This is a genomic window from Paracoccus versutus (assembly GCF_000763885.1).
Taxonomy (GTDB): domain Bacteria; phylum Pseudomonadota; class Alphaproteobacteria; order Rhodobacterales; family Rhodobacteraceae; genus Paracoccus; species Paracoccus versutus.
In genome coordinates, this window is the sequence record NZ_JRKO01000040.1 from 1 (window position 1) to 57177 (window position 57177).

At 68.7% G+C, this 57177-nt stretch carries 51 protein-coding genes and 1 pseudogene; 30 read left to right on the plus strand and 22 right to left on the minus strand.

All coding sequences use genetic code 11. The features are described 5' to 3' along the window. Together IT40_RS17545 and IT40_RS17550 are read left to right on the plus strand one after the other, a co-directional pair. A partial coding sequence (locus tag IT40_RS17545; RefSeq protein ID WP_036757889.1) for a biotin/lipoyl-containing protein occupies nucleotides 1–425 on the plus strand: 425 nt, incomplete at its 5' end. Nucleotides 426–485: 60 nt separating this feature from the next. Continuing rightward, on the plus strand, nucleotides 486–1358 hold the full coding sequence (locus IT40_RS17550) for a MurR/RpiR family transcriptional regulator (protein ID WP_036757890.1): 873 nt from the start codon (nucleotides 486–488) through the stop codon (nucleotides 1356–1358). Here the strand turns inward: IT40_RS17550 and IT40_RS17555 are convergent. From IT40_RS17555 to IT40_RS17585, 7 genes are all read right to left on the minus strand, one after another. After that, nucleotides 1355–2116, minus strand: a complete 762-nt coding sequence (locus IT40_RS17555) for a sulfite exporter TauE/SafE family protein (protein WP_052096115.1) — start codon at nucleotides 2114–2116, stop codon at nucleotides 1355–1357. The two genes, IT40_RS17550 and IT40_RS17555, sit on opposite strands and share 4 nt — an antisense overlap. 60 nt (nucleotides 2117–2176) lie before the next feature. After that, on the minus strand, nucleotides 2177–3190 hold the full coding sequence (locus tag IT40_RS17560) for an ABC transporter permease (protein WP_036757892.1): 1014 nt from the start codon (nucleotides 3188–3190) through the stop codon (nucleotides 2177–2179). 39 nt (nucleotides 3191–3229) lie between these two features. Next, entirely contained in the window at nucleotides 3230–4765 is a 1536-nt protein-coding gene (locus IT40_RS17565) for a sugar ABC transporter ATP-binding protein (RefSeq protein ID WP_036757894.1), read from the minus strand. Nucleotides 4766–4847: 82 nt separating this feature from the next. Beyond that, nucleotides 4848–5777, minus strand: a complete 930-nt coding sequence (locus IT40_RS17570; protein WP_116171169.1) for a sugar ABC transporter substrate-binding protein — start codon at nucleotides 5775–5777, stop codon at nucleotides 4848–4850. 303 nt (nucleotides 5778–6080) lie between these two features. Then, on the minus strand, nucleotides 6081–7037 hold the full coding sequence (locus IT40_RS17575) for a Gfo/Idh/MocA family protein (RefSeq protein ID WP_036757895.1): 957 nt from the start codon (nucleotides 7035–7037) through the stop codon (nucleotides 6081–6083). Nucleotides 7038–7070: 33 nt separating this feature from the next. Beyond that, nucleotides 7071–8009 (minus strand): sugar ABC transporter substrate-binding protein, encoded by a 939-nt coding sequence (locus IT40_RS17580; RefSeq protein ID WP_036757897.1) that lies wholly within the window; start codon nucleotides 8007–8009, stop codon nucleotides 7071–7073. 27 nt (nucleotides 8010–8036) lie between these two features. Then, complete coding sequence (locus IT40_RS17585; RefSeq protein ID WP_036757899.1) at nucleotides 8037–9233, minus strand: Gfo/Idh/MocA family protein; 1197 nt, start codon at nucleotides 9231–9233, stop codon at nucleotides 8037–8039. 123 nt (nucleotides 9234–9356) lie between these two features. Between IT40_RS17585 and IT40_RS30880 the strand changes: the two are divergent. Together IT40_RS30880 and IT40_RS30130 are read left to right on the plus strand one after the other, a co-directional pair. Beyond that, a pseudogene (locus IT40_RS30880) lies at nucleotides 9357–9695 on the plus strand (substrate-binding domain-containing protein); the annotation flags it as partial. A gap of 100 nt (nucleotides 9696–9795) precedes the next feature. Continuing rightward, nucleotides 9796–10029 (plus strand): type 1 periplasmic-binding domain-containing protein, encoded by a 234-nt coding sequence (locus IT40_RS30130; RefSeq protein ID WP_243700204.1) that lies wholly within the window; start codon nucleotides 9796–9798, stop codon nucleotides 10027–10029. Nucleotides 10030–10099: 70 nt separating this feature from the next. Here the strand turns inward: IT40_RS30130 and IT40_RS17595 are convergent, their stop codons facing one another. Then, nucleotides 10100–11584, minus strand: coding sequence for a TonB-dependent siderophore receptor (locus tag IT40_RS17595; RefSeq protein WP_036757901.1), 1485 nt, complete (start codon nucleotides 11582–11584; stop codon nucleotides 10100–10102). A 288-nt stretch (nucleotides 11585–11872) separates the two neighbouring features. After that, a complete protein-coding gene (locus tag IT40_RS17600; RefSeq protein WP_036757903.1) occupies nucleotides 11873–12445 on the minus strand; it encodes a TonB-dependent receptor domain-containing protein in 573 nt (190 codons plus the stop codon). A gap of 115 nt (nucleotides 12446–12560) precedes the next feature. Here IT40_RS17600 and IT40_RS17605 point away from each other — a divergent pair, with 115 nt between their 5' ends. Next, the gene (locus IT40_RS17605) at nucleotides 12561–13724 is read left to right on the plus strand and encodes an NnrS family protein (protein WP_166436113.1); all 1164 of its coding nucleotides are present in this window, start codon (nucleotides 12561–12563) and stop codon (nucleotides 13722–13724) included. A 26-nt stretch (nucleotides 13725–13750) separates the two neighbouring features. Here IT40_RS17605 and IT40_RS17610 read toward each other — a convergent pair whose 3' ends face one another. Further along, nucleotides 13751–14062 (minus strand): ETC complex I subunit, encoded by a 312-nt coding sequence (locus tag IT40_RS17610; protein ID WP_036757905.1) that lies wholly within the window; start codon nucleotides 14060–14062, stop codon nucleotides 13751–13753. A gap of 188 nt (nucleotides 14063–14250) precedes the next feature. Between IT40_RS17610 and uvrB the strand changes: the two genes are divergently transcribed. Then, entirely contained in the window at nucleotides 14251–16437 is a 2187-nt protein-coding gene (gene uvrB / locus IT40_RS17615; RefSeq protein ID WP_036757907.1) for an excinuclease ABC subunit UvrB, read from the plus strand. Between the two features lie 48 nt (nucleotides 16438–16485). Here uvrB and IT40_RS17620 read toward each other — a convergent pair whose 3' ends face one another. From IT40_RS17620 to IT40_RS17635, 4 genes are all read right to left on the minus strand, one after another. Then, entirely contained in the window at nucleotides 16486–16773 is a 288-nt protein-coding gene (locus IT40_RS17620) for a hypothetical protein (RefSeq protein ID WP_036757909.1), read from the minus strand. 243 nt (nucleotides 16774–17016) lie between these two features. Beyond that, nucleotides 17017–17652: a ParA family partition ATPase gene (parA, locus tag IT40_RS17625; protein WP_036757911.1), complete on the minus strand. Its 636-nt coding sequence runs from the start codon at nucleotides 17650–17652 to the stop codon at nucleotides 17017–17019. A gap of 102 nt (nucleotides 17653–17754) precedes the next feature. Continuing rightward, nucleotides 17755–18078, minus strand: coding sequence for an antibiotic biosynthesis monooxygenase family protein (locus IT40_RS17630; RefSeq protein WP_036757913.1), 324 nt, complete (start codon nucleotides 18076–18078; stop codon nucleotides 17755–17757). 34 nt (nucleotides 18079–18112) lie between these two features. Further along, nucleotides 18113–19066 (minus strand): hypothetical protein, encoded by a 954-nt coding sequence (locus tag IT40_RS17635; protein WP_052096110.1) that lies wholly within the window; start codon nucleotides 19064–19066, stop codon nucleotides 18113–18115. A 103-nt stretch (nucleotides 19067–19169) separates the two neighbouring features. Between IT40_RS17635 and IT40_RS17640 the strand changes: the two genes are divergently transcribed. Beyond that, complete coding sequence (locus IT40_RS17640) at nucleotides 19170–20219, plus strand: dipeptidase (protein WP_036757965.1); 1050 nt, start codon at nucleotides 19170–19172, stop codon at nucleotides 20217–20219. Between the two features lie 161 nt (nucleotides 20220–20380). On the opposite strand, the gene IT40_RS17645 is transcribed toward IT40_RS17640, so the two are convergent. The 4 genes from IT40_RS17645 to IT40_RS17660 all read right to left on the minus strand — a co-directional run bounded on the left by IT40_RS17645 (nucleotide 20381) and on the right by IT40_RS17660 (nucleotide 26171). Beyond that, on the minus strand, nucleotides 20381–21922 hold the full coding sequence (locus tag IT40_RS17645; RefSeq protein ID WP_036757915.1) for a Ppx/GppA family phosphatase: 1542 nt from the start codon (nucleotides 21920–21922) through the stop codon (nucleotides 20381–20383). A gap of 66 nt (nucleotides 21923–21988) precedes the next feature. After that, nucleotides 21989–24154, minus strand: coding sequence for an RNA degradosome polyphosphate kinase (locus IT40_RS17650; RefSeq protein WP_036757916.1), 2166 nt, complete (start codon nucleotides 24152–24154; stop codon nucleotides 21989–21991). A 31-nt stretch (nucleotides 24155–24185) separates the two neighbouring features. After that, on the minus strand, nucleotides 24186–24875 hold the full coding sequence (locus IT40_RS17655; RefSeq protein WP_084197255.1) for a P-loop NTPase family protein: 690 nt from the start codon (nucleotides 24873–24875) through the stop codon (nucleotides 24186–24188). 3 nt (nucleotides 24876–24878) lie between these two features. Beyond that, nucleotides 24879–26171 (minus strand): AI-2E family transporter, encoded by a 1293-nt coding sequence (locus IT40_RS17660; RefSeq protein WP_243700203.1) that lies wholly within the window; start codon nucleotides 26169–26171, stop codon nucleotides 24879–24881. 140 nt (nucleotides 26172–26311) lie between these two features. On the opposite strand from IT40_RS17660, the gene proS reads away from it, so the two are divergent. From proS to mnhG, 16 genes are all read left to right on the plus strand, one after another. Next, nucleotides 26312–27664: a proline--tRNA ligase gene (gene proS / locus IT40_RS17665; protein ID WP_036757920.1), complete on the plus strand. Its 1353-nt coding sequence runs from the start codon at nucleotides 26312–26314 to the stop codon at nucleotides 27662–27664. A gap of 225 nt (nucleotides 27665–27889) precedes the next feature. Next, nucleotides 27890–29014 carry a GDP-mannose 4,6-dehydratase gene (gmd, locus tag IT40_RS17670; RefSeq protein ID WP_208021353.1) on the plus strand — a complete coding sequence of 375 codons (1125 nt, stop codon included), beginning with the start codon at nucleotides 27890–27892 and terminating at the stop codon, nucleotides 29012–29014. Beyond that, entirely contained in the window at nucleotides 29015–29938 is a 924-nt protein-coding gene (locus IT40_RS17675; RefSeq protein WP_036757922.1) for a GDP-L-fucose synthase family protein, read from the plus strand. After that, nucleotides 29935–31104 carry a DegT/DnrJ/EryC1/StrS family aminotransferase gene (locus tag IT40_RS17680; protein WP_036757924.1) on the plus strand — a complete coding sequence of 390 codons (1170 nt, stop codon included), beginning with the start codon at nucleotides 29935–29937 and terminating at the stop codon, nucleotides 31102–31104. The genes IT40_RS17675 and IT40_RS17680 overlap by 4 nt, the downstream gene beginning before the upstream one ends. Nucleotides 31105–31172: 68 nt before the next feature. Next, the gene (locus IT40_RS17685; RefSeq protein WP_036757926.1) at nucleotides 31173–32339 is read left to right on the plus strand and encodes an SGNH/GDSL hydrolase family protein; all 1167 of its coding nucleotides are present in this window, start codon (nucleotides 31173–31175) and stop codon (nucleotides 32337–32339) included. A 73-nt stretch (nucleotides 32340–32412) separates the two neighbouring features. Then, nucleotides 32413–33465 carry a glycosyltransferase family 61 protein gene (locus tag IT40_RS17690; protein ID WP_036757927.1) on the plus strand — a complete coding sequence of 351 codons (1053 nt, stop codon included), beginning with the start codon at nucleotides 32413–32415 and terminating at the stop codon, nucleotides 33463–33465. 100 nt (nucleotides 33466–33565) lie between these two features. After that, a complete protein-coding gene (locus IT40_RS17695; protein ID WP_240540440.1) occupies nucleotides 33566–34102 on the plus strand; it encodes a serine O-acetyltransferase in 537 nt (178 codons plus the stop codon). Further along, nucleotides 34095–35666: an AMP-binding protein gene (locus tag IT40_RS17700; protein WP_036757929.1), complete on the plus strand. Its 1572-nt coding sequence runs from the start codon at nucleotides 34095–34097 to the stop codon at nucleotides 35664–35666. The genes IT40_RS17695 and IT40_RS17700 overlap by 8 nt, the downstream gene beginning before the upstream one ends. A 19-nt stretch (nucleotides 35667–35685) precedes the next feature. Beyond that, complete coding sequence (locus IT40_RS17705) at nucleotides 35686–35922, plus strand: acyl carrier protein (RefSeq protein ID WP_036757930.1); 237 nt, start codon at nucleotides 35686–35688, stop codon at nucleotides 35920–35922. Beyond that, nucleotides 35915–37141, plus strand: a complete 1227-nt coding sequence (locus IT40_RS17710; protein WP_243700202.1) for a type III PLP-dependent enzyme — start codon at nucleotides 35915–35917, stop codon at nucleotides 37139–37141. The genes IT40_RS17705 and IT40_RS17710 overlap by 8 nt, the downstream gene beginning before the upstream one ends. A gap of 146 nt (nucleotides 37142–37287) precedes the next feature. Continuing rightward, on the plus strand, nucleotides 37288–40167 hold the full coding sequence (locus IT40_RS17715; RefSeq protein ID WP_036757933.1) for a monovalent cation/H+ antiporter subunit A: 2880 nt from the start codon (nucleotides 37288–37290) through the stop codon (nucleotides 40165–40167). After that, nucleotides 40167–40511 (plus strand): Na+/H+ antiporter subunit C, encoded by a 345-nt coding sequence (locus IT40_RS17720; protein ID WP_036757935.1) that lies wholly within the window; start codon nucleotides 40167–40169, stop codon nucleotides 40509–40511. The genes IT40_RS17715 and IT40_RS17720 overlap by 1 nt, the downstream gene beginning before the upstream one ends. Then, a complete protein-coding gene (locus IT40_RS17725) occupies nucleotides 40511–42256 on the plus strand; it encodes a monovalent cation/H+ antiporter subunit D (protein ID WP_052096111.1) in 1746 nt (581 codons plus the stop codon). Before IT40_RS17720 ends, IT40_RS17725 begins: the two co-directional genes overlap by 1 nt. Beyond that, nucleotides 42253–42741, plus strand: a complete 489-nt coding sequence (locus IT40_RS17730; RefSeq protein ID WP_036757937.1) for a Na+/H+ antiporter subunit E — start codon at nucleotides 42253–42255, stop codon at nucleotides 42739–42741. The genes IT40_RS17725 and IT40_RS17730 overlap by 4 nt, the downstream gene beginning before the upstream one ends. Then, nucleotides 42738–43019 carry a K+/H+ antiporter subunit F gene (locus IT40_RS17735; RefSeq protein ID WP_036757939.1) on the plus strand — a complete coding sequence of 94 codons (282 nt, stop codon included), beginning with the start codon at nucleotides 42738–42740 and terminating at the stop codon, nucleotides 43017–43019. The genes IT40_RS17730 and IT40_RS17735 overlap by 4 nt, the downstream gene beginning before the upstream one ends. Further along, nucleotides 43016–43429 (plus strand): monovalent cation/H(+) antiporter subunit G, encoded by a 414-nt coding sequence (mnhG, locus tag IT40_RS17740; protein WP_036757941.1) that lies wholly within the window; start codon nucleotides 43016–43018, stop codon nucleotides 43427–43429. The genes IT40_RS17735 and mnhG overlap by 4 nt, the downstream gene beginning before the upstream one ends. Here the strand turns inward: mnhG and aroB are convergent. Beyond that, entirely contained in the window at nucleotides 43426–44529 is a 1104-nt protein-coding gene (gene aroB, locus IT40_RS17745; protein ID WP_036757942.1) for a 3-dehydroquinate synthase, read from the minus strand. The two genes, mnhG and aroB, sit on opposite strands and share 4 nt — an antisense overlap. Then, nucleotides 44526–45062 (minus strand): shikimate kinase, encoded by a 537-nt coding sequence (locus tag IT40_RS17750; RefSeq protein ID WP_036757944.1) that lies wholly within the window; start codon nucleotides 45060–45062, stop codon nucleotides 44526–44528. Before IT40_RS17750 ends, aroB begins: the two co-directional genes overlap by 4 nt. A 125-nt stretch (nucleotides 45063–45187) precedes the next feature. Here IT40_RS17750 and IT40_RS17755 point away from each other — a divergent pair, with 125 nt between their 5' ends. The 4 genes from IT40_RS17755 to IT40_RS17770 are packed head-to-tail and all read left to right on the plus strand — an operon-like array spanning nucleotide 45188 to nucleotide 49431. Continuing rightward, nucleotides 45188–45475, plus strand: a complete 288-nt coding sequence (locus tag IT40_RS17755; RefSeq protein ID WP_036757946.1) for a hypothetical protein — start codon at nucleotides 45188–45190, stop codon at nucleotides 45473–45475. After that, nucleotides 45462–47084, plus strand: coding sequence for a hypothetical protein (locus IT40_RS17760; protein ID WP_036757948.1), 1623 nt, complete (start codon nucleotides 45462–45464; stop codon nucleotides 47082–47084). The genes IT40_RS17755 and IT40_RS17760 overlap by 14 nt, the downstream gene beginning before the upstream one ends. Beyond that, nucleotides 47081–48052, plus strand: coding sequence for a tyrosine recombinase (locus IT40_RS17765; protein ID WP_052096112.1), 972 nt, complete (start codon nucleotides 47081–47083; stop codon nucleotides 48050–48052). Before IT40_RS17760 ends, IT40_RS17765 begins: the two co-directional genes overlap by 4 nt. Beyond that, a complete protein-coding gene (locus tag IT40_RS17770; protein ID WP_052096113.1) occupies nucleotides 48049–49431 on the plus strand; it encodes an HlyC/CorC family transporter in 1383 nt (460 codons plus the stop codon). Before IT40_RS17765 ends, IT40_RS17770 begins: the two co-directional genes overlap by 4 nt. On the opposite strand, the gene IT40_RS17775 is transcribed toward IT40_RS17770, so the two are convergent. Beyond that, entirely contained in the window at nucleotides 49425–50915 is a 1491-nt protein-coding gene (locus IT40_RS17775; RefSeq protein ID WP_036757950.1) for a nucleobase:cation symporter-2 family protein, read from the minus strand. The two genes, IT40_RS17770 and IT40_RS17775, sit on opposite strands and share 7 nt — an antisense overlap. A 91-nt stretch (nucleotides 50916–51006) precedes the next feature. Continuing rightward, a complete protein-coding gene (locus IT40_RS17780) occupies nucleotides 51007–52971 on the minus strand; it encodes a hypothetical protein (RefSeq protein WP_036757951.1) in 1965 nt (654 codons plus the stop codon). Nucleotides 52972–53064: 93 nt separating this feature from the next. Between IT40_RS17780 and tkt the strand changes: the two genes are divergently transcribed. The 3 genes from tkt to IT40_RS17795 all read left to right on the plus strand — a co-directional run bounded on the left by tkt (nucleotide 53065) and on the right by IT40_RS17795 (nucleotide 57108). Next, nucleotides 53065–55086, plus strand: coding sequence for a transketolase (gene tkt, locus IT40_RS17785; RefSeq protein WP_036757953.1), 2022 nt, complete (start codon nucleotides 53065–53067; stop codon nucleotides 55084–55086). A gap of 187 nt (nucleotides 55087–55273) precedes the next feature. Then, a complete protein-coding gene (locus IT40_RS17790; RefSeq protein WP_036757975.1) occupies nucleotides 55274–56215 on the plus strand; it encodes a DMT family transporter in 942 nt (313 codons plus the stop codon). Next, nucleotides 56212–57108 (plus strand): lysophospholipid acyltransferase family protein, encoded by an 897-nt coding sequence (locus IT40_RS17795; protein ID WP_052096114.1) that lies wholly within the window; start codon nucleotides 56212–56214, stop codon nucleotides 57106–57108. The genes IT40_RS17790 and IT40_RS17795 overlap by 4 nt, the downstream gene beginning before the upstream one ends. The last annotated feature ends 69 nt before the right edge of the window (nucleotides 57109–57177 follow it).

The following is a 57177-nucleotide window of genomic DNA, read 5'->3' on the forward strand; positions in this document are numbered from 1 at the left end:
TCTTCTACGGCATGGAGCCGGGCGAGGAGATCGAGGCCGAGATCGACCCCGGCAAGACGCTGGAGATCCGGCTGCAGACCGTGGGCGAGACCGACGAGAAGGGCGAGGTCAAGGTCTTCTTCGAGCTGAACGGCCAGCCGCGGGTGATCCGGGTGCCGAACCGGCTGGTGAAGGCGCAGACCGCCGCCCGTCCCAAGGCCGATCCGACGAACGAGGGCCATCTCGGCGCCCCCATGCCCGGCGTCGTCGCCTCGGTCGCCGTCGCCCAGGGGCAGAAGGTCAACCCCGGCGACCTGCTGCTGACCATCGAGGCCATGAAGATGGAAACCGCCATCCACGCCGACAGAGCCGGCCTGATCAAGACCCTCCACGTCAGACCAGGTGAACAGATCGACGCAAAAGACCTCATGATAGAGATGGAATAGGAAGAAAGAGGGCTTGGCACCCTGCAATAATTATTGCAGACTTGGCGGCAGAGGAACGCCATGCCAACAAGCCACCCGCCGCAGGATTACGAAGAGCTGATCCGCATCATCCATGATCGCCACGATCAGATGAGCAAGACCTATCAGCGCATCGCCGTCTACCTGACCCAGAACCCCAACGAGGTCGCTGTCCATTCGGTGAATGCCATCGCCGAGCGCTGCGGCATTCACGCCTCGAGCTTCGTGCGCTTCGCGCAATCCCTGGGCTACAAGGGCTTCAAGGAATTGCAGGCGCTGTTCCAGAAGCGCCTGGCCACCGCCGCTCCGGGTTTCGAGGCCCGCGTCAAGGCGCTGGAAACCGAGCTGAAGGGCGCGGGCGACCCGACCGAGATCGGCTTCCTGCGCGACCTGGTGGTGCGCGACATCGCCTCGCTTCAGCAATTGCTGGACGAGGTCAATCCCGAGGACCTGGCGCTGGCCGCCGACCTGCTGGACCGTGCGGACATCATCTACCTGATCGGCCAGCTGCGCTCGTCGCCGGTGGTGGAGCTTTTGCGCTATGTGCTGACCATGCTGGGCAAGCGCTGCGTGCTCTTGGACCCCGGTGGCGGGCTGGCCACGCATATCGGCCGCACCATTCGCAAGACCGACGTTCTGCTGGCGGTCTCGTTCCGCTTTTATGCCAACGAGGTGGTGAACGTGGTCGAGGAAGCGGGGCAGAAAGGCATCGATATCATCGCCATCTCGGACAGCACGCTGTCGCCCCTGGCGCGGTGGGCGCGGGTGCTGTTCCCGGTGCCCGAGCACGATTACACCTTCTCGCGCTCGCTGGCCGCGCCGATGTGCCTGGCGCAGGCGCTGGTGGTGGCCGTCGCTGCCCGCGTGCAGCACAATGACGAGGATCCGCGCATCCCGACCGTGACCGGGACCTAGAGCCCGGCCAGCCCGTCCCAGACCAGCTTGACCCCGACCAGCGCCACCGAGGCATAGGTGAAGGGATAGAAGATGCTGGCGCGCATGTGGCGAACCACCCAGCCCCCGAGCCAGGTCGCCCCTATCGCCAGCGGCAGCATGGCTGCGGCGCGGGCCAGGTTATCGGAACCGAACTCCCCCAGCGCGGCATAGGGGACCAGCTTCAGCGCATTGGTCACGGCAAAGAACATCACCGTGGTGCCGGTGAAGAGCTTCGGATCCAGCCGCAGCGGCATCATGTAGATCTGAAGGGGTGGCGCTCCGGCATGGGCGACGAAGCTGGTATAGCCGGCCAGCCCGCCCCAGAAGCGGGCGGCAGCCGGGCGCGCGCCGGCAAGCGCGGCGCCCTGCCCCGCTCCGACAAGCGCACGTGCCACGAAAGCCAGCGAAACCAGTCCCACGACCAGGCGAACCGCCGAGTCCGAGACCAGTTCGGCGCTGGCCCAGCCGATCCCGATGCCTGCGACCGCTCCGGGCATGATCCGACGGATGATCTGCCAATCGACCCAAGCCCGCCAGCTTGCCACGCTGACCACGTCCATCACCACCAGCACCGGCAGCAGGATCGCCGCCGCCGTGACCGGGGGCATGACCAGGGCCATGAGCGGCACGCCGAGCAGGCTCATGCCGCCAAGGCCGCCTTTGGAAAGACCGACCAGGACGACGGCCAGCGCGGTCACGGCCAGTTCGGTCGGCGATGCGAAGATGGTCCAATGCATGGCGGTATCCATGAAAAAGGCCCGGAGCGAGATGCTCCGGGCCCAAAGCCTGGGGGAAGGTCAGGCTTTCTTGCTGCGGGCGTTCTGGCGGAAGGTATCGGCCACGACGGCGGCGACGATGATCACGCCCTTGACGATTTCCTGGTAGAAGGCATCGACCCGCAGGAAGGTGAAGCCCGACATCATCAGCCCCAGGATCAGCGTGCCGATCACCGTGCCGAAGATCCGCCCGCGCCCGCCGCTGAGCGAGGTGCCCCCGATCACGGCCGCGGCGATGGCGTCAAGCTCATACATCATGCCCATGCCGGCCTGCGCGGTCTCGGCGCGGGCGGCGGTGACGATGCCGGCCAGCCCCGCCAGCAGCCCGGCGATGGCATAGACCTTGATCAGGTGGCGCTGCACGTTGATGCCCGAGACGCGCGCCGCCTGCGGGTTGGCGCCGATGGCATAGGTGAACTTGCCATAGCGCGTATAGCGCAGGGCGATATGGAAGATCAGCGCCACCGCCAGGAAGATGAAGACCGGCCAGGCGCCCGATCCGATCACGGCGAAGCTGTCGGTGGGGAAGCTGATCGGCTGGCCCTTGGTATACCATTTGGCGATGCCGCGCGCCGTCACCATCATGCCCAGCGTGGCGATGAAGGGCGGAATTCCGGTCAGCGCGATCAGCGCGCCGTTGATCATGCCTGCGATCAGCCCAAGTCCAAGCCCGACGGCCAGCGGCACGACGACCGGCAGGTCCGTCAGCGCCGGATACATGGCCCGCGCGTAATCGCCCGACTGCGCCACGCTCATGGTGATCATCGCCGTCATGGCGACGACCGAGCCGGACGACAGGTCGATGCCGCCGGTGATGATGACCTGCGTGACGCCGATGGCGATGATGCCCACGACCGAAACCTGCAGGATCATGATCGTCAGGCGACGGGTGTTCATCAGGAAGCTCTGGCCCTGGAAGATCCAGCCCAGGATCTCGAAGACCAGCGCGACGGCGACCAGCACCAGCAGGATGTTCAGCTCCTGCGGCAGCCCTCGGCGCTGTCGCTTGACGGGTTCGATCTGCACATTGTCCATGATAATGTTCCTCCTCGGGCGCCGGGCGCCGCGCGGGCCTCAGCGGGCCGCCAGTTCCATGATTTTCACCTGGGTCGCCTCGGCCCGGTCCAGGATGCCGGTCATATGGCCCTCGTGCATGACCATGATCCGGTCGGACATGCCCAGAACCTCGGGCAATTCGGACGAGATCATGATGACCGCGACCCCCTGCTGCGCCAGGCCAGAGATCAGCCGGTGGATCTCGGCCTTGGCGCCGACGTCGATGCCGCGGGTCGGCTCGTCCAGGATCAGGATCTGCGGCTTGGTCAGCAGCCAGCGCGCGATCAGGACCTTCTGCTGGTTGCCGCCGGACAGGTTCTCGATCCGCTCATCGAGGTTCGGGGTCTTGATCCGCAGCTTGTCCTTCATCCCGAGGCAGAGATTGGTCATCCCCCGCTCGTCGACACAGCCCAGCTTGACATGGCCTTCATGCAAGGCAGCGATCTGCATGTTCTCGAGGATCGTCAGCGGCAGGAAGCAGCCGGTCGCCTTGCGGTCCTCGGTCAGCAGCGCCATTCCCTCGCGCATGGCGTCGGCGGGCGATGCGATGGGGACATCGCGGCCGGCGATGCGGATCTTGCCCTCGGTGGCCGGCGTCACGCCGAACAGCGCCTCTGCCACGTTCGAGCGGCCCGAGCCCACCAGGCCGGCCAGCCCGAGGATCTCGCCGCGGCGCAGATCGAAGGTGATGCCGTGGAAGGTGCCCGGCAGCGAGAGGTTCTCGACCGACAGGATCACCTCGCCGATTGCAGCCTCTTCCTTGGGGAACATGTCGGTGATCTCGCGGCCGACCATCATGCGGATGATGTCGTCGCGGGTCACGTCGATGCTGGCATGGGTGCCGACATACTTGCCGTCGCGGAAAACCGAGAACTCGTCGGCGATCTCGAACAGCTCGTTCATCTTGTGGGTGATGTAGACGATGGCCACGCCGCGCGCCTTCAGGTCGCGGATGATCTCGAACAGGTGGTCGACCTCGGTTTCGGTGATCGCCGAGGTCGGTTCGTCCATGATCAGCACCTGGGAACGATGGCTGACCGCCTTGGCGATCTCGACCATCTGCCGCTGCGCGACGGTCAGGGTGCTGATCTGCGCGGTCGGATCGATCTTGAGCCGAAGCTGCGCGAACAATTCCCGGGTCATCTCGGTCATCTTGCGGTGGTCGATCAGGCCGAGCGCATTTTTCGGCTCGCGCCGGATCCAGATGTTTTCGGCGACCGTCATCCAGTCCATCAGCGCCAGTTCCTGATGGATCATCGCGATGCCCTGTTCCAGCGCATCGAGCGGGCTGGCCAGAACGACCTCCTCGCCGCGCAGGCGGATGGTGCCGCGGTCGGGCGTATAGATGCCGGCGATGATCTTCATCAGCGTGGACTTGCCTGCGCCGTTCTCGCCCATCAGCGCGTGAACCGAGCCCGGCCGCAGCCGGAACTGCACGTCATCCAGCGCCACCACGCCGGGAAACTCCTTCCGAATACCCTCAATTTCAAGGATATAGGGCAGGCTCTTTTCCTTGTAGCGTTCGATCGCCTCCAGTGTGGTCTTCGAAACCATCTTCCCCCCGAAAGACTGTCAGGGGACGCGGCCCCCGGATTGAGGTCCGGGCATCCGGTGCGCAACCGAATGCCCGCCCGGATCAGTTCTGGGTCTTGTATTCCGCGACGTTCTCGGGCGTGACCAGCTCGAAGGGAACGGCCACGCGCGGCTCGAACGCCTCGCCGCGGGCGATCTTCAGGACCGTGTCCAGCGCACCCTCGCCCTGGCCCTTGGCGGATTGATAGACGGTGACGTCCAGATCCCCCGCCTCCAGCGCCGCCAGCGCGTCCTGCGTGGCATCGACGCCGCCGACGATCACATCGTCCATCGAGATCCCCGATGCCTTGAGCGCCTGAACCGCACCAAGCGCCATCTCGTCATTGTTCGAGAACACGGCGTGGGGCTGCATCCCCGAGGTCAGCCAGTTGGTCATCAGGTCCAGCGCCGGGGTTCGCATCCAGTTCGCGGATTGCGAGTCGAGCACGTTGATGCCCTTGCATTCATCCGACTGCAGCACGCGTTCGACCGCCGCGGTGCGCCCGCGCTGCCCGGTGGTGCCAAGCTGGCCCATCAGGATGACGGCATCCCCCTCGCCGCCCATCAGCTTGCACATCTCGGTCGCCTGCAACTCGCCCGCCTGCTCTTCGTCCGAGCCGACCCAGGCCTGCTTTTCCGGGAACTCGTCCATGTTGGCCGGCAGCATGTTGACGAAGACCAGCGGCACGCCCGCCCGGTCGGCGATGCGCGACATGGCCTGGCCGGAATCGGCGTCGACCAGCATCACGATGATGCCGTCCACGCCCGAGGCGACGAAATTCTCGATCTGGGACTGCTGGCGGGCGATGTCGCCCTGGGCATCCTCCATCTGCACGGTGACGCCCAGATCGCCGGCGTGGCGCTGGATGTTCTGACGCAGCACGGTCAGGTAGTTGTCGTCGAAGAGCGACATCGCAACGCCGATGGTCTCGGCCTGAACCGTGCCTGCCATCAGCGCACAGAATGCGGTGGCCGTCGCGAGTTTCTTGATCATGTGGGTCTTTCCTCCTCCTGTTACCTCCATCCGATCTTCTCGCGTCGGACGAAGCCAAAACCTCGATGCGACAAGGCAATATCAAGCCGTTGGCAGAACCACTGTTCCGCCGCATCCATTCCGACTTGATGACGACCTCCCGCCATGTCCGAGAACCGTGAGCGATGCGCGTCCCGCATCTTGCCCCTGGCCTCCGCGAGGCAGGGATTCCCTGCCTCGACATTGACCATAGCCCCTCCGCAACGCGATTGCAATAAAAATTGCAGATACGGAATACGGCAACAAACGCTCTCTTGCGTATGTTTACATGCGAGGCGCCAGCGGCCCCCCGCCTGCTGGCAGATGCTCGACCAACTGCTGGCAATAGCCGGTCGCCAGAAGACCGTCGCGGGCCGTCGCCATGTCCTCGCAGGGCCGGCCGGAACGGCATGCCCGCACCCAGGCCTGATCCTGCAAGCGATAGCTGTCGGCAAAGCGCCCGATCCAGTCGGGCGAATATCCGACCTGCATCGCACTGCCGCGCCGCAATCGCACCTGCGCCGGTTCGGCCATGGCCACCGTCCCCTCTCGACCGACGATCTCGGCATGGACGTGGTAGCCATAGGCGGCGTTCATGAACATCTCGACCGAGACGACCGCCCCGCGATCCGTGTGCAATTCGGCCAGCAGCATGTCGCCGGCATCGCCAATCTGCGTCAGGCTTGCCGACGTATATTCGGTGTCCAGCAACCAGCGGCAGATGTCGATCTCATGCACCATGGCGTTGGCAACGATCATCGAGCCGTCGAACCAACGCGGCGCCTCGCGATTGCGATGCAGGCAATGTATCAGCAAGGGCGCGCCGATCCGGCCCGCGTCCAAGGCGGCTTTCATTTCGCGATAGGCGGGATCGAAGCGGCGCATGAAGCCGACGCTGACCAGGTTGCGGCCCGCATCGGCCTCGACGATCTCGCGGCATTGCGCGACCGTCGAGGCCAGAGGCTTCTCGCAGAGCACCGGCTTGCCCAGGCGTATCGCCGCCATGACCAGGTCATGGTGGGCGGTATCCGGGGCGGCGACCAGAACCGCCTCGACCGCATCGCTTTCGATCAGCGGCAGTCCTTCGGCAAAGACCTGCGCGCCATATGCAGATGCGCCTGCCCGGCCCGGATCGGGGTCGGAAACCGCAACCAGCCGCGCCCCCGAAATCTCATCGGCGAAAAGGCGGGCATGAAACCCGCCCATGACACCGGCGCCGATCACGCCAACGGCCAGGCTCATCTGCAATCCCTCCGCATGGCGAGATGGCCGGTTTCAGCGCGCCAGATAGTCATCGACATTCTCGGGAGTCACGAGTTCGAACGGGATATAGACGGCGCGCTCTGCCAGTTCCTCACCCCGCGCCATGGCGGCGGCGACCTCCAGCCCCTTGCGCCCCTGCCCCGCCGCGTCCTGGAATACGGTCAGGTCGATGTCGCCAGCCTTCAGCGCCATCAGCGCGTCCGGCGTCGCGTCGATGCCGGCCACGACGACATCCTCGGGGTCGACCATTGCGGCCTTCAGCGCCTGCGCAGCACCGATGGCCATTTCGTCGTTGTTGGCAAAGATCACATCCGGCGTCAGCCCGGCGGTCAGCCAATTCGAGACCAGGTCCGACGCCTTGCTGCGCGACCAGTCGGCGACCTGCATGTCCTCGATCTTCACGAAATCGCAGCCGGGCGTCTTGACGAAGTCCTGCACCGTCTCGGTCCGCACGCGGCCGGCCTGGATGAACAGGTCGCCCGCCAGGATGACGCCGTTTGCCGCGCCGTCCCCGATCTTTTCCTTGACGAGGCGGCAAGCCTCGGTCGCCTGGATCGTGCCTGCATCGACCTCGCGCGAGCCGACGAAGGCTTCCAGCGGCCCGAGGCTCTCTACATTCGGCGGCTCGCGATTGATATTGACGATGGGAATGCCGGCATCGTTCGCCATCTTGTCCATCTGGGTGATCGCATCGGAATCCACCGCGACCACGATGATCGCATCGACCCCGGACGAGATGAAGTTCTGGATCTGGCTCAACTGCCGGGGCACATCGTTTTGCGCATCCTCGAATTGCAGGGTAACGCCCTCGGCGCGGCCCGCTTCTTCGATGCCCTGACGCAGGATGGTCAGGAAATTGTTGTCGAATTGCGCCATCGCGACGCCGATTTCCTGCGCCTGCGCACCGAATGCGGTGATCGCGAAAGCGGTGGTGATCATCAGTCGTTTCATGTGGTTCCTCCTGCTTGTGTTCTTCCGTCAGGCGTCGAAGGCGCAGGATACCCACGCCCCGCCTTCGGCATTCGAGCGGATCGCGGCCTGGATGAAGGCAACGCCCGCAGCGCCCTCCTCCAGCCCCGGATAGGCCAGCAGCCCGTCCGGCAGATCGCGCCCTTCGCGGCGGGCCTCGATGGCGATGGCGAATTCCTCGTAGAGATTGCCCCAGGCGTCCGAGAGCGCTTCGGGATGGCCGCGCGGCATGTGGACGAAGCGCGCGGCATCCGACAGCATCCCTGCGCCATGCCCGCGCGAAATGCGGATATGCGGTGCATTGAAGGGGCGGTGATGCAGGTATTCGGGATTTTCCTGATCCCATTCCAGCGTGCCCTCGGTCCCCGAGATGCGGATGCGCAGCCCGCAACTGGCCCCCGCCGCCGCCTGCGAGACCAGCAGGGTGCCGGGCACGCCGCCCTGGAAGCGGCAGGTCATGAAGGCGGTATCCTCCAGCGGCTGATCGGCCCCCAGCCGGTGAAACTCGGCCCGCAGATCGGTCATGCGCAGGCCGGATACGAACTCGGCCAGGTGATGGGCGTGGGTGCCGATGTCCGCCGTAGTCGCGGCACCCCCCACCTTGGCGGGATCCTGCCGCCAGGGCGTGCCGGACCAGGCAGCATCGGCGGCCAGCAGCGCCATTTCCTGGAAATACTCGGCATGGATCTGCGTGACCCTGCCGATGGCACCTTCCTGCACCATCTGCCGGGCCTGCCGCACCATCGCATGGGCCGCGAAGGAATAGGTCACGCCGAAGATCAACCCGGTTTCGCGCTGCCTGCCGATCAGCGCGCGCGCCTCGTCCAGCGTATTGACCAGCGGCTTGTCGCAGATCACGTCGATACCCGCATCCATGAACGCCATGGCAACCGCGAAATGCAGATGGTTCGGGACGGTGATCGCCACCGCGTCGATACCGTCCGGCCGCGCCGCCTCGGCCCGTGCCATCTCGCGCCAGTCAGTATAGCTTCGATCTGGATCGAGCCCCCAGTCGCGGCCCGATGCCAGCGCGACCTCGGGGCGCGAGGACAGCGCCCCGGCGACGATCTGCCAGCGATCCGACAGCCGCGCACCCCGCGCATGGACCTGCCCGATGAACGCACCCGCGCCGCCGCCCACGACCCCAAGGCGCAGCTTCCGGCCCATGGCGGGGAAGGCCCCCGCAAGGTTGGCATTCTTTGACATCGACTTCCTCCTCGAGGTGATTCCCTGCCCTCTGCGGCAATAGAAAGCGCGGATCGACCTTGATCGCAACAACTATTGCAATATTTCATGGATCGGCGTTTCTGTTGCGGTGGAGGATTTCACATGCAGCCGAACCCGCTTCGGCTGGATGGAATTGCACATGCCTATGGCCCGAACAGGGTGCTGAAAGGCATCAACCTGACGCTCGGCGCGGGCGAAGGCGTCGAAGACCTTTATGTCGGTGGCAACAACCCGCAATCCGGCGTGGTCGCCGCGGAATATTTCAAGTCGAAACTCGCTGACGGCGGCAAGATCGTGGTGATGCGCGGCATCCCGACCGCCATCGACACTATCCGCATCGAAGCCTTCCAGAAGACGCTGGAGAGTTCGGGGATCGAGATCCTCGACATGCAATATGCCAACTGGAACCCCGACAAGGCCTTCGAGGTCATGCGGGACTACCTGACCCGCTTCCCCAAGATTGACGGCGTCTGGGCCGGCGACGACGATGCAGCACTCGGGGGCCCGTGCAGCGATAGAACAGGCCGGGCGCGAGGAGGGCATGGTGCTGCTGGGCGGTTCGGGCATGAACCGGGTGATCAAGACGATCATGGACGGCGACAAGCTGATCGACGCCAATATCTTCTATCCGCCGACCCTGATCGCCCCGGCCATCGAGATCACCGCGATGCGCTATGCCACGCAGTCGCCGATCCGCGGCCGCCATGTCCTGGACAGCCCGCTGATCACCAAAGCCAATGCCGAGGAGTTCCATTTCCCCGACAGCCCCTGTTGAGCGCAATGGGCGGGCGCGAACGCACCCGCCCAGGGTCTTGCCCGACGCCGGCCAGGCCCAGCAGCCTTGCTCAGAACCGGCAATCCAGGCTCAGCGTGGCATTGCGCGGCGCGCCGCAATTGCCGGTCGCATAGGTCTCGTCGATCGAGGCGAGGTATTTGCGGTCGAAGAGGTTGTCGATGTTCAGGCTGACGCTCATGCCGTTCTGGAAATCATAGCGCCCCATCAAGCCCACAACGGCATAGGAGCCCTGCCGCGCGGTGCCGGTGACGGGCCAGACCCAGGTGTTCTCGATGGCGCTTTGCCAGCGCAGGCTGGCGCCCAGGATCAGGGGCATCGTCTCGAAGGCATAGACCCCCGACAGCTTGACCGAATGGCGCGGCGTAACGGTCGAGATGCGCAATCCGTCGCCGTCCTTGGCGGTCGTATAGGCATAGCTGGCGGCCAGCTGGATATTCGGCCGGACCTCGCCCGCCAGTTCCATCTCGAAGCCCTTGCTGCGGGTGCCGTCGATGGACTTGTAGGGGTTCGAGCCGTCAGGCAACTGATAGGTCACGCTGCGGTCGCGGACGGGCAGGTTGTCCTGCTCCAGCAGATAGATCGCCGCCGCAAGGTTCAGCCGGTCGCCGGCAAAGCTGGCCTTGGTGCCCAGCTCGTAGTTCGAGCCCGTGGTCGGCTCCACGATCCGGTTGTCCTTGTCGCGATAGCTGGCCTGCTTGAAGTCCCGCGTATAGCTGGCATGGATCAGCCAGTCGTCATTCAGGTCATAGGTCAGCCCGGCATAGGGGATCCATTCGCCATTGCGGCTGATCTGCTGATGCGTGGTGGCGCCGCTGTCGAGGTTCGACGTGGTATAATCGTAATCATACCAGACCACCCGCGCGCCGGCGATCAGGTCCAGCCGGTCGGTCAGGTCGAATCGGCCCGAACCATAGGCTGCGACCTGGTCGATCTTGGTATCGCTGACATAGCTGACATAGCCAGCCTGCTGGACCAGGTTCGGCACATATCCGTCCCAGTCGAAGATCGAGCCGGTGATCGGCTGATAGTCGATCTCGGTCCCGTCGAAGGCCGAATAGGCCTTGTGGTTGTCCTTGCCCCAGCTGCCGGTGATGCCGAAGCGCAGGTCATGGCTGCGCCCCCACAGCTCGACCGGGCCCGAGGCGGTCAGCGACAGCGCGGCCTGCTCGGTATCGGTATCGGCATAGCCGCCGACGGTCTGCACGCCATGGCCCCGCGGATCGGGCGAACCCCAGCTGGCCGAGGCCAGGTAGCCCTCGCGCTCGGCCCTGTAGAAGGACAACTCGCCCACCGCCTGCCAGCCGGTGCCGAAGTCCTGGGCGTAGCGCAGGAACAGGGTCTGCATGGTCTGGGTCAGCGGCAGGTTGCCGCCGCCGGCATTCGTGCTGGTATCGTAATCCAGCTGCGAGCCGTCATTGGCGATCAGGGGCAGCCCGCCGAACTGGTGGTTGCGGGTGCGGTTGCGCTGGAAGTCGTAACCGGCGCTCAGCGTGCCGGCATCGCCGACATCGGCCTCGACCACGCCGTAAAGCACGGTCTTGCGCCGCTCGTAGCGGTCCAGCCAGGAATCGCCCTGCTCATGACCGATCAGCCGCCATTACCAGGCCAACAGCCACGCCCTGCAAAGCCAGATCCGCAGACAGGGGCGCTTGCGGGTTCCCATGCGTCCGCTCGGCCGGACCCGGAAACGATCCCGGCCACCATGGTCCGGGCCGGGCTGTCGCCCCAGGCCTTCTGTTCGGGGCCGCAAGGGACGACGGTTCGGAAAAGCCTGGCGGAGGCGGCCGGCAAGGGCGGCATCCGCCGCCGGCCGGATCAGGGGTCAGAAGGTGATCTTCCCCGTCAGCAGCACATTGCGTGGCTCGCCGACGAAATTCCCGCCCGAGAAACTGTCCATCACCTCGTAATAGCGCCGGTCGAAGACGTTGTTCACGTTCAGCTGGATGTCGAAATTCTCGTTCAGGCGATAGCCCGCGACCAGATCGACCAGCCCCAGGCCGCCCTGCCGGACCGGGGTCTCGGCCAGGCGCGGGTCATAGACGGCGTTGGATTCAGAGGTGATCTCGCTTTGCAGCCGGAACGCGCCGCCCAGGCGCCACCTGTCGCCCGGCAGATGATACATGGTGGCGATCTTCAGCAGGTGCTTGGGCAGGAAGGTGTTGTAGGGGCTGCCCGCCACGCCGTCGACGGTGGCGCTGATGATCTCGGCCTCGTTCCAGGTATAGCCCGGCATCAGGTTCCAGCGCGGCAGCACCTCGCCCGAGATCTCGAAGTCCAGGCCCTTGCTTTCCACCTCGCCCACGGCGCGATAGCAGTCGTAAAGCCCCGGCATGCAATCCTCGACCGGCAGCGGCGTCGGCCGGTTCTTGTGATCCCCTGGCAAGGCGGATGTCATGACCAGCCGCTCCGGGCAAGGGCGCCGCGGCCATGGGTCGCCCCGCCCTGCCGGCATATTGACAACGGCCGCCCTGCTGGCGCTATGGGGCATCCGCGGCAGCAGCCGGAAAACGATGCTTCGCTTTTTGACCCATGGGCTATGGCTGGCGCCGCATCGCCCGCTGTTCTTCCTGGCCGGCCTGTGGGCCATCCTCGTGCCCTCGGCCTGGCTGCTCCCCTTGGGGATGGGCGTCGATGCGCTGTCTTGGCACCGGCATGAGCTGCTGTTCGGCATGGGCGGCGCGGCGGTGGGCGGCTATCTGCTGACCGCGCTGCCGGCATGGACCGGGCGGGTCCGGGTCGCGCCGGCCACGACCGGGATCATGGTGGCGCTGTGGCTGGCCGGGCGGCTGGGCTTTGCCCTGGGCCTGCCCGCGCCCTTCGCCCTTCCCGCTGCGACGGCCTATTTCCTCGTGCTGGGCGGCCTGCTGTCGTGGCAGGTCGCCGGCGCCGGGGCCTGGCGCAAGATGCCGCTGGCGCTGGCGCCCCTGGTCCTTGGCGGCATCGAGGCGCTGGCGATCGCCGGGCCGGGGCCCGCCGCCGAAAGCCTTGCGCAGGACATGGCGCCGCTGTTCTTTGCGCTGCTCATCAGCCTGGTCGGCGGCCGCGCCCTTGCCGCATTCACCCGGCATTGGGCCGCGGTATCCGGCCAGCCGACCATGACCGAGCCGCGCTGGCTGCCGGGCGCCGGCGTGCTGGCATTGCTTCTGGCCATCGCGGCGCTGCTGCTGGATCGCTCGGGGCTAGCCGGGCCGCTCCTGATCGTCTCGGGCATCCTGCACCTGGCCCGCATGGGCCTGTGGCGCAGCTGGCGCGCCGGCCGCTATCCGGCGCTGCTGCTGTTGCACCTGGCCTGGCTCTGGCTGCCGCTGGCCCTGATCCTGGCGGGGCTGGCGCAGGCGCCCTGGGCCGGGCTCGACATGGCGACGGCCCTGCATGCGGTCACGATGGGCGCCATGGGCACGATGATGCTGGCGATCATGGGACGGGCGGCCATGCCGCGCAGGGAGGGCAGGCTGGCCGTATCGCGCCCGCTGGCCCTTGCCTTCGGCCTGATCAGCCTTGCCACGCTCCTGCGGCTGCTGATGTGCTGCGTGTCGATGGCCGGGCCGGCGACGCTGCTGCATCTTGCCGCATCAGGCTGGATGGCCGGATGGGCGCTTTTCCTGTGGGACTTTCGCCATGCGCTGCAAGGGCCGGTCCCCCGCCCCGTGCTAAGCGCGTCCAGCCGGGCGTGACGGGCGGGCCAGGGGGCCGCTGCGGATCAATGCGTCCAGGGCCCGCGGCGGTCGGGGGCGAAATTCTCGCCATAGCCGCGGGGGCGGATGTTCGGGGCGCGGGTGTGCGGCTCGATCACCTCGTAATCCAGCCCACGCTCGCGCGCGTAATCCTCGGCCTGCTTGCGGGTCTCGAAGCGCAGGCGCACCTGGCTCTGGGTGTCGTCGCTGCTGGTCCAGCCCATCAGCGGGTCGATCTCGCGCGGATCGGCGGGCGGAAAGTCCAGCACCCAGTTCTTGGTGCGGGCGGTGCCCGATTGCATGGCGTTGCGGGCGGGCTTGTAGATGCGGACGCGCATGGCGGGAACCCTCTGTTCTTGCTTCCCGCCTTATCCCCGAAGCCGGCCGGGCGATCAAGATGCACCTCGCGCGATTTCCCGCCATCGCGGCCGGATTGCCGCCCCGGCATGGCGCATATTCCCCCGGCCGGGCTTGTATTGGGGCGCGAATGCGCCAGATTGACCCAGGCAGGAACAAAGGTGAAACCATGGGCCACAACAACACCAACGCCCCCGTCGCGCGCTTTCCCGAGGTCAGCCGGCCCAAGCTGGAAGGCGGCAAGCGTTTCGTCATGCGGTCCGAGTTCCAGCCGGCGGGCGACCAGCCCACCGCCATCGCCGAACTGGCCCAGGGCGTCATGGCGGGCGAACACGACCAGGTCCTGCTGGGCGCCACCGGCACCGGCAAGACCTTCACCATGGCCAAGGTGATCGAGGCGACGCAGCGCCCGGCGATCATCCTGGCCCCGAACAAGACGCTGGCGGCCCAGCTTTACGGCGAGTTCAAGGGCTTCTTCCCGGAAAACGCCGTGGAATATTTCGTCAGCTATTACGACTACTACCAGCCCGAGGCCTATGTCCCACGCAGCGATACCTATATCGAGAAGGAATCGCAGATCAACGAGGCCATCGACCGGATGCGCCACTCGGCCACCCGCGCGCTCTTGGAGCGCGACGACGTGATCATCGTCGCCTCGGTTTCCTGCATCTACGGCATCGGTTCGGTCGAGACCTATTCGGCGATGACCCAGGACATGGTGGTCGGCGAAAGCTACGACCAGCGCGAATTCCTGGCCGAGCTGGTGGCGCAGCAATATCGCCGGCTCGACGCCGCCTTCCAGCGCGGCGGCTTTCGCGTGCGCGGCGACGTGATCGAGGTCTGGCCGGCGCACCTCGAGGATCGGGCCTGGCGCTTCGACTTCTTCGGCAACGAGCTTGAATCGATTACCGAATTCGATCCTCTGACCGGGGCCAAGACCGACAGCTTCAAGCAGATCCGCATCTATGCCAACAGCCACTACGTCACCCCGCGCCCGACTTTGCAGCAGGCAATCAAGGGGATACGCGCGGAACTTCAGACGCGGCTGAAGCAACTGGCCGACGAGGGCAAGCTGCTGGAGGCCCAGCGGCTTGAGCAGCGCACAAACTTCGACCTGGAAATGCTTGAAGCGACTGGCGTTTGCAACGGGATCGAGAACTATTCCCGCTACCTGACCGGCCGCGCGCCGGGCGAGCCGCCGCCGACGCTCTTCGAGTTCATCCCGGACAACGCCATCGTCTTCGCCGACGAATCCCACGTCTCGGTGCCGCAGATCGGCGGCATGTATCGCGGCGACTTCCGGCGCAAGTTCACCCTGGCCGAGCATGGCTTCCGCCTGCCCAGCTGCATGGACAACCGGCCGCTGAAATTCGAGGAATGGGACGCCATGCGCCCGCAATCGGTCTTTGTCAGCGCCACCCCGGCGCAATGGGAACTGGACCAGACCGGCGGCGTCTTTACCGAGCAGGTCATCCGCCCCACCGGCCTTCTGGACCCGCAGGTCGAGATCCGCCCGGTCGAGATGCAGGTGGACGACCTGCTGGACGAGGTGCGCAAGGTCTCGGCCGCCGGGATGCGCACCCTGGTCACGACGCTGACCAAGCGCATGGCCGAAGACCTGACCGAATACCTGCACGAACAGGGCATCCGCGTGCGCTACATGCACAGCGACATCGACACCATCGAGCGGATCGAGATCCTGCGCGACCTGCGGCTGGGGGCCTTCGACGTGCTGGTGGGCATCAACCTGCTGCGCGAGGGGCTGGACATCCCGGAATGCGGGCTGGTGGCGATCCTGGACGCCGACAAGGAAGGCTTCCTGCGCTCGGAAACCTCGCTGATCCAGACCATCGGCCGGGCGGCGCGCAACGCCGACGGCCGGGTCATCATGTATGCCGACCGCATCACCGGCAGCATGGAGCGCGCCATGGCCGAGACCGAGCGCCGGCGCCAGAAGCAGGTCGCCTATAACGAGGAACACGGCATCACGCCCCAGACCGTGCGCAAGAACGTCGAGGACGTGCTGGCCGGGCTGTGGCAGGGCGATACCGACCAGGCGCGCATCACGACCAGGGTGGACAAGCCCCTGGTCGGCGCCAACCTGGCGGCGCATCTGGACGCGCTGCGCGCGCAGATGCGCAAGGCGGCCGAGAACCTGGAGTTCGAGGAGGCCGCGCGGCTGCGCGACGAGGTCAAGCGGCTGGAGGCGGTGGAACTGGCGGTGGCCGACGACCCGCTGGCCCGGCAATCCGCCATCGAAGAGGCGGCCGAGGCGGCGGTCAAGTCCTCGGGGCGCTCGACCGCGGGGCGGGCGGGGCAGCGCGGCGGCAACAAGCGGTCGCGGCGGCGCAGTTGACGCGCGGGAACGGGGCCTGGGAGGGATGCCCCGTTCCCGGCGTTCGGATCAGCTGCAACTGACCGAAAGCAGCTTGCCGCGGCTGTCCACGATGAAGGTCAGGCGCTCCTGAATCATCTCCATCGTCATCGGCCGGTCTTCGCGGGCGATGCGATACATCTGGCCCTCGGGGACCGAGATGGTGGGCGAGGTCTGCCCGATCAGATAGGTATAGCGCGCCGCGCCGCAGGGATCGACGGCGACGGTTTCCGGCTCGGGCGGGGGCGGGGCTTCCGGGGTGCAGGCGGCCAGCGCAAGGGGGGTTGCCAGAACGGCAAGGGAAAGCGGGAGTTTCATCTTGACCTCATGAGTCTGGACTTGCTGCCCACTCAACCCATGGAACGGCGGCCGGTTTCCAAAGCCCCGGCGGATCGGCGGATTTCCGCGGATGCGCCAAGGCGGCGCCGCCGTGCGGGCGGCGCGGTAGCAGGGGTATTTGGGCAACGAAGAAGCGCCGGGGGCCATCATTCCCACGGATCGCCACATTGCAGGGCCGGTGCCTGCGAGGCGCCCGTCATGGGCAAAGGTCGGCGCCCGAGCCTAGCGCAGCGCGGCAAGCACCTCTTCGGCCAGGGCATCGACCTCGGCGCGGGCGGTGGCGTGGCGCGCGGTCTCGCCCGCGCCCAGCCCCTGCCCCAGCGCCTCGGCATAGGCGACGCGGTTGGCAAGCTGTGCCGCCGCCACCTCGGCCCCCAGCGCGGCGGCACCCTCGGCCACCTCGCCGGTCAGGCGCGCGTGCGAGCGGGTGCGGTTCAGCACGATCAGCGTGTCGCATTTCTCGCGCCGGGCCAGGTCCAGCACGCCCTCGGTCGCCCACAGGTCGACATGGCTGGTCGCCACCGGCACCAGCACCAGGTCGGCCACGCGCAGCGCCGGGCGCAGGTCGCTGTCGATCTTGGGCGGCGTGTCGATGATGACGAAATCGAAGCGCTTCTTCAGCTTGTCGGATTCGTAGCTGGCGCCCCAGGCCGAGGAGGTGGTGAATTCCAGCGCCTCGTCCTCGCCCCGCCGCTCCAGCCGTTCCAGGAACCAGCGCCCCATGCTGCCCTGCGGGTCGGTGTCCAGCAGCGCGACCGAATGGCCGCGCCCGCGCAGGGCCACCGCCAGGTTGACCGCGATGGTGGTCTTGCCCGAGCCGCCCTTCTGCTGGGCAATCGTGATGATGCGTCCTGCCATGAGCCCCTCCGTTCCGGCGATCGCCTGCCTGTTTCCTGCCAGACTAGGGGCTAAGCTTGCGCAATGCACGGCTTTTCGCAGCCGCAGCATCGGCATTCCGCATCAGGTCTTCCAGGTATCGACCACCTCGTACATCACCGGCTCGAAATGGCGGCACATGCCATGGATGGCGCGGTTGCGGGTGCGCATCTCGGGGCTGCGCAGCATGGCCTGGTAGTCGCGCCGGTCGCGCCATTGCGAATAGGTGCAGATGCGGGTCTGGGCATCGTTCAGGTGGATCGCGCCCGAGACATAGCCGGGCTGGTGCCGGATGACCTGGTCATAGGCGTCGTTCAGCGCGTCCAGCACGTCATGCGCGGTTCCGGGCGTCACCTCGAAGGTGCAGATCACGGTCTGGCCGGTGAATTCCTTGTCGATGCGGGTCATGGCTGGGCTCTCCTCCCTCGCTGCTGGCCCAAGCTTAGCGCAGCGGCGGCGCGGGGGAAGAGGGTTTTCGATCCCGAGCCGGGCGCAGAAAGCCCAAGGCCGGATAAAGCCGGTCCGTCACCGCCAGGCGCATCTGCCGGGCCAGGGGGTCGTGAAAGACCTCCAGCGCCCGTTCGGCCTCGGCCCCCGACAGCCAGCCGCCGTCGAGCCGCCAGCGCCGGAAAAAGATCCGGTCCAGATCCTGCGCCGCGCGGAACTCCAGACCGCGGCGCGCCTGTTCGGCGTCGCGCGCGGGCGCGATCCGGGCATCGGGGCCGTATGTCCGCCGCGCTTCGGCGATCCTGGCCTGCTGCGCGGCCATGGCCTGGGCCACATCCTCGTCGGTAATCGTGACCAGCCGGTCCATCTCGGCCCGGACCCCGGCCGGCAGCGTCGCGACCGCCGCCTCGACCGCCCGGCGGAAACGCGGGTCGGCTTCGATCCTCATGCCCCAGGCGCCGGGCTGGACGCGCCACAGCACGGGTTCGGCCGCCGGGGTCCAGGCGCCGTCCGCGACCAGCCCCAGGCGATCCAGCAGCGCCAGCAGCTCGGGCCGGGCCAGCGCCGGGCCCAGCCCATGCGCCGCCGCGATGTTCGGCGGCGGCGGGGGCGGCGCGCCGAGGCGGCGGATGATGAAATCCCCGGCCCGTTCCGGCTGCGGGCTGCCATCGGGCAGGCGATAGGCCAGCTGCCCCTGCTGGCGCGCCAGCCACAGCACCGCGACGCAAAGATCGTCCCAGCGCGGCGGCATCGCCGGCCGCCGGGGCGCGGCGCGGCGGCTTGCACCCCAGCCCGTCGCATCCGCGCGGCCCAGGGCCACCAGGGCCTCGCAGCCGATCTGGCAGGCGGTCACGGCCATGTCCTGCCAGCCGCTTCCGTCGTCCAGCGCCGGCAGGTTCCGTTCCAGGAAATCCGCGACCGCCCCCGGCCAATCCCCCGTCGCATGCATCCCGGATCCCTTTCCCGCTTTGGCCGGCCGCACCCCGCCGGCACGCTTGCGACCTGCGCATAACGGGCGCATGTTGCGCCGCGCAATGCGAAAGGACATGAGCATGATTCCGGTCTTCGACGGTCACAACGATTTCTTGCAGCGCATGGTGGCTGCGGGGCCCGGCCGCGACCGGCTTTGGCTGGAGGGCGACGGCAACGGGCATCTGGACCTGCCGCGGATCAAGGCGGGCGGGTTTGCCGGCGGCTTCTTCGCGATCTGGACGCCCTCGCCGCCCGGCCCCGACGATGCGCTGGCGGCGATGCTCAAGAAGAACCCGCCCTTCGCCCTGCCCCTGCCGCCCGAGGTGGAGCCGGCCCAGGCCCTGCCCCATGCGCTGGCCCAGGCCGGGCAGCTGATGGCGATGGAGCGGACCGGCACGCTGGCGATCTGCCGGACCGCGGCCGAGATCCGCGCGGCCATGGCCCAGGGCCGCATCGCCGCCATCCTGCACATCGAGGGCGCCGAGCCGATCCCGGACCTGGATGCGCTGCATGTCTGGCACGCGATGGGGCTGCGCTCGCTGGGGCCGGTCTGGTCGCGGCCGACGCGCTATGCCCATGGCGTGCCCTTCGCCTTTCCCGCCTCGCCCGACACCGGGCCGGGGCTGACGGATGCGGGCAAGGATCTGGTGCGCGCATGCAACCGGCTGCGCATCATGCTGGACCTGTCGCATCTGAACGAAAAGGGCTTCGACGACGTGGCCCAACTGTCGGATGCGCCGCTGGTCGCCAGCCACAGCTGCGCCCATGCCGTCGCGCCCAGCTCGCGCAACCTGACCGACCGGCAATTGCGGGTGATCGCCGAATCGCGCGGCCTCGTCGGGCTGAACTTTGCCGTGGGCTTCCTGCATCCCGAAGGGCGGCGCGACCCGATGCAGGGGTTCGCGGTCATGCTGCGCCACCTGGACCACCTGCTGGAATTGCTGGGCGAGGACGGCGTGGCGCTGGGTTCCGATTTCGACGGCGCCGACATGCCCGAGGATCTGGCCGATGCCGCCGCCCTGCCGAAGCTGGTGCAGGCGATGCTGGCGCATGGCTATGGCCGCGAGCTGGTCGAAAAGATCGCCTGGCGCAACTGGCTGGACCTGCTGGAGCGGAGCTGGGGCGGCTGAACGCGCGCCAGCCTGGCGGGACGCGGGGGCGCCGATCCGAAACCGGACACTCGGCAAAGGCACACAAGGATCGTCGCCCCCATGCGCGGGGAAATGCCACAGCCGGATTGCACGGTAAAGTTGTCCATTCGGACAGGATTCCCGGTATGCGGGAATCCCCCTCAGCCTCCGGTGACGACCGGCGTGACCTCCAGCGCATCGGCAAGCGAGCGGAAGCGGGCCTCGGCCACCTCGCCCATCAGCGCGCGCCCGGTCCGGGTCAGCTTCAGCTCCAGAAGCTTCTTCTTGCGCTGCAGCTTCAGCGTGCCCGCCTCGGCCGGATCCTTGACCGAGAACATGGCGCCGAAGCGCAGCGCCTTGCCCAGAACCTCGGCCTCGCGGATCTCCTTTTCCGAGAGCAGCGCGAACAGCGGCGCCATGGGCGAATTGGCGCGGCTGTTCTTGTAGCGGTGCAGCAGCGACAGCCCCAGGAACACCCGTTCGGGATGCGACAGCGCCGCCATGTTGGCCCGCGTGACATTGTCGAAACAGGCATCGGCGCGATAATCGGGATGGGTGCGCCAGGTGGTGTCGTGCAAAAGGCAGGCCGCCCGGACCAGCCGGTCGCGCTCGGGCGGCAGGTCGCCGAACAGCGGCTCCAGGAACTGGTAGAGCTTCTTGCCGAAACCCGGCATCCGCGCCATCTGCCGCTCGGCAAAGCGCGCCGCCTCGATCAGCGGATCGCGCGAGCGCAGCCCGGCCGGCATCTGTTCGTAAAGCAGCCCCTCGCGGATGCCGTAGGAAGAGACGGCCAGCGATTTCGGCTTGAGGCTTTGCACCAGTTGGCGCAGCACCTGGCTGGCCAGCGGCACCAGCTCCATCCGGCTTTGCGAGATGCCGGTCATCGCCCGCATCTCGGCCACGCTGCGCTCGCCGATCCATTTCACCGTGTCGGCGACGGCCTGCGGCGACATGCGATATTCGTGCAGCACGGTCATCGGGTATTTCGCCCGCTCCATGTCCAGCCGCGCGATGGCCCGCCACGAGCCGCCGACTAGGTAGATCTGTTCGTGCCCGCGGCCCAGCCGCTCGGCCGCCCGCTCGATCGCATCGCGGATATGGTCGCGCAGGCCCGCGGCGCCGCCCTTGACCTGTTGCAGCCGGAACGGGCCCAGGGGCGTCGAGATGCGGCCGCCGACCTTGCCGTTCGCCACCTCGGCCAGTTCCATCGAGTTGCCGCCGATGTCGCAGACCAGCCCCTTGGCATCCGGCCAGCCCAGCAGCACGCCCTGCGCGGAAAGCCGCGCCTCTTCCTCGCCGTCGATGACCCAGAGCTTCAGCCCGGTCTCCTTCTCGACCGCCTTGTGGAAGGCGGGGCCGTCCTCGGCCTCGCGCACGGCGGCGGTCGCGACGCAGGTCAGCGGCTTGATGCCCATGCTGTCGGCCAGCACCGCAAAGCGGCGCAGGGCGGCCATGCCGCGGCGCACGCCTTCGGGGTTCAGCCGGCCGGTGGTGGCCAGGCCCGAGCCCAGCCCGGCCATGACCTTTTCGTTGTAGAAATAGGCCGGCGAGCGCGCCGCCCCGTCGAACACCACCATGCGGATCGAGTTCGAGCCCACGTCGACCACGCCGACCCGGCTGAGCGCGCGTTCCGAGGCGCGTTCGAACAGCGAGCGTCCGAAGGGTTCGATGGTTTCTCCGCTTGCGGTCACGATGCCGTTCATCGGGTTCCTCTCGATTCCGTTACCAAGCCGGTCGCGCGCTTTGGATGGGGCAATTGCCTCCTTGCGTCAATCCGTCGAGTGCATCAGCGCCGGAACGTCACGCGCGCCCGCGCTGCCGCGCCCCGACAATGAGGGGTTTTCCATGAAGAACTTGTGACAGGAAAACAGGTCGTCGCGTCCGGCCGGCAGATAGCGCAGATAGCGCCCGTCGGGTTGCAGAAGCCAGCTTTGCGCCTCGTCGGCCATGTTGGCGGCCATGACCTGGCTGGTGATCTGCGCCTTCACCGTCTCGTTGAAGCATTCCACCAGCGCCTCGACCCGGCGGTTCAGGTTGCGCCCCATCCAGTCGGCCGAGCTGATGAAGACCCGCGCGCGCTTGGAGGGCAGGCCGAAGCCGTTGCCGAAGCAGACGATGCGGGAATGTTCCAGGAAGCGGCCGACGATGGATTTCACCCGGATGTTGTCCGACAGGCCCGCGATGCCCGGCCGCAGCCCGCAGATGCCGCGGATCACCAGGTTGATCCTGACCCCCGCCTGGCTTGCGGCGTAAAGCGCCTCGATCACGTCCTTGTCGATCAGGCTGTTCATCTTGGCCCAGATCTCGGCCGGGCGGCCGCGGCTGGCGAAATCGGCCTCGCGCGCGATCAGCTCCAGCAGCCGCTCCTTGAGGTCGATGGGCGAGATGGCGATGTTCTCCAGCCCCTCGGGCTGGACATAGCCGGACAGGAAGTTGAACACCTTGGAGGCATCGCGCCCCAGCGCCGGGTCGCAGGTGAACAGCGACAGGTCGGTATAGATGCGCGCGGTGATCGGGTGATAGTTGCCGGTGCCGAAATGGGTATAGGTCACAAGCTGGTCGCCCTCGCGCCGCACCACGGCGCTGATCTTGGCATGGGTCTTGTATTGCATGAAGCCATAGACGACATGCGCGCCCGAGCGTTCCAGCCGCCGCGACTGGCGGATGTTCGCGGCCTCGTCGAAGCGGGCCTTCAGCTCGACCAGCGCCGTCACCGACTTGCCCGATTCGGCCGCCTCGCAGAGCGCGTCCACGATGGGGCTGTCGCGCGAGGTGCGGTAAAGCGTCTGCTTGATCGCCAGCACGTCCGGGTCGCGCGCAGCCTGCGCCAGGAAGCGCACCACCATGTCGAAGGTCTCGTAGGGGTGGTGCAGCAGCATGTCCTTTTGCCGGATCGCGGCGAACATGTCGCCGTCGTGGTCCTGCACCCGTTCCGGCACCCGCGGGGTGAAGCCCGGCCATTGCAGGTCGCGCCGCCCGTCCAGCACCAGTTCGCGCAGGTCGGCCATGCCCAGAAGGCCCTCGACCTCGACCACCTCCTCGGGATCGACCTCCAGCTCCTGCATGATGACCCGGCGCAGCCGGTCGGGCGCGCCGGCGGTGATCTTCAGCCGGATGACCGAGCCGCGGCGCCGGCGCTTCAGCGCCGTCTCGAACTCGCGCACCAGGTCTTCGGCCTCTTCCTCGACCTCCAGGTCGCTGTCGCGCAGCACGCGGAAGGCGCAATGGCCGATGTCGCGATAGCCGGGGAACAGGCTGGGCAGATGCATCAGCAGCAGGTCTTCCAGCCGCAGGAAGCGCTTGCCGCCCGGCAGCGGGATGAAGCGGGCGATCTGCTGGGGAATGGGCACCAGCGCCTGCATCTGCCGCCCGTCGCTTTCCCGCGCCAGTTCCAGCGCCAGCGAAAAGCCGGTGTTGGGAATGAAGGGAAAGGGATGCGCCGGGTCTATGGCCAGGGGCGAGACCACCGGGAACACCTGCTCCATGAAATGCCGGCGCAGGAATTCTTCCTCGGCGCGGGTGACGCGGCCGCGCGACAGGATGGCGATGTCGGCCTGTTCCATCTCGCGGCGCAGGCCGTTCCAGACCGCCTGCTGCGCGCCCATCAGCCGGCGCGCATCGGCATTGACCAGCGCCAGCTGCTCGGCCGCGGTCAGCCCGTCGTCGGACAGGGTGGTGTTGCCTTCGCGGACCAGCTCGCGCAGGCCGGCCACGCGCACGGTGTAGAACTCGTCGAGATTGGTGGCCGAGATCGACAGGAAGCGCAGCCGTTCGAGCAGCGGCACGCGCGGGTTGCGCGCCTCGTCCAGCACACGCCAGTTGAAGGCGAGCCAGCTGATCTCGCGGTTGAAGAAGCGCGCGGCGCCCTCGGGCGGGCCGTCGGGCAGGTCGCGCGGGGCGGGAAAGGGGGATTTCAGGAAATCGGCCTGGGTCATGTCACGGGACTTCGGGGAAAATGCGGGGCGATCATGCGTCGGCGGGGGCCAGCTTGTCCAGAAGCTCGGCCGCCAGCCGCCGGGTGATGGCGCGGCGGTCGGCCAGCGATTCGCGGTCGATGGCGGCGACCAGGCGGCGGGCCAGGTCCAGGTCGCGCTCCATGCGCAGCGAAAGCCAGTCCACCACCTCGGGCGCCACCTGGATCTGGCGGTCGGCGAACAGCTTGACCAGCACCGCCGGCAGCAGCGCGTCGTCGGGCGGGCCCAGGATCGCCTGCGCCGCCGTCTCCAGCCGCGAGCGCAGGTCGGGCAGCGCCACGCCCCAGTCGCGCGGCGGCGCCTGCGCGGTGATGAGAAGCAGCGCCCCCCGCGCGCCGGCCAGGTTCCACAGGTGGAACAGGCCCTGTTCGGCGACGGGATTGCCGCCGATCTCATGCGCGTCCTCGATGACCAGCGCGGCGCCGGGGCGGACCAGATCGTCCACGCTTTCGGGGGTCAGCGTCCAGCCATGGCTGACATGGGCGCCATGATCGGCCGCCCAGAAGCCGACCAGATGCGTCTTGCCCGATCCCGGACCGCCGATCAGCAGCAAACGGCCCTGCGGCCAGCGGCCCGGCGCGTCCAGCATCGCCAGCGCGTCGCGATTGGCCGCGGTGATCAGGAAATCGTCGCGCGACGAGGCCGGCGGCATCGTCAGGTCCAGGGTCAATTGTCTGGCCACCGTTCAGCGGTCCTTGCCGCGCAGGTGGTCGCGCGTCTCGGCCCACAGATCGGAGGGCGAAGGCGGGCCCTCGGCATCGGGAACCTCGCCGGCCTGCTGGCGGTGCTGGTGTTCCTCCAGCAGATGCGCCAGATGCTCGTCGCGCTGGATCTGCGCCACGGCCACGTCGCGCGACATCTGCGCCAGCTGGCGCGCGCGCTCGGTCGTGCCGCGCGGCACCAGCTCGACCATGGTCGGCGGCGCGGGGGGCGAGGGCACCTCGCGCCCGGTATAGAGCGCGCTTTCCTTGTAGCGGGCGACGGCAAAGCGGACCAGCACCCCCAGCGCCGCCGCCGCCGGCACGGCGATGAGCAGGCCGACGAAGCCGAAGAGCGTGCCGAAGACGGTCAGGGCCAGCATCAGCCAGACCGGATGCAGCCCGACATGGCCGCCGACGATCTTGGGTTGCAGGTAGTTGCCCTCGACGATCTGGCCCAGGACGAAGACCGCGATCACCGCGCCGATCCAGACCGGCTCGCCCCAGAAGGAGAACAGCGCGACGCCGATGGCGGTGGCGCCGCCGACCAGCACGCCGACATAGGGGATGAAGGACAACGAGGCGGCGATCACCCCGATCGCGATGCCGAAGGGCAGGCCGATCAGCGCCAGGCAGACCGAATAGAAGGTGCCCAGGATCAGGATCACCATGCCCTGCCCGCGCACGAATCCCGACAGCGCCGCGTCGATCTCGTGTCCCAGCCGGCGGATGGTGCCGGCATGCTGGCGCGGCAGAAGCTCGTCCAGCCGGTCGACCATGTTGTCCCAGTCGAGCAGCAGGTAGAAGGCGACGACCGGCACGATCACGATCAGCATGACCATGCTGACCACGCCCATGACCGAGCCCAGCACGGTGCTGACCAGCTGCCCGCCCCGCTCGCTGATCTGCTGGCCCATGTTGGCAAGCGCGCTGTTGACCGGGCTGCCCTCGGTGAAGATCTCGGGGAACCGGGTCATCAGGAACTGCTGGAGGCGCTGGAACATCTCGGGCGCGGTCTCGATCAGCGCGGTGGTCTGGCGCACCAGCACCGGCACCAGCAGCAGAAACAGCGCCACCACCAGCAAGAGCCCGCAAAGCGTGATGATGACCACCGAGGCGGTGCGCGACAGGCCCAGCCGCTCGAGCCGGTCGGCCAGGGGATCGAAGAGATAGGCCACGGCCGCGCCCATGATGAAGGGCGTGACGGCATTGCCCACCCCCCAAAGCGCCAACAGCAGCACGGCCAGCGCGCCGCCCCAATACAGGATCTGTTTCTGCACCGGCAATTGCATGGGTCTCGTCGCTCCCGTCCCCGCGTTCGGCTTCCTATGTGGACGGTCGCGGCGCGGCTTGCAAGGAAGGGCGTTGCCCCGCTATCCGCGATCCGCTAACCCGTGCCGGCCATCATGAGGATTTCGCCATGCGTCTGTCGCGCTATTTCATGCCCGTCCTGAAGGAAGACCCCAAAGAGGCCCAGATCGTCAGCCACCGGCTGATGCTGCGCGCCGGCATGATCAAGCAGCAGGCGGCCGGCATCTATTCCTGGCTGCCGCTGGGCTTCAAGGTGCTGCGCCGCATCGAGCAGATCGTGCATGAGGAACAGGCCCGCGCCGGCCATATCGCCATGCTGATGCCGACGCTGCAGCCCGCCGACCTGTGGCGCGAAAGCGGCCGCTACGACGATTACGGCGAAGAGATGCTGCGCATCCGCGACCGCCACAAGCGCGACCTGCTTTACGGGCCCACGAACGAGGAGATGATCACCGACATCTTCCGCAGCCATGTGAACAGCTACAAGGACCTGCCGCTGACGCTGTATCACATCCAGTGGAAGTTCCGCGACGAGATCCGCCCCCGCTTCGGCGTCATGCGCGGGCGCGAGTTCCTGATGAAGGACGGCTACAATTTCGACCTGACCAAGGAAGACGCGCTGCATGCCTATAACCGGCACCTGGTCAGCTATCTGCGCAGCTACGAGCGCATGGGCCTGCAGGCGATCCCGATGCGCGCCGACGGCGGGCCGATCGGCGGCGACTATACGCATGAGTTCCTGGTGCTGGCCGAGACCGGCGAGTCGGAAGTGTTCTACGACAGCGAGATCACCGACCTGAAATTCGGCGATCGCGCCATCGACTACGACGATGTCGCGCAATGCCAGGCCGTGCTGGAGGAATTCACCAGCCGCTATGCCCGCACCGACGAGACCCATGACGCGGCGCTGTTCGAGCAGGTCCCCGAGGCGCGGCGGCGCCAGGCCCGCGGCATCGAGGTCGGGCAGATCTTCTATTTCGGCACCAAGTATTCCGAGCCGATGGGCGCCACCGTGGTCGGCCCCGACGGCGCACGCGTGCCGGTTCACATGGGCTCGCACGGGATCGGCGTCAGCCGCCTTCTGGGCGCGATCATCGAGGCCAGCCATGACGACAAGGGCATCGTCTGGCCCGAGGGGGTGACGCCCTTCCATGCCGGGATCGTCAACCTCAAACAGGGCGACGCCTCGACCGACGGCGCCTGCGAGGCGCTTTACGCCGAGCTGAAGGCGCAGGGGCTGGACCCGCTCTACGACGACCGCGACGAGCGGGCGGGGGCGAAATTCGCCACCATGGACCTGATCGGCCTGCCCTGGCGCATCACCGTCGGGCCGCGCGGGCTGGCGGCGAACAAGGTCGAGCTGACCTCGCGCCGCAGCGGCGAATCGATCGAGGTCTCGCCGCAGGAGGCGGTGGCGCGGCTGAAGGATATCTACCAGCCGGTCTTCGACGCCGCGAAATAGGGCCGCGAAATAGGCGCGGCCGCGCCCGGCGGGACGGTTGCCTGGGTATTTGGGCAACGGAGAAACATGGCGGGGGGCGCCCAGGCGGCGCCCTTTGCCCAGGCGGCTTGGCCGCATGTGTGTCTGGTGAACGCAACGCCCCTGCCCTGCGCGCGGTGCCGGCGGGGCCGGGCGGCGCGGGTCTTGTCGTGGTTGTTGTTGTCGTGGTTCAAGAGTGGGCGGTTCATGGTGAAGAAGGCGCTGATTACCGGGGTCACGGGTCAGGACGGATCCTACCTGGCCGAGTTCCTGCTGGAAAAGGGCTATGAGGTGCATGGCATCAAGCGCCGCGCCTCGAGCTTCAACACCCGGCGCGTCGATCACATCTTCCAGGATCCGCACGAGGTCGCGCCGCGCTTCCTGCTGCATTACGGCGACCTGGGCGATGCCTCGAACCTGACCCGGATCATGGCCGAGGTGCGGCCGGACGAGGTCTATAACCTGGGCGCGCAATCCCATGTCGCGGTCAGCTTCGAGGCGCCGGAATATACCGCCGATGTCGATGCGCTGGGGACGCTGCGGCTGCTGGAGGCGATCCGCTTCCTGGGGCTGGAGCGGGCGACGCGGTTCTACCAGGCGTCGAGTTCCGAGCTTTACGGGCTGGTGCGCGAGACGCCGCAGACCGAACGCACGCCCTTTCACCCGCGCAGCCCCTATGCCGTGGCCAAGCTCTATGCCTATTGGATCACGGTGAACTATCGCGAGGCCTATGGGCTTTTCGCCTGCAACGGCATCCTGTTCAACCACGAGAGCCCGCGCCGCGGCGAGACCTTCGTCACCCGCAAGATCACCCGCGGGCTGGCCAACCTGGCCCAGGGGATCGGCGGCTGCCTTTATCTGGGCAACCTGGACGCGCTGCGCGACTGGGGCCATGCCCGCGACTACGTGCGCATGCAATGGCTGATGCTGCAAAGCGATGCACCCGACGATTACGTCATCGCCACCGGCGAGCAGCATTCCGTGCGCCAGTTCCTGACCTGGGCCGCCGCGGAGCTGGGCATCGCGCTGGAATTTCGCGGCTCGGGCCTCGAGGAATTCGCCCTGGTCGCCTCGGTCGCGGGCGAGCGGGCGCCGGCCTTGCGTCCCGGCGACGTGGTGATGCGGGTCGATCCGCGGTATTTCCGCCCGGCCGAGGTGGCCAGCCTGCTGGGCGATGCCGGCAAGGCGCATCGCCGGCTGGGCTGGCGCCCCCGGACCGGGCTGCGCGAGATGATCGCCGAGATGGTCGCCGCCGACCTGCGGGCGGCGCGGCAGCATGCGCTGCTCCGGCGGCATGGGCTGGGTCCGGCCGTCGCGGGAGAGGTGGGATAGATGGCGCGGCTCTTCGTCACCGGCGGCCATGGCATGGTGGGGTCGAACCTGCGCGCCCATCCCGGCATCGCCGCCTGGCAGGTGCTGGCGCCTGCCCGCGCCGAGCTGGACCTGTGCGACGCGGTCGCGCTGCGGGACTGGCTGGCGCGGCATCGTCCCGACGCCGTGGTCCATGCCGCGGGCGTCGTCGGCGGCATCCAGGCCAACATGGCCGAGCCGTTGCGGTATCTGGCCGAGAACGCCCGCATCGGGCTGAACCTGATCACCGCCTGCCGCGAGATCGGCGTTCCGGTGCTGCTGAACCTGAGTTCGAGCTGCGTCTATCCGCGCGACCTGCACCGCGACCTGGCCGAGGAACAGATCCTGACCGGCCCGCTCGAGCCCAGCAACGAGGGCTATGCCCTGGCCAAGATCATGGCGATGCGGCTGGTGGACCATGCCTGCCGCGAGAACCCCGCCTTGCAATGGCGCACGCTGATCCCCTGCAACCTCTACGGCCCCTTCGACACGTTCGACCCAGGGCGGTCGCATCTGCTGCCGGCGATCATCCACAAGATCCACCGCGCCAGGATCGAGGGCCGCGACCGGGTCGAGATCTGGGGCGACGGCCAGGCCCGGCGCGAGTTCATGCATGCGAGCGACCTGGCGGATGCGATCCTGCGCGCGCTGGCCGATCCCTCGGCCGTGCCGGCGGTGATGAACGTCGGGCCGGGGGTGGATCACGCGATCGAGGATTATTACCGCCTCGTGGCCGGGGTGGTGGGCTGGCAGGGCCGCTTTGTCCACGACCTGGGCAAGCCCGTGGGCATGCGGCGCAAGCTTCTGTCCGTGGCGCGGCAGGCGGCCTGGGGCTGGGCGCCGCGGATCGGCCTGGCCGAGGGCGTCGCCGCCACCTATGCCTGGTATCTGGAGCAGCAGCCATGAACCGCTTTCCCCTGGCAAGCTCCAGCTGGGACGAAGCCGAGCGGGACGCCCTGCAGCGGGTGATCGCCTCGGACCGCTTTACCATGGGCCCCGAGGTCGCGGCCTTCGAGGCCGAGTTCGCCCGCTTCGCCGGCAGCCGCCATGCGGTGATGGTCAATTCGGGCTCATCGGCCAATCTCGCCATGGTGGCCGCGCTGCGCTACCGGCAAGACCCGGCATCGCGGCTGATGCAGGGCGACCAGGTGATCGTGCCGGCGGTGTCCTGGTCCACCAGCTTCTTTCCGCTGCACCAATACGGGCTGCACCTGAAATTCGTGGACATCGACCGCGAGACGCTGAACTACGACCTTGCCGCGCTGGCCGCGGCCATCGACGACCGGACCCGCGCCGTCATGGCGGTGAACCTGCTGGGCAATCCCAACGATTTCGACGCGATCCGTTCGCTGATCGGCACCCGCCGCATCCTGCTGATCGAGGATAATTGCGAATCCATGGGCGCGACCTTCGCCGGGCGCCAGGCCGGCACCTTCGGGGTGATGGGGACGTTCTCGACTTTCTTCTCGCACCACATCTCGACCATGGAGGGCGGGCTGGTCGTCACCAACGACGAAGAGCTTTACCACATCCTGCTGGCGCTGCGGGCGCATGGCTGGACGCGCGACCTGCCCAGATGGAACCGCGTGACCGGCGAGAAGGGCGAGGATCCCTTCGAGGAAAGCTTTCGCTTCGTCCTGCCCGGCTACAACCTGCGCCCGCTGGAGATGTCGGGCGCCCTGGGCCGGGCGCAGCTGGAAAAGCTGCCGCGGCTGGTCGCGGCGCGGCGCGAGAACGGCGCGCGCTGGGTCGAGGCGATGGCCGATCACCCGCTGTTCCGCATCCAGCGCGAGATCGGCGAAAGCAGCTGGTTCGGCTTTGCGCTGGTGCTGCGCCCCGAATGCAGGCTCGGCCGGCGCGAGGTCCTGGCAGGGCTCGGCGCGCTGGGATTCGAGACCCGGCCCATCGTCAGCGGCAATTTCACCGGCAATCCCGTGCTGCGGCTGATGGACCACAGCCTGCACGGGCCGATGACCCATGCGGACGAGATCGACCGCAACGGCTTTTTCATCGGCAACCACCCCCATGACATGCGGGACGCGATCCGAATCCTGGCCCGATTCCGCGGCTGAGCGGCTGGCCGCTGGACTTGCCGGCCCGGCTTGGTCAGGATCGGCGCCGGGGTTTCGGGTGGGCGGTCATGGGTGCAGTCTGGACAAGGCGGATCGGCGCGGCGGTCCTGGTCGTCGCCCTGGGCGCGGGGGCCGCTTTCCTGGCCTGGCCCGAACCGCCGCGCCCGGCGACGCCGGTGCCGGCGCTGAGCCTGGCCGGGGACGCGGGATTCCAGGCGGAACTCGGCCCACCGCGGCCCGGATGGACCGCCCTGCCCGCCCAGGCGACGGGGCGCGCGGCCGCTGATCCCTCGGGCCTGGGCTATCGCCATGAATGGCCGGGCTTTCACGCCTCGGCGCGGTTTCAGGGCACCGGGATCGTGCTGCGATTCGACGATGCGCTCAATCGCTGGCGCGTGACGCTGGACGGCAAGGCGGTCGAGGTCTCGCGCCCCGGCCGGCAGGATCTGCATATCCGCGGCCTTGCGCCCGGCCCGCATCAGATCCGCGCCGAGAAGATCAGCGAATCGAGCGGCCCGGCGCTTTTCGGCGGCTTCTTCCTGGACGATTCGGCCCAGGCGCTGCCGCCGCCCGATCCGGCGCCGCGGCTGATCGAGTTCATCGGCGATTCCGACACCGTCGGCTTTGCCAATACCGCCAGCCGCCGCGATTGCGAGGCTGAGGAGATCTATGCCGCGACCGACACCAGCCGCAGCTTCGGCCCGCAGGTCGCGGCGGCGCTGGGTGCGGATTACCGCATCGTCGCGCGCTCGGGCATCGGGCTTTTGCGCAACTACGGCGGCGCCGAGCCCGACCGCACCATGGACCGGCTTTATCCCCTGGCCCTGCCGGGACAGCCGGATGCGCCGGCCCTGCCGGAGCGCAAGGCGGACATCGTCGTCATCGGGCTGGGCTCGAACGTGTTCGGCTCGGAACTCGCCCCCGGCGAACGCTGGAGCGACAAGGGCCAGCTGCGCCACGAGTTCGGCCCGGCGCTGGCCGATTTCGCCGCCGCCCGCGCGCAGGAAAACCCCGGCGCGACCCTGGTGCTGCTGGCCTTCGGCGAATACGGGCCCGAACTGGTCGAGGCGCATCGGACCGCCTCGGCTCTGCTGGACGGCCGGGGCCTGGCCAATCGCCTGGTCGTCCTGGGCGATCCGCGGCGCAACGCCTGCCTGTGGCACCCCTCGGCCGAGGATCACGCGATGATCGCGCAGGCGCTGGTCGCGGCGCTGAAAGGGCCGGGTCCGAACTGAACGGCGCATTCTGTCTCTTGCGCCCGCCGCCGCGCGACCGCACACTCCTCCCGACCCTGCCAGCCGAGCCGCCATGCATTCCCTCAGACCGACCCATAACCGCCTGCGCCGCCTTGCCGGCCTGGGCCCCGCGGATTTCTTTGCCACCGCCGTCGAGCGATGGGAGATCTGCCCGGCCGAGGTGGGCGAGGTCATGCCGGGCATCTGGCTGCCCGACCAGGTCGAGCATATCTCGCGCACCGAGTTCGGTTCCCTGCCCAACATCCTTGAACAGATGCAGGGCAATCCGGCCGAGCAGATTCCGCCCACCCTGGGCTATCGCTTCCGCGACGTGGATTTCGTCGATGGCGTGCTGCATGCGCGCGGGGCCGAACGCCACCTGCGCCAGCACAAGCGCTCGGGCCTGGGCTATGCCCGGCCGCGCGAAAACCTGACGGGGGCGCTTTACGAAAGCTGGATCGGCAACCGCTGGTTCGGCAACTGGCTGCTGAACGACTGCCTTGCCTATCGCCTGGCCGAAGAGGCGGGGGCGCCGGTGACCTCCGCCCCGCTGCGCGGCGGCCATATCGCGCGCTACGAGGAATTGCTGGGCATGGCGCCCCGGCGCATCGGCGACGTGCATTTCGACGAGTTGGTCCTGTTCGACGACCTGCAAAGCAACAGCCACCGCCGCGGCCGCGCGCAGCGCAACCGCGCGCTGGTCCTTCAGGGGCGGGCGCTGGAGCCCCTGCCCGGCGTCTTCATCTTCCGCGGCGCCAGCGGCGATGCCCGCATCCTGGAGAACGAGGCCGAGATCGCCGAGCGGCTCGAGGTCGAATACGGCTTTCGCACGCTCTACATCGACCGCCACAACGCCGACGAACTGGCCCAGGCTGCCGGCGCGGCGCGGATCGTGGCGGGGGTCGAGGGCAGCCAGCTTGCCCATGGCGTCATCGCCATGGCGCCGGGCGGCACGGTGCTGACCCTGCAGCCGGCGGACCGGGTGACGACCTCGCTCAAGCTGCTGACGGATTGCTGGCAGCAGCATTACGCCATGGTGGTGGGGTCGGGCACCGCCCGCGGCTACCGGGTGGAATGGGACCAGATCCGGCGCACGCTCGACCTGATCGCGGCGCAAACCGCCTGAAACCCGTCCTAACAGTCAGGTTGAGTTTGCCGCGAGACATCGGAATATGGGGGCGGGCGAGCTTTATTTCCCGCCGAAGTGATTAAGCAAGTGCATGGTGATGTTCGAAACTCTCCGGGATGACTACAAAAGACACGGCCGTTCGCTGACCGAGCCCGCCTTCGTCTCGCTAGCCGTCTATCGCTATGGCCGCTGGGCCATCGGGCTGAAGAACCCGCTGCTGCGCTGGCTGGCCGGCAAGCCCTATGCGCTGATGCGGATCCTGATCCTGAACGTGACCAAGGTCTGGATCCCGCCGCAGGTGCGGCTGGGGCGCGACTTCCACATCATCCATGCCGAGGGCTCGCTGTCGATCCATCCCGACGTGGTGATCGGCGACCGCTGCGGGGTGATGCACAACGTCACCATCGGCACCAACATGGGCCCCGGCGCGCCGGTGATCGGCGATGATGTGTTCATCGGGGTGAATTCCTGCGTGCTGGGGCCGATCACCATCGGCGACCGGGTGCGGATCGGCGCCAATACCGCGGTGACGACCAACGTGCCGCCGGATTCGGTGGTCATCGGCTCGCCCGCCAAGATCTATCCCAGCCTGCCGATCTTTGCCGCCAAGAAGAAGGCCCCCGAGCATGAGTGACGATTTCGACCGCAGCATGTGGCGCCTTCTGGCCGACAACCTGCCCGCCCGCGCCGACAAGATCGCCGCGGTGGACCAGGGCCGCTCGGTCAGCTACGCCGAACTCGCGGCCGAGGCGGGGCGCGTGGCCGACTGGCTGGTCGGGCGCGGCATCCGCCCCGGCGACCGGGTGATCGTGCATCTGCGCAAGGGCATCGACGAGGTCGCGGCCATGTTCGGCGCCTGGAAGATGGGCGCCGTGGTCATCAACGTGAACATCCGCTGGACGCCCGCGCAGCTGGCCTATGTCGCCCGCGACAGCCGGGCGCGCGCGGCGATCCTGCCCCGCAACGCGCTGGAGGCGCTGGTGGGCGAACATGCCTTGCCCGAGGGCACGGCCTATCTTGTTCAGGGCAAGGCCGAGGGCCTTGTCCAGGGCGCGGACCCCTGGGGGGCGCTTGGCGCCGACCGGGCTTCCGCGCCCGACGAATCCGACCCGCGCGGGTTGGCGATGATCATCTACACCTCGGGCTCGACCGGCGCGCCCAAGGGGGTGATGCTCAGCCATCGCAACATCCGCGTGGGCGCCATCTCGGTCGCGGACTACCTGGGGCTGGACGAAAGCGACCGGCTGCTTTCGGTGCTGCCCTACAGTTTCGACGCCGGGCTGAACCAGCTGACCACCATGCTGCTGACCGGCGGGACGGTGGTCCACCAGCCGCTGACCATGCCGGCCGAGATCATCCGCATGGCCAAGGCCGAATCGGTGACGGGGATCGCCGGGGTGCCGCCCTTGTGGAACCAGATCGTGCGGCTGCTGGTGGACCGGCCGACCGAACTGCCGGCGCTGCGGCGCATCACCAACACCGGCGGCAAGATCCCCCCGAACATCCTGGAACTGCTGCCGCAGGTGTTTCCGGGCGTCGACATCTACCTGATGTATGGGCTGACCGAGGCGTTCCGCTCGACCTATCTGCCGCCGGCGAAATTCGCGGCCAAGATGGGCTCGATCGGCCGGCAGATCCCGAATGCGCAGGTCTTTGCCATCAAGCATGGCGAGGGCATCGCCGGCCCCGGCGAACAGGGCGAGCTGGTCCATGCCGGGCCGCTGGTCAGCATGGGCTATTGGGAAAAGCCCGAGGTGACGGCGCAGAAGATCCGCCCCTGCCCCGAGCTTGCGCACCTGCTGGGCGACGAGCCGGTGGTCTGGTCGGGCGACCTGGTGCGCGTGGACGAGGACGGCGACCTGTGGTTCGTCAGCCGCATGGACGAGATGATCAAGACCCTGGGCTTCCGCCTGTCGCCGACCGAGGTCGAGGATGCGATCTCGCAAAGCGGGCTTGTCACCGACGTGGTGGCCTTCGGGGTCGAGGATGCCGACCTGGGCCAGGCGGTTCACGCGGTCGTGACCTATCTGCCGCAGGGCGACGAGGTCGCGCTGGCCGCGCATTGCGCCCGCGCCATGCCCCATTACATGCGTCCCCAGCGCTATCATTCCTGGCAAGGCGCCATGCCGCGGACCGCCAGCGGCAAGCTGGACCGCCCCGCCATCATCTCGGCCGCCAGGGCCGCATCGCAGAACTGACCAGAAAGGCATTGAATCCATGAGCCTGAGCAAGGACGAACTGTTCCGCTATATCCGCGCCGAACTGAACATCGACACGCCGCTGGACGGCGATACCGAGCTTTTCTCGACCGGGATGCTGGATTCGGTGGCGATGGTCGGGCTGATCTCCTTCGTCGAGCAGCATGCTGGGGTGCGGGTGCAGCCGGGCGACGTGACGCTGGAGAATTTCGACACGGTGGACGCCATCCTGGCCTATGTGCAGACCCTTGACTGACCTCGACCGCCACCTGTCCGAGGCCGCGGCGCGCTTCGGCACGCCCTGCTATGTCTATGCCACCGACCTGGTCGAGGAACGGCTGGCGCATCTGCGCGCGCATCTGGGGCGCTGGTTCGCCGTCAGCTTCGCGGTCAAGAGCAATCCGAACCCCGCGCTGCTGGGCTGGATGCGGGACCGGCTGGACTGCCTCGACATCTCCTCGGGGGGCGAGCTGGCGCTGGCGCGCGAGGCGGGCTGGGATGCGGGCCGGATCAGCTTCACCGGCCCGGCCAAGCGCGAGGCGGAGCTGCGCGCCGCCACCCAGGCGGGCCTGGGCGAGCTGGTGCTGGAAAGCCTGCGCGAGGCGCGGCTGGCCGATGCCGTCGCGGCCGAGCTGGGCCTCGTCCAGCCGGTGCTGGTCCGCCTGGCGCCCTCGCGCGTGCCCAAGGGTTTCGGCGACCAGATGGCCGGCCGGCCCAGCCCCTTCGGCGTCGATGTCGAGGACGCGGCCGAGATCCTGCCGCAGATCGCCGCCCTGCCGAACCTGCGCGTCATCGGGCTGCACATCTATTCCGGCACGCAATGCCTCAAGCCCGAGGCGATCTGCGAGAACTGGCGCATCTTCATGCAGGTCTTTTCCGAGACCTGCGCCGCGTTGGACCTGCGCCCGGAAAAGCTGATCTTCGGCGCCGGGCTCGGCATCCCCTATCACCCCGGCGACGGTGCGCTGGACCTTGCCGCCATCGCCGCCGAGATCGGCCCCGAACTCGACGCCTTCGCCGCGCGCTTTCCCGCGACGCGGCTGGTGCTGGAGCTGGGCCGCTACCTGGTCGGGCCGGCGGGCTGGTTCGTGACCCGCGTCGTCTCGGTCAAGCAGTCGCGCGGCAGCCGAATCGCCATCTGCGACGGCGGGCTGAACGCCAACCTGGCGGCCTCGGGCAATTTCGGCATGGTGCTGCGGCGCAATTACGTCATGCACCGCGTCGGCGGCGACGAGGGCTGCACCCGCCCCGAGGAAAGGCAGGACATATCCGGCCCGCTCTGCACCTCGATCGACAAGCTGGGCGGCGGCGTCGCCCTGCCCAGGCTGGAGGAAGGCGACCTGATCGCCATCCATGCCTGCGGCGCCTATGGGCCGACTGCCAGCCCGCTGCATTTCATCAGCCATCCCATGCCGGCCGAGGTGCTGCTGACCGGCGGGCAGATGCGCGACGCGACCCGGATCCGCGGCGGCTGAGGCCCGGCCGCCGCCCCATTTCCGGGCAAGCGATAAAATATTTCTGATCTTGGATTTTTGCGTCGTTTTTATCGACCGGGTCGGTTGTGTTTTCCGCGGCTGCGCGTCTATTATCTGCGCACAGCCCGAACCGGAAAAGGAACACGATGGTCGAACAGAACCTGTTGCTCTTGCTTGTTCTGACGCCATTCGTGTCGGCCGCCCTGGCGGCCACACTTCCCATCCGGGCGCGCAACGCCGAAGCCTGGCTCGCCGGGCTGACGATGATCGTCGCGCTGGTGATCCTGGGCGTGCTCTACCCCGCCCTGACCGAGGGGCAAAGCATCACCGGCACCTTCCGCTGGGTCAGCTCCATCGGGCTTGACCTGACCTTCCGCATCGACGGGTTTTCCTGGCTGTTCATGGTGCTGGTGGCGGGAATCGGCTTCCTCGTCATCCTTTATGCGCGCTACTACATGTCGCCCGACGACCCGGTGCCGCGGCTCTATTCCAGCCTGCTGGCCTTTTGCGGCGCCATGTCGGGGCTGCTGCTGTCGGGCAACATCATCATGCTGGTGGTGTTCTGGGAACTGACCAGCATCGTGTCGTTCCTGCTGATCGGCTATTGGTTCCAGAGGCAGGACGCACGCGACGGCGCGCGGATGTCGCTGATCGTGACCGCCTCGGGCGGGCTGTGCCTGATGGTGGCGATGATCATCCTGGGCCAGATCGCCGGCAGCTACGAGCTGGACGCCGTGCTCAAGGCCGGGCCGCAGATCACCAGCCACCGGCTTTATCCGGTGGTGCTGATCCTGTTCGTGCTGGGCGCCTTTACCAAATCGGCGCAATTCCCGTTCCATTTCTGGCTGCCCAATGCCATGGCGGCGCCGACGCCGGTCTCGGCCTATCTGCATTCGGCGACCATGGTGAAGGCCGGGGTCTTCGTGCTGCTGCGCTTCCACCCGGCGCTGGGGGGCACGGATGCCTGGTTCCAGATCGTGACCGGCATCGGCATGACCACGCTGCTGCTGGGGGCGGTGGTGGCGCTGTTCCGCCACGACCTGAAGGGGCTCTTGGCCTATTCCACCATCAGCCACCTGGGGCTGATCACGGCGCTGGCCGGGATCGGCAGCCCCTTTGCGCTGATCGCCGCCGTGTTCCACATCGTCAACCACGCCGTCTTCAAGGCCTCGCTGTTCATGGCCGCCGGCATCATCGACCACGAGACCGGCACCCGCGACATGCGCCGCCTGTCGGGCCTGGCGCGGGTCATGCCGGTGACGGCGATGCTGGCGATCATCGCCTCGGGGGCGATGGCGGGGGTGCCGCTGCTGAACGGGTTCCTGTCCAAGGAGATGTTCTTCGAGGCGACCTATGTCTGGAACAACGGCGGCTCGCTGGACAATTTCGCGCCCTATGTCGCGGTGCTGGCCGGGGCGTTCAGCGCCGCCTATTCGCTGCGCTTCATCGTCACCGTGTTCTTCGGCCCGCCCGCCACCGACCTGCCGCAGGAACCGCATGAGCCGCCCTTGCTGATGCGCCTGCCGGTGGCGATCCTGGTGGCGATCTGCCTGGCGGTCGGCATGTTCCCGCAGCAGGTGCTGGGCACCTGGCTGCAGACCGCCAGCATGGCCGTGGTCGGCCCGGAACTGCCGCATTTCAGCCTCAAGATCTGGCACGGCGTCAACCCGCCCCTGATCATGAGCCTGATCGCCATGTCGCTGGGCGCGCTGATCTACCTGCTGCCGCGCCGGCTGATCGATTCGGGCGAGGACGGCACGCGGCTGATGCGGCGGCTGGACTTTGCCCGCGGCTTCGACTGGCTGCTGCAGGTCTTTACCATCCGGCTGCCTCGCTTTGCGCTGCGGGTGCTGTCGGCGAACGGGCTTCAGTCGCAATTGCGCGCCATGGTGCTTTTGTCGCTGGCCGGGGCCTGGTTCGTGCTGCGCCGGCTGGACTGGAACGTGCCCATGCCGGAACTGGGCGCAAGCGAGCTGGTCTTTGCCCTGCTGTGGCTGGTCGGCGGCACCTGCGCCGTCGGCGCCGCCTGGCAGGCCAAGTATCACCGTTTCGCGGCGCTGGTGCTGATGGGCGGGGCGGGGCTGGTGACTTGCGCCACCTTCGTCTGGCTGTCGGCGCCCGACCTGGCCGTGACCCAGCTGCTGGTCGAGATCGCCACCACCGCGCTTCTGCTCCTGGGCCTGCGCTGGCTGCCCAAGCGCGACCAGGAGATCCCCGGCGACAACAACCTGACCGCCCGTTCGCGCCGGGCGCGCGACCTGCTGATCGCACTGGCCTGCGGCACGGGCATGACCGCGCTGGCGCTGGCGGTGCTGCTGACCCCGCCCGGCACCTCGCTGGGCGACTGGTTCCTGCGCAACGCCTATGTCGAGGGCGGCGGCACCAATGTCGTCAACGTCATCCTGGTGGATTTCCGCGCCTTCGACACCTTCGGCGAGATCACCGTCCTCGCCGTCGTCGGGCTGACCGTCTATGCGCTGCTGCGCCGCTTCCGCCCCGCGCCCGAAAGCGTCGAGCGCCCGCGCCCGCAGCTCGATGCCGAGGAGCAGGCGCTGGAGGCCTATCTCTTCGTGCCTTCGGTGCTGATGCAATGGATGTTCGCGCCGATCATCGCGCTGGCGGCCTATCTGTTCTTCCGCGGCCACGACCTGCCGGGCGGGGGCTTCGCCGCCGGCGTCACCCTGGCCGTGGGCCTGCTCTTGCAATATGTCGCCGCCAATGTGCGCTGGGTCGAGGCGCGGATCACCGTGCTGCCGATGCGCTGGATGGCGGCGGGGCTGACCACCTCGGCGGCGGTCGGGGCGGGATCGTGGATCTTCGGCTATCCCTTCCTCAGCGCGCATGCGCAATATCTCGAGTTCCCGGTCATCGGCAAGGTGCCCTTCTCGACCGCGATGCTGTTCGATTTCGGCGTGTTCTCGACCGTGCTGGGCGCCATCGTGCTGATGCTGATCGCCATTGCCCACCAGTCGCTGCGCGTCGCCCCGCGCGCCCGCGCGCCCGAAACCGACGAGGAGACGCGCTGATGGAACTGATCCTTGCCCTGGCCATCGGCATCCTGGTCGGCTCCGGCGTCTGGCTGCTGCTGCGGCCGCGGTCCTACCAGGTCATCATCGGCCTTTGCCTGCTGGCCTATGGCGTCAACCTGTTCATCTTTGCCATGGGCCGGCTTTACGTCGGCGCCGCGCCGATCATGCCCAAGGGCGGCTTCGTCGATCCGACCGCCTATGCCGACCCGGTGCCGCAGGCGCTGGTGCTGACCGCCATCGTCATCAGCTTCGCCACCACGGCGCTGTTCCTGGTGCTGATGATCGCCTCGCGCGGGGCCACCGGCACCGACCACGTGGACGGCAGGGAGCGTCATCCATGATGAACGATGCGGCCATGCCCGACCATTTGATGATCGCGCCGATCCTGATCCCGCTGGTGGCCGGCGCGCTCATGCTGTTTTACAGCGACCGCAACCGGCAGACCAAGCTGATCATGGGGCTGGTGGCGGTGGGGCTGACCTTCCTGGCCTCGGTCGAGTTGATGGCCGACGTCAAATCCGCGACCGAACAGGGCGGCACCGTGGTCGGGCTTTACCGGCTGGGCGACTGGCCGGTGCCGATCGGCATCGTGCTGGTGCTGGACCGGCTTTCGGCGATGATGGTGATGCTGACGGCGCTTCTGGCCGCGCCCTCGCTGATCTATGCCGCCGCCGGCTGGCACGGCAAGGGCCAGCATTACCACAGCATGTTCCAGTTCCTGCTGGCGGGGGTGAACGGCTCGTTCCTGACCGGCGACCTGTTCAACCTGTTCGTGTTCTTCGAGGTGATGCTCGCGGCCTCATACGGGCTGATGCTGCACGGCTCGGGGCCCGAGCGGATCAAGGCCGGGCTGCATTACCTGGCGGTGAACCTGGCGGCCTCGCTGTTCTTCCTGATCGGGGTGGCGCTGGTCTATGGCACCACCGGCACGCTGAACATGGCCGACATCGGCCGCGCGCTCTATTGGCTCGACGATGCCGAGCGGCTGCTGTTCCACGCCGCGGCGACCTTCCTGGGGCTGGCCTTCCTGATCAAGGCGGCGGCCTGGCCCCTGTGCTTCTGGCTGCCGCCGACCTATGGCGCCGCCTCGCCGCCCGCCGCCGCGATCATGGCGATCATGACCAAGGTCGGCATCTATGTCATCCTGCGGCTGTCGCTTCTGGTGCTGGGACCGGATGCCGGGCCCTCGGCGGGCTTCGGCGCCTCGGTGCTGATGATCGGCGGGGTGGTGACGATGGCATTCGGCATGATCGGCATCCTCGGCACGCCGGAACTGGTGCGCAAGGGCGGCTATCTGGCGATCATCTCGTCGGGGACGGTGCTGGCCGCGATCGGCTTTGCCCAGGCGGGGGGCGGCAGCTCCATGCTGGGCGGCGCGCTTTACTACATGGTGGGCTCGACCGCGGCCATCTCGGCCTTCTTCCTGATCGCCGAGCCGGTCAGCCGCAACGACGAGGGCGACGACGACGCCCCGGCCGAGGACGACGGCTTCGACCCGCTGTCGGAACGCTGGGCGCCGATGGGGCTGGGCACGGTCGAGGACACCACCGCCCCCGCCAGCCAGCGCACCGTCAGCTGGCTGACCATGGCGATCTGCTTCGGCCTGGTCGCGGCGATGATCGCCGGCCTGCCGCCGATGCCCGGCTTCATCGGCAAGTTCGCCATCCTGCGCGGCGCGGTGCAGGACAACCTGCCCGCCTCGGGCCACCTGCCGGTCATCCTGTGGGCCTATGCCGCCATGCTGATCCTGTCGGGGCTGGGGGCGCTGATCGCGCTGATGCGCTTCGGCATCCGCCGCTTCTGGGCCGAGGAAGGCCCGACCCCGCGCATCCTGGCGCTGGAGGTGGTGCCGGTGGTCATGCTGCTGGGCATGATCGGCCTGCAGACCGTGCGCTCGGACGCGCTTCTGGGCTATACCAGCGCCACGGCCGACGCGCTGCTGGAGCCGCGCGTCTATCGCAGCGCGGTGCTGGCCGAGGCGCAGGACGTGCGCGCCGCGCCGGTGCAGAGCCTGAGCCCCGATCCGCTGCCCGAGCCTGAGGCCGAAGCCGAGCCCGAAAACGGGCCAGAGGAGGGCGCGCAATGAGCCGCTTCGTCCCCCATCCCGTGCTTTCGGCCGTGCTGGTGCTGATGTGGCTGTTCCTGACCGCCTTCACCCCCGGCCACCTGCTGCTCGGCACGCTGATCGCGCTGGGGGCGGGCTGGTCGGTCGAGCACTTGCATCCGCCCAAGCCGGTCTTCCGGCGCTGGCTGGCGATCCCCAAGCTGATGGCGGTGGTGGCGCTGGACATCCTGCGCTCCAACATCGCCGTGGCGCGGGTGCTGATCCTGGGCCCCGACCATCCGAAATACCATTCGGGCTTCGTCGAGCTGACGCTGCGCTTGCGCGATCCCAATGCGCTGGCGGTGCTGGCGATCATCCTGACCGGCACCCCCGGCACCGCCTGGATCGAATTCGACCAGGAGGAAGGCCGGCTGCTGCTGCATGTCCTCGACCTGCGCAGCGACGACGACTGGCAAAGCCTGATCCGCGACCGCTACGAGGCGCTGCTCATGGAGATATTCGAATGACGGCCGAGATCCTGCGATTCGCCCTGGGCTATGCCCAGATCGCCCTGATCCTGGCCCTGGGGCTGGCCTGCTGGCGGATGCTGCGCGGGCCGCGGGCGCAGGACCGCGTTCTGGCGCTCGACACGATGTACAGCATCGCCATGCTGCTGTTTCTGGTCATCGGCATGGGCAACGGCAATGTCTTCTTCTTCGAGGGCGCGCTGGTCATCGCCGTGCTGGGCTTTGTCACCACGGTCTGCGCCGCCAAGTTCCTGATGCGGGGCGAGGTGATCGAATGATGCATCTGGAGCAACTGCCGCCCTGGGCCGCCGTCATCATCGCGCTGTTCGTGGTGGTCGGCGCCTCGCTGACGCTGCTGGGCGGGGTCGGCCTGGTGCGGCTGAAAAGCTTCTACCAGCGGCTGCACGCGCCGACGCTGGGCTACAGCTATGGCACGCTGCTGATCATCCTGGCCTCGATGCTGATGTTCTCGCTGGCCGAGGGGCGCGTGGTGGTGCATGAGCTGATGATCGGCATCTTCATCATGGTCACGACGCCGATCACGCTGTTGATGCTGGGCCGGGCGGCGCTGCGCCGCGACCGCGACCGCAAGCTGGGCCATGACGAGGTGGTGCCGCCCCGCATCCGCAGCACCGAGCCCCCCGCCGAGACCGAGACCGAATCCGAGACCGGCGATCCGCAGCCCTAGCGCGATTGCGCCAGCACCTGCCGCAGCAGGGCGGGGTCGACCGCATCGGTGACGAAGGCCTGGCCGATGCCGCGCGCCAGGACGAAGCGCAGCTTGCCGTCCTGCACCTTCTTGTCCTGCGCCATCAGCCCGATCAGCGCCTCGTCGTCGGGCAGCTCGCCCGGAATGTCGGCGATGCGCGCCGGCATGCCCATGGCGGCGAAATGCGCCGCCACCCGCGACGGCGCCTCCTGGCTGCACAGGCCCAGCTTGGCCGAAAGCTCGAAGGCCAGCGCGCAGCCGATCGCCACCCCCTCGCCATGCAGCAGCCGGTCGGAATAGCCGGTGGCCGATTCCAGCGCATGGCCGAAGGTATGGCCCAGGTTCAGCAGCGCGCGCTCGCCCTGCTCGGTCTCGTCGCGCTGCACGATGCCGGCCTTCATCGCCACCGAATGGCGCACGGCGCGCAGCCGCCGCGCCGGGTCGGCCGCCAGCCCGCCGGCATTGGCTTCCAGCCATTCGAAGAAGCCCTCGTCGCCCAGCAGCCCGTATTTCGCCACCTCGCCATAGCCGGCGCGGAAATCGCGCGGCGTCAGGGTGGTCAGCACGTCGATGTCGGCCAGCACCAGCGCCGGCTGGTGGAAGGCGCCGATCAGGTTCTTGCCCTGCGGGCTGTTGATCCCGGTCTTGCCGCCGACCGAACTGTCCACCTGCGCCAGCAGCGTCGTCGGGATCTGCACGAAGCGCACGCCGCGGCGCAGGATCGCGGCGGCAAAGCCCGCCAGGTCGCCGATCACCCCGCCGCCAAGGGCGATCACCAGGTCGTTGCGCTCGATCCGCTGGGCCAGCAGCCATTCCACGGCGCGGCCCAGCTCGGCCCAGCATTTCGTCGCCTCGCCGGCGGGCAGGGCCAGCGCCGGAGCCTCGATCCCCTGCCGGGCCAGCGCCTCGCGCAGCGCCGGCAGGTGCAGCGCCGCCACCGTCTCGTCGGTCAGGACGGCGACGCGGCGGCGGCCGGCCAGCGCGACGATCTCTTCGCCCGCGCGGGCCAGCAGGCCCTGGCCGATGCGCACGTCATAGGAACGCGCGCCCAGGTCGACATGGACGGTTTCGATGCTCATTTGCCCTCCAGGATCGCCGGATCATGCGCGCGGATCGCGTCCAGCACGCGGTCCGCCGTCTGTTCGATGCTGTCGCCGCGCTGCGCGGGGACGCGGATGTCGGCCTGCGCATAGACCGGGCTGCGCTCGGCCAGCAGCCGCTCCAGCGTGCCGCGCGGGTCGGGGGTCTGCAGCAGCGGCCGCGTCGGCCGGTGCCGGACCCGGTGCCAGAGCGTCTCCAGGTCGCAGTCGAGCCAGACCGAGACCCCCTCTTCGCCGATGCGGGCGCGGTTCTCGGGGCGCAGCCAGGCGCCGCCGCCGGTCGAGACCACGCCCGGCCCCGAGGCCAGCACCCGGCCCAGCACCTCTGATTCGCGGGCGCGAAAGAAGTCCTCGCCGTCGCGGGCAAAGATTTCCGGGATGGTCATGGCGGCCGCGCGCTCGATCTCGGCATCGGTATCCGAGAACGGCCTGCGCAACCGGCGCGCAAGTTCGCCCCCGATCGCGGTCTTGCCCGCCCCCATCATTCCGATCAGCACGATGTTACGCCGCATCACCACCCGGATCCCGCCTCTTGCAACCGGACAGACTGATGGCGTGATCTTTCGGGAAATGCCATATATATTTCGCAAGAACCGGCGACAGACCGGCAAGCATATCGAGGCGGAAGGGGCAATTCATGCGGCTTTTGAAGGTGGTGGTGGTTCTGGTCATCCTGATTCTGGCGGGCCTGGCCGGCTATGCCTATTTCGGCGACATGAGTTCCGACCCGCGCGAGATGCGGATGCCGGTCGAACTGGACCTGGGCGCGCAAAGGGCCGCCGCCCCGGCATCGACCCCGGCATCGACCTCGACCACGACCCAAACGCCGGCCCCTTCGACGGCCACGGCCCCCGACGACGGCGATGCCGCCCAGTCCGCCCCGGCGGCCGAGGATGCGGGGGCGGGGCAGAATGACCTCGACTGACGGCCTTGGCCTGGCCTGCGCCCTGGTGGCCGGGCTGGCGCTTGCCCTGCCCGCCGGGGCCAAGCCGCCGCTTTCGGCCAGCGACTGGCTGTCGGGCAGCGTGCGCGAGCCCGACAACATCTCGTCCTGGCGGCCCGGCGACGCGCGCCCGCCCGAGCTGAGGCAGCGCGCCCGGCGCGAGCTTGCGCCCACCGGCGCGGTCGAGCCGGTCGGCGTGACCCGGCTGGGCGAGGGCAATCCCGACGGCAAGGGCACCGTCTCGCCGCGGGCGGCGGGGCTTCCGGCCGATCTTTGGGGCGACAGCGAGGCGGCGGTGCTGGTGCGGCTGATCCGCAGCCCGAACCCGCGCCTGCCGGCGCTGCGGCGGCTGGAGCGGCGGCTGCTGGCCGCGCAACTGCGCCCGGCCCGGACCGAGGCCGGGCAGGAAGGCACGCTGTTCCTGGCCCGCGTCGACAAGCTGCTGGACATGGGTGCCACCGGCGCCGCCAAGGAGCTGCTGAAGGCCGCCGGCCCCGGCGACCCGCAGCGGTTCCGGCGGCTGTTCGACATCGCGCTTCTGTCCGGCGACGAGGCCCAGGCCTGCGAGACCATGGACCGCACCCCCGGCGTCGCCCCCAGCTTTCCGGCGCGCATCTTCTGCCTGGCCTTCGGCGGCGACTGGGCGGCGGCGGCGCTGGTGTTTCACGGCGCGCAGGCCATGGGGCGGATCGACCCGCAGATGGCGACGCTCCTGGCGCATTACCTGGACGACGGCTATTCCGACAGCGCCGAGGAGCTGGTGCCGCCCGCCGTGGTCACGCCGCTGGAGCTGCGCCTGCACGAGGCCATCGGCCAGCCCCTGCCCTCGTCCAGCCTGCCCCTGGCCTTCGCCCTGGCGGACCTGGACCAGAACGAGGGCTGGAAGGCGCGGCTGGACGCGGCCGAGCGGCTGGCGCGGGCGGGGGCGATCCCGGCCTCGCAGCTGCGCATGATCTATCTGGAGCAGAAGCCCGCCGCCTCGGGCGGGGTCTGGGACCGCGCGGGCGCGGTGCAGGCGCTGGCCGATGCGCTGCTGATGCGCGACGTGGCGGGCGTCGGCCACGCCCTGCCCCGCGCCTTCGACGCCATGGTCGCGGCGGGGCTTGGCCCGGCGCTGGCCGACATGGTCGGGGCCGAGGTCGGCGCGCTGGGGCTGGATGGCCGCGCCGGCCGCATCGCGCTGTGGCTGGCGCTGCAGGCCGCGCAGCCGCAGGTGGTGCAGGCCCCGCCCGCCGATGCCGCGCCTTTCGAGCTGTGGCTTTTGCGCTTTGCCGAGGGCGAGCCGCAATCCGCCCCGCCGCAGGGCGAGGGCGAGCCGCGGGCGGCCGCGCTTTTCCCCGCCTTCCTTGGCCCGTCGGAGCAGAACCTGCCGGACAGCGCCGCGCAGCTGATCCTGGCCAATCGGCGGGGCGAGGCGCTGCTGGCCGCCATCGCCGATGTCGATGCCGGGCTCGACGGCGACCTGCCGCGGGCGGCGCAGGGCCTGCGCGTCCTGCGCGTGCTGGGCCAGCAGGAAATCGCGCGCCAGGCGGCGATCGAGCTGATCCTGGCCCCGGTGATGGCGCCCCCGCCGGGCGCCGGCGCACCGTGAGCGGCGGCGGCCTGAACGACCGGGGCCGGATCTCGGCCTTTCTCGACGCGCAGGCGGCCGAGGCGGGGGCGGCGCGCAACACGCTGCTGGCCTATGGCCGCGACCTGCGGGATTTCGCCGACTGGCTGGCGGCGCGCGACGAGACCCTGCTGGCCGTCCCGCGCGAGGGGATCGAGGATTACCTGTCCCATTGCGACGCCCAGGGCCTGTCGCGGGCGACGCGGGCGCGGCGGCTGTCGGCGATCCGCCAACTCATGCGCTTCGCGCTGGACGAAGGCTGGCGCGAGGACGACCCGGCCTGCCGCATCAGCGGGCCGGGCCGGATGCAGCGCCTGCCCAAGGTGCTGGACCGGGCCGAGGTGCAAGCCATGCTGGACGCCCTGCCCCGCATCGGCCGCAACGAGGCCGAGCGCGCCCGCAACCTGGCGCTGGTCGAGCTGATCTATGCCACCGGCATGCGGGTGAGCGAGCTGGTCTCGCTGCCGGTGGGCGCCTGCCGCGGCGATCCGGCGCTGCTGCTGATCCGCGGCAAGGGCGGCAAGGAGCGCATGGTGCCGCTGAGCGACCCTGCCCGCCGGGCGCTGGCCGCCTGGCTGAAGCGGCGCGACAATGCCCCCGCCGAAAGCCCGCTGGGCCGGCTGGTCGCGGGCAAGGGCGCGCGCTGGCTGTTTCCCGCCGCCAGCCGCGAGGGGCACATGACGCGCCAGGCGATGAACACCCTGCTGGGCCAGCTGGCGCTGGCGGCCGGCATCGACCCGGCCCGCGTCTCGCCGCATGTGATCCGCCACGCCTTCGCCACGCATCTGCTGGAGGGCGGCGCCGACCTGCGCGCGATCCAGACGCTGCTGGGCCATGCCGACCTGGGCACGACCGAGATCTATACCCATGTCCTGGACACGCGGATGCGCGACCTGGTGCTGAACCACCATCCGCTGGCCCATGCCGACGCCAGCGGAAAGAAGCCATGACCGTCCCAGCCCAAGCCGCGGATGCGGCCGCCGCCGCCCTGCCGGTCCCCGATTCGATCCTTGCCGATCCGGTGGTCTGGCTGACTTGCGCCGCCATCCTGCTGCTATTGGCGCTTTCGGCGTTCTTCTCGGGCTCGGAAACGGCGCTGACCGCCTCTAGCCAGGCCAAGCTGCGGTCCAGGGCCGACAAGGGGGATGCAGGCGCCGCGCGGGCGCTTGACGTGACCCGCGACAGCGAAAGGTTGCTCGGCTCGCTGCTGCTGGGCAACAACGTGGTCAACATCCTGTCGGCCAGCCTGGCCACGGCGCTGTTCACCCGCATCCTGGGCGCCGGCGGCGTGGCGGTTGCGACGCTGGTGATGACCGCGCTGGTGTTGATCTTTTCCGAGGTGCTGCCCAAGACCTATGCCATCCTTGCCCCCGAGGAGCTGTCCAGCCGCGTCGCCCGCCCGATCGGCGTCTTCACCCGGATCATGGCCCCGATCGTCGCGGTGGTCCGGCTGATCGTGCGCGGCATCCTGGCGCTGCTGGGCTTTCGACCCGACCGGGCAAGCCATGTCTTTTCCGTCCAGGAGGAAATCGCCGGCGCCCTGGCCATCGCGCAATCCAGCGGCTCGGTCGAAAAAGAGGAACGCGACCGCCTGCTGGGCGCGCTGGACCTGGGCGAACGCGCCGTCGAAGAGGTGATGCTGCACCGCTCGCGCATCGAGATGATCGACGCCGGCCTTCCCGCCGATCAGGTGCTGGACCTGGTGCTGAAAAGCCCGCATACCCGCCTGCCCGTCTATCGGGGCGAGCGCGAGAATGTCGTCGGCGTGATCCATGCCAAGGACCTGCTGCGCGGCGTGCGCCGGGCGCTTCAGGATCAGGGGCCGGACGCCTTGCGCAGCTTTGACGTGCTGGACACCGCCATGCCGCCCTATTTCGTGCCCGAGACCACGCCGCTGGACGAGCAGATGCGCGAATTTCTCAAACGCCACACGCATTTCGCGCTGGTGGTGGACGAATACGGCAGCCTGCGCGGGCTGATCACGCTCGAGGACATCCTGGAGGAAATCGTCGGTGAGATCACCGACGAACATGACATGGACGCCGCGCAAACGCTGCTGCCCGGACCGCAGGGCGACTACCTGGTCGATGGCGCGATGACCATCCGCGACCTGAACCGGGCGCTGGACTGGTCCCTGCCCGACGATGAGGCCAATACCGTCGCCGGGCTGGTGATCCACATGGCCCAGTCGATCCCGGCGGCGGGCCAGGTGTTTTCCTTTCACGGCTACCGCTTCGAGGTGCTGGCGCGGCGGGAAAACCGCATCACCCGGCTGCGCATCCGCCCGCTGGAGACGCCGCCGCCGGGCGAGGCCGCCGCCGATCAGTGATCGGCCATGCCGGCGGCGCGCTTGGCCTCCTCGACGCTGCCGCCGGCGCCGTTGAAGAAGGCGTTCAGCGCCACCGCCGCGATGGTCGCCAGCAGGATGCCCGATTCGACCAGCGGGTGGATGGCATGCGGCATCCATTGCTTGAAATCGGGGGCGATCAGCGGGATCATCCCGAAGCCGAGCGCCACCGCCACCACGAACAGGTTGTTGCGGTTGCCGGCGAAATCCACCGTCGAGAGGATGCGGATGCCGGTCGCGGCGACCATGCCGAACATGACGAGGCCGGCGCCGCCCAGCACCGGGGTCGGCAGCGATTCCACCGCCGCGCCCATCTTGGGCACCAGCCCGAACAGGATCAGGATCAGCCCGCCGGCGACGCAGATGAAGCGGCTCTTTATGCCGGTGACGCCGACAAGGCCGACGTTCTGGCTGAAAGAGGTATAGGGGAAGGTGTTGAAGATGCCGCCGATCAGCGTGCCCAGGCCATCGGTGCGCAGACCGGCGGTCAGCCGCTGCGGGGTGATCTCGCGCCCGGTCATCTCACCCAGCGCCAGGAACATGCCGGTCGATTCGATCATCACCACGATCATCACCAGCACCATGGTCACGATCAGCACCGGGTCGAAGATCGGCATGCCGAAATGGAAGGGCGCGACGATGCCGAACCAATGCGCCTCGGCCACCTTGTCGAAGGTCATCTGGCCCAGCACGATGGTCAGCCCCGCGCCGATCAGCATGCCCAGCAGCACCGCGATATTGGCGACGAAGCCGCGGCCGAAGCGGGCGATCAGCAGGATCGCCACCAGCACCACGCCGGAAATGGCGATGTTGACCGGCCGGGCGTAAAGCGGGTTCTGCACGCTGGGCGCGGGGGCAAAGCCCTCGGGCAGCGCGGGCACGGCGCCGGTCCCGGCCAGGTCGCGCAGCTGGTTCAGCCAGCCCGCCGCGACCGGGTCCACCACCTTGGGCGCGGTCGGCCCGACCGGGTTGCCGAAGATCCAGTTGATCCCCACCCGCATCAGCGTGACGCCGATCACCAGGATGATGGTGCCGGTCACGAGCGGCGGAAAGAACTTCAGCATCCGCCCGACGAAGGGCGCGATCAGCATGGCGACGATCCCCGCGCCGATGATGGCGCCAAAGATCATCCGCGCGCCCTCGGGGCCCGGATAGGCATTGGCCATGGCCACCATCGGCCCGACCGAGGCGAAGGTCACGCCCATCATCACCGGCAGCTGGATGCCGAACCAGCGCGTCACGCCCAGCGACTGGATGATCGTGGCCACGCCGCAGCAGAACAGGTCGGCCGAGATCAGGAAGGCCACGTCCTCGGGCGAGAGCTTCAGCGCGCGGCCGACGATCAGCGGCACCGCCACCGCTCCAGCATACATGACCAGCACATGCTGCAAGCCCAGGGTCGTCATGCGCAGCGGCGGCAGGATCTCGTCGACCGGATCGACTGCGGATGTCGCGGCTCTTGCCATGAGGCCCCCCTTCGTTGCCCGTTATCCTTGCGTTTTCGCAAGACTGCGCTGGCGGCCGGGCTTTGGCAAATGCTTTATGACGATCGCGTGATCAGCCGGCCTGCGCCGCGCAGGATGCGGCATCCGCAAGCGCGCCGGCCTGCATCTGCCGGCGCATCGTGCGGCGCAGGGTCTGGGTCAGGCCCAGTTCAGGCCAGGCCGCCTGGGCGGCGCGCAGATGCGCCTCGGCCCGCGGGACGTCCTGGGCCTCGGCGGCGCGCAGCGCGGCCGAAAGGCGCAGCAGCGGCTGGTCCGGCGCCAGCGCCAGCGCCGCATCCAGCCAGCGCTGCCCGGCCTTGCGATTGCCGGCGGCAAAGCAGACATCGGCCAGCCGCTTGCAGGTCAGCATCCGGCCCGGCCGCGCCGCATCCAGCCAGTGCAGCAGCGCCAGCGCCCGGTTCAGCCGGCCATGCAGCCGCAGCACCGAGGCGCAAAAGCCCAGCCAGGCCGCGTCCCCCTCGGCAAGCGGCGGCTGCTCGCCCCTGGCCAGCGCCGCCTCGACCGGGGCCAGCGCCTCGGCGCCGGGGCCCAGCTTGCGCCACAGGTCGGGCCAGACCAGCAGCTCGCGCTGCGGACCCGGATCGCGGATGAACTCCGACCAGTCGATTCGCAACAGCCAAAGCGGCAGGATCCGGCCCTTGCCGCGTTCCGGATCGGGCTGGGCATAGGTCGCCAGCAGCTCGGGGGCGAAGCCGAGCGCCCGGCTGGCCGCGCCGCCCTCGCGCATCAGCCGATGCGCCAGGGCGGGCATGATCGGCCCCTCGGCCGAGCGCCCGGCAAGGACCATGTCCACGAAGGCCGCGTCCGGTGCGGGCGCGGCGCCATCCGCATTCCTGCCCTGCCCGCCCGTGACCAGCAGCACCTGCCGGCATTGCGGCTTGTCGCGGTTGCGCATCAGCGGCGCCTCCAGCCCCTGCAAGGCCAGCCGCCGCGCCTTCTGCGCCCGACCCGCCGACCAGGCCGCCACCGCAAGCTCGCGATAAAGAAAGGGGAAACGCTCCAGCAGCGCGCGGTTCCCGGCCAAGGCATCGACCAGCTCCGCGCCTCGGCCGCAGCGCCGGGCATGGCCGGCGGCATAGCTAATGCTCTGCGCCAGATCGCCGGGCGCAAGGAAACTCTCCGGCCGCGACAGCACCCGCTCCAGCAGCGCATCATGGGCCGAAGCCTGCAGATCGGCGGGAAGCGCCCCCGGCAGGGTCACGATCCGGCATTCCCCCACCATCGCCGCCGCGCGCGAAAAGGCGCTGTGGCTGGGCGCGCCCACCTGGGCGCAACCGGCCATCAGCAGCAGTTCCAGCAGGTCGCGCTCGGCCGGGGTCAGCGCGCCGGGGTCCAGCAACTCCTGCACCGAGAGGATGCGCGGATCGCCCTGCCGCAGATGCTCGACCGCGGCCGGCGTGTCGGAAAAGGCGATCACCGGCCCCTCCACCGCGGCGACGAAGGCGCGGAAGAACTCGTCGGGCACATATTTCGACGCCCAGGAGGAATAGGACCAGGGATCGCCGTCCAGGATGTCGCCGCGCCGGACATGGATCGCTAGCGGCCGGCCGCCGCCCGCGCGCTCGAGGATGCGCCGCGCATCCGCCAGCGCCCGTGCCAGCCGCGGGGACAGGGCCAGATCGGCGGCCACGGCGCGCAGGCCGGCGGCCGCCTCGGCCTCGGGTTCGTCCATGAAGCGCAGGATCTCGGCCATGCTGTCGCATTCGTAGCGCCGCCCCTCGGCCAGGGTCCGGGCAAAGCCGGCGCGGCTCATGCCCGGCGCGACCGCGGGCAGGTTGCGCAGGCCCGCGCGGTCGGGCGCGCGCCCGACCACGTCGATATGCGCGGCCACGAAGCCGGGATCCAGGAAATCGCGCGGATCGGCCAGCTCGGGATAGGGGCCGCCGGGCTGGGACAGCCACAGATAGCGCCCCGAGACCCCGAACTTGCGCGCGATCCGCATGACGTTGAGCAGGCAGATCAGCCGCGCGCCGATCCGGTCCTGCCGGAAACCGATGATGGCGTGATGCTTTGTCATGCGAAACCGCCCCTCCGTCCCCCTTGCGGCTTGCAACCGCGCGCCCTCCTGCCTATCAGGACGTGCCGCCATACAACAGCACGGAATCCCGATATGGACATCGCCGCCCGCCGCAAGGCCGATCCCGCCCACTGGCGCCTCGCCACCGCGATCCGCGCCCTTTCCATGGACGCCGTCGAGGCGGCGAACTCGGGCCACCCCGGCATGCCGATGGGCATGGCCGACGTGGCCACGGTCCTGTTCCGCGACCACCTGAAATTCGACGCCGCCGCGCCGAACTGGTTCGACCGCGACCGCTTCGTGCTGTCGGCGGGCCATGGCTCGATGCTGATCTATTCGCTGCTCCACCTGACCGGCTACGAGCAGATGTCGATCGACCAGATCCGCAACTTCCGCCAATGGGGCGCGATCACCGCCGGCCATCCCGAATACGGCCATGCCGAGGGGATCGAGACGACGACCGGCCCGCTGGGCCAGGGCATCGCCACCGCCGTCGGCTTCGCCATCGCCGAAGAGGCGATGCGCGCCCAGTTCGGCGAGGGCCTGTGCAACCACAAGACCTGGGTCATCGCCGGCGACGGCTGCCTGATGGAAGGCATCAGCCAGGAGGCGATCGGCCTGGCCGGCCACCAGAAGCTGAAGAACCTGATCGTCCTTTGGGACAACAACGACATCACCATCGACGGCCGCGTGTCGCTGTCGGATTCGACCGACCAGCTGAAGCGCTTCGAGGCCTCGGGCTGGCGCACGCTCAGCTGCGACGGCCACGACCCGGCCGACATCGCCCGCGCCCTGGCCGATGCGGCCAGCGGCAAGGACGACCGCCCGGTGCTGGTCGCCTGCAAGACCATCATCGGCTTCGGTGCGCCCAACAAGCAGGACAGCTCGGGCGTGCATGGCTCGGCGCTCGGCGCGGCCGAGATCGCCGCCGCGCGCGAGGCGCTGGGCTGGGATGCCGCCGCCTTCACCGTGCCCGATGACATCCTGGCCGACTGGCGCGCCATCGGCGCCAAGGGCCGGGCGGAACGCGAAGCCTGGGCCGCCCGCGTCGATGCGGCGGAAAACCGCGACGAATTCGCCCGCCGCATCTCTGGCGGCACCAGCGAGCGGCTTGCGCCCACCATCGCCGCGCTCAAGCAGCAGGCGCTGGCCAGCAAGCCCAAGGTCGCGACCCGCAAGGCCAGCGAGATGGTGCTGGAGGTGGTGAACCCCGAACTGCCCGAGACGCTGGGCGGCTCGGCCGACCTGACCGGCTCGAACAACACCAAGACCAAGGATCTGGGCATCTTCACGCCGGAAAACCGCCAGGGCCGCTATATCCACTACGGCATCCGCGAACATGGCATGGCGGCGGCGATGAACGGCATCTGGCTGCACGGCGGCTTCCGCCCCTATGGCGGCACCTTCATGTGCTTCACCGATTACGCGCGCGGCGCCATGCGGCTTTCGGCGCTGATGGGCCTGCCGGTGACCTATGTCATGACCCATGACAGCATCGGCCTGGGCGAGGACGGCCCGACCCACCAGCCGGTCGAGCACCTGGCGATCTGCCGCGCCACGCCCAACACGCTGACCCTGCGCCCCTGCGACCTGATCGAGACCGCCGAGGCCTGGGAAATCGCGCTGTCGAGCGAATCGACCCCGACCGTCATGGCGCTGTCACGCCAGAACCTGCCGCTGCTGCGCGAGGATGCGGGGTCCGAGAACCTCTCGGCCAGGGGCGCCTATGTCCTGCGCGAGGCCAGCGCCGAGCCCAGGGTGATCCTGATGGCCTCGGGCTCCGAGGTGGAAATCGCCGTTGCCGCCCGCGACGCGCTCGAGGCCGAGGGCGTGCCGACCCGCGTGGTCTCGGTCCCGTCGATGGAGCTTTTCCGCGACCAGGACGCCGAATACCGCCGGCAGGTCCTGCCCGCCGGCACCGTGCGCATCGCCATCGAGGCCGCCGTGCGCCAGCCCTGGGACTGGCTGCTCTTGGGCGAGCGCGGGCGCGAGGAAACCTCGGGCTTCATCGGCATGACCGGCTTCGGCGCCTCGGCCCCGGCGCCGACGCTCTACAAGGAATTCGGCATCACCGCCGAGGCGACCATCGCCGAGGCCCGCCGCCTGCTCGGCTGACCCATCCGGGCCGCGCCCTTTCCGGCGCGGCCTGCCCAATCCCGGCACCGAAGCCTGGTCCCCTCGAATCCCCGCCCGGCTTCTTCGTTCCCCAAATACCCATGCGACGGCGCGGGCAGGCACCCGCTCCGCCCCCATGGACCCCGCCGCCGCCCACGGGCATAAGCGGGAACAAGAGGGACATGCCATGACACCGCCCGAACCCAGCCCCGGCGCCTTGCCGCCGATCCTCGCGCCCGCGGGCGATCCGGCGCGCTCGGCGCAATTGCGCGGCATCCTGCTCCTGCTGCTGGCGATCTTCCTGTTCACGCTGATGGATGCCACCGGCAAGCATCTCTCGACGCTCTACCACCCGGTGCAGGTGGTCTGGGTGCGCTTCGTCACCAACCTGGCCATCGTCGCGGTCATCTTCGCGCCGCGGCTGCGCCATGCCCTCGCCACCCGGCGCCCGGCGGTGCAGTTCTTCCGCGGCGTGACGCAATTCGGCTCGGGCCTGCTGTTCTTCAGCGCGCTGCAATTCATCGGCCTGGCCGAGGCAACCGCGATCATGGACCTCAACCCGGTGCTGATCACGCTGGGCGCGGCCGTCTTTTTGGGCGAATCCATCGGCATCCGCCGCATCCTCGGCATCCTCGCCGCCTTCTGCGGCGCCATGCTCATCATCCGCCCCGGCGCCGGCGTCTTCCATCCCGCGGCGCTGCTGGCGCTCACCGCGGCCTTCACCTATGCCGCCGGCGCCATCCTGACCCGCATGGCGAGAAGCGATTCCACCGCGACCTCGATCCTGTGGTCGGCGCTGGTCGGCACGGTCCTCTCCTCGCTCGCCGTGCCCTTCGTCTGGCAGCCCATCGCGGCCGGCGACCTCTGGGCCTTCCTGCTGCTCGGCGGGCTCGGCACGGCGGCGCAGGCGCTGCTGATCCGCGCCTTCTCGCTGGCCGAGGCGGCGGCCATCGCCCCCTTCGGCTATACCGGGCTGGTCTGGGCCGGGCTCTGGGGCTGGCTGTTCTGGGGCACCCTGCCCGACCTCTGGACCCTCATCGGCGCGTTGATCATCGTGGCCGCGGGCCTATATGTCTGGATGCGCGAGGCCCGCGCGATGAACCGGGCCGCCGGAACGGGGCCGCAATGACCGAGACCGACACCGAGACCCAGGAGCCCGCCCCGCTGCGCGACCGCATCGCCAATGGCGCCTTCCTGGCCGTCATGGGGCTGGCGCGCATCCTGCCCTATCGGCGGCGCGTGCCCGCGATGGGCTGGTTCTTTGCCCATCTGCTTGGCCCGCTGGCGGGCTGGCGCCGGCGCATCCGCGCCAACCTGGCCATGGCGCGTCCCGACCTTTCCGCGGCCGAGGTCCGCCGCCTGACCCGCGCGGTGCCCGACAACGCCGGCCGCTCGCTGGCCGAGATCTATTCCGGCGCCGAGTTCACCGACCGCATCCATGCCGCCGACCCGCTGGCCGGCCCCGGCCTGCCGGCGCTGGAACAGGCCGCGCAGGCGGGCCGGCCGGTGATCCTGGCCGTGGCGCATTTCGGCAATTACGACGCCATGCGCGCGGCGCTTGCCGGGCGCGGCTGGCCGGTCGGCGCGCTTTACCGGCCGATGAACAACGAGGCGTTCAACCGCCATTACATCCCCGCCATGCGCGCCATCGCCGAGCCGATGTTCCCGCGCGGCCGCGCCGGGCTTGCGGCGATGCTGCGCTTTCTCAAGGGTGGGGGCTGGCTGTCGCTGGGCTTCGACCAGTTCGACGTCCACGGCGCCGAGCTGCGCTTTTTCGGCCTGCCGACCAGGACGGTGCTGACCCCGGCGGAACTGGCGCTGCGCTATGATGCGCTGATCCTGCCCATCGCCGGGGTGCGCCAGCCCGACGGGCTGAGCTTTCGCGTCGAGGTCGGCGCGCCCATCCCCCACAGCGACGCCCCGACCATGATGCAGGCGCTGAACGACGATCTGGAGCGGCTGGTCCGCGACCATATGGAGCAGTGGTTCTGGGTCCATCGGCGCTGGAAACGCAGGGGCTAGGCGGCGAATCCCTTTCCCTTGGGTTGCCCGACGGTCTATAAGGACGCCCAAATCCGCCGCGCAATCAGA

Coding starts and splice junctions, on each gene's coding strand:
- IT40_RS17550 (WP_036757890.1), top strand. CDS start 486: ATGCCAACAAGCCACCCGCCGCAGGATTACGAAGAGCTGATCCGCATC.
- IT40_RS17555 (WP_052096115.1), bottom strand. CDS start 2,116: ATGCATTGGACCATCTTCGCATCGCCGACCGAACTGGCCGTGACCGCG.
- IT40_RS17560 (WP_036757892.1), bottom strand. CDS start 3,190: ATGGACAATGTGCAGATCGAACCCGTCAAGCGACAGCGCCGAGGGCTG.
- IT40_RS17565 (WP_036757894.1), bottom strand. CDS start 4,765: ATGGTTTCGAAGACCACACTGGAGGCGATCGAACGCTACAAGGAAAAG.
- IT40_RS17570 (WP_116171169.1), bottom strand. CDS start 5,777: ATGATCAAGAAACTCGCGACGGCCACCGCATTCTGTGCGCTGATGGCA.
- IT40_RS17575 (WP_036757895.1), bottom strand. CDS start 7,037: ATGAGCCTGGCCGTTGGCGTGATCGGCGCCGGTGTCATGGGCGGGTTT.
- IT40_RS17580 (WP_036757897.1), bottom strand. CDS start 8,009: ATGAAACGACTGATGATCACCACCGCTTTCGCGATCACCGCATTCGGT.
- IT40_RS17585 (WP_036757899.1), bottom strand. CDS start 9,233: ATGTCAAAGAATGCCAACCTTGCGGGGGCCTTCCCCGCCATGGGCCGG.
- IT40_RS30130 (WP_243700204.1), top strand. CDS start 9,796: ATGGTGCTGCTGGGCGGTTCGGGCATGAACCGGGTGATCAAGACGATC.
- IT40_RS17600 (WP_036757903.1), bottom strand. CDS start 12,445: ATGACATCCGCCTTGCCAGGGGATCACAAGAACCGGCCGACGCCGCTG.
- IT40_RS17605 (WP_166436113.1), top strand. CDS start 12,561: ATGCTTCGCTTTTTGACCCATGGGCTATGGCTGGCGCCGCATCGCCCG.
- IT40_RS17610 (WP_036757905.1), bottom strand. CDS start 14,062: ATGCGCGTCCGCATCTACAAGCCCGCCCGCAACGCCATGCAATCGGGC.
- uvrB (WP_036757907.1), top strand. CDS start 14,251: ATGGGCCACAACAACACCAACGCCCCCGTCGCGCGCTTTCCCGAGGTC.
- IT40_RS17620 (WP_036757909.1), bottom strand. CDS start 16,773: ATGAAACTCCCGCTTTCCCTTGCCGTTCTGGCAACCCCCCTTGCGCTG.
- parA (WP_036757911.1), bottom strand. CDS start 17,652: ATGGCAGGACGCATCATCACGATTGCCCAGCAGAAGGGCGGCTCGGGC.
- IT40_RS17630 (WP_036757913.1), bottom strand. CDS start 18,078: ATGACCCGCATCGACAAGGAATTCACCGGCCAGACCGTGATCTGCACC.
- IT40_RS17635 (WP_052096110.1), bottom strand. CDS start 19,066: ATGCATGCGACGGGGGATTGGCCGGGGGCGGTCGCGGATTTCCTGGAA.
- IT40_RS17640 (WP_036757965.1), top strand. CDS start 19,170: ATGATTCCGGTCTTCGACGGTCACAACGATTTCTTGCAGCGCATGGTG.
- IT40_RS17645 (WP_036757915.1), bottom strand. CDS start 21,922: ATGAACGGCATCGTGACCGCAAGCGGAGAAACCATCGAACCCTTCGGA.
- IT40_RS17650 (WP_036757916.1), bottom strand. CDS start 24,154: ATGACCCAGGCCGATTTCCTGAAATCCCCCTTTCCCGCCCCGCGCGAC.
- proS (WP_036757920.1), top strand. CDS start 26,312: ATGCGTCTGTCGCGCTATTTCATGCCCGTCCTGAAGGAAGACCCCAAA.
- gmd (WP_208021353.1), top strand. CDS start 27,890: ATGGTGAAGAAGGCGCTGATTACCGGGGTCACGGGTCAGGACGGATCC.
- IT40_RS17675 (WP_036757922.1), top strand. CDS start 29,015: ATGGCGCGGCTCTTCGTCACCGGCGGCCATGGCATGGTGGGGTCGAAC.
- IT40_RS17680 (WP_036757924.1), top strand. CDS start 29,935: ATGAACCGCTTTCCCCTGGCAAGCTCCAGCTGGGACGAAGCCGAGCGG.
- IT40_RS17685 (WP_036757926.1), top strand. CDS start 31,173: ATGGGTGCAGTCTGGACAAGGCGGATCGGCGCGGCGGTCCTGGTCGTC.
- IT40_RS17690 (WP_036757927.1), top strand. CDS start 32,413: ATGCATTCCCTCAGACCGACCCATAACCGCCTGCGCCGCCTTGCCGGC.
- IT40_RS17695 (WP_240540440.1), top strand. CDS start 33,566: ATGTTCGAAACTCTCCGGGATGACTACAAAAGACACGGCCGTTCGCTG.
- IT40_RS17700 (WP_036757929.1), top strand. CDS start 34,095: ATGAGTGACGATTTCGACCGCAGCATGTGGCGCCTTCTGGCCGACAAC.
- IT40_RS17705 (WP_036757930.1), top strand. CDS start 35,686: ATGAGCCTGAGCAAGGACGAACTGTTCCGCTATATCCGCGCCGAACTG.
- IT40_RS17715 (WP_036757933.1), top strand. CDS start 37,288: ATGGTCGAACAGAACCTGTTGCTCTTGCTTGTTCTGACGCCATTCGTG.
- IT40_RS17720 (WP_036757935.1), top strand. CDS start 40,167: ATGGAACTGATCCTTGCCCTGGCCATCGGCATCCTGGTCGGCTCCGGC.
- IT40_RS17725 (WP_052096111.1), top strand. CDS start 40,511: ATGAACGATGCGGCCATGCCCGACCATTTGATGATCGCGCCGATCCTG.
- IT40_RS17730 (WP_036757937.1), top strand. CDS start 42,253: ATGAGCCGCTTCGTCCCCCATCCCGTGCTTTCGGCCGTGCTGGTGCTG.
- IT40_RS17735 (WP_036757939.1), top strand. CDS start 42,738: ATGACGGCCGAGATCCTGCGATTCGCCCTGGGCTATGCCCAGATCGCC.
- mnhG (WP_036757941.1), top strand. CDS start 43,016: ATGATGCATCTGGAGCAACTGCCGCCCTGGGCCGCCGTCATCATCGCG.
- aroB (WP_036757942.1), bottom strand. CDS start 44,529: ATGAGCATCGAAACCGTCCATGTCGACCTGGGCGCGCGTTCCTATGAC.
- IT40_RS17750 (WP_036757944.1), bottom strand. CDS start 45,062: ATGCGGCGTAACATCGTGCTGATCGGAATGATGGGGGCGGGCAAGACC.
- IT40_RS17755 (WP_036757946.1), top strand. CDS start 45,188: ATGCGGCTTTTGAAGGTGGTGGTGGTTCTGGTCATCCTGATTCTGGCG.
- IT40_RS17760 (WP_036757948.1), top strand. CDS start 45,462: ATGACCTCGACTGACGGCCTTGGCCTGGCCTGCGCCCTGGTGGCCGGG.
- IT40_RS17770 (WP_052096113.1), top strand. CDS start 48,049: ATGACCGTCCCAGCCCAAGCCGCGGATGCGGCCGCCGCCGCCCTGCCG.
- IT40_RS17775 (WP_036757950.1), bottom strand. CDS start 50,915: ATGGCAAGAGCCGCGACATCCGCAGTCGATCCGGTCGACGAGATCCTG.
- IT40_RS17780 (WP_036757951.1), bottom strand. CDS start 52,971: ATGACAAAGCATCACGCCATCATCGGTTTCCGGCAGGACCGGATCGGC.
- tkt (WP_036757953.1), top strand. CDS start 53,065: ATGGACATCGCCGCCCGCCGCAAGGCCGATCCCGCCCACTGGCGCCTC.
- IT40_RS17790 (WP_036757975.1), top strand. CDS start 55,274: ATGACACCGCCCGAACCCAGCCCCGGCGCCTTGCCGCCGATCCTCGCG.
- IT40_RS17795 (WP_052096114.1), top strand. CDS start 56,212: ATGACCGAGACCGACACCGAGACCCAGGAGCCCGCCCCGCTGCGCGAC.